A 52,023-nucleotide genomic window follows, 5' to 3' on the forward strand; every position below is an offset into this window, starting at 1 on the left:
CTAGAAATTACCTCGCCGTCGTCACTCTTGCTGCTATCGTCCTATGGATGCGGTAACTGTCCACACCACCTAGGGCGCGGTGCTCAATGGGTCAAGCAAGTGACGCACAGGGCCGGTATGCAGTGGCGATAAACCCCCGCTCGTCATTGCGAGGAGCGAAGCGACGAAGCAATCCATCTATCCGCGCATGGAGAGATGGATTGCTTCGCTTCGCTCGCAATGACGCGGAGAGATCACGCCCGGTTCTTCAGAACGAAGCATGCCCCGCCCGCTTTGCGGATGCGGTTGCACAGGCCGTCGGCTTCGGGGCGCGTGTCGGCGCCGATCCGAACCTGGTAGAACGTCGCGCTGCCGCGGCTGCGCAGCCGCGAGCCGAGCAGGCTCGGATCCTGATCGCCGATCACGTTGGACAGCCGCTTCATCGCGCGGGCGTACATCGCGAGCGCCTTGTCGCGGCTGAAGCCGGCGGCGAGTTGCACGCCCCATACCTTGGCCGCCGACAGCGTGATGTGCTGCTCGAGCCCGGCCACGAACGGGTTGGGCGCGCGCTTCAACAGCGCCATCAGCTCGCGGCAGCTCCTGGCCGGCGGACGTTCCGGCATCTTGCCGTTGTTGCGGGCGGCAGCGGCCCAGTCGTCGACGCTGGAGCCGGTGATCGCGGAGACGTAATTGCGCGTCTCCTGCGGCATGTAGCCGGTGCCGGCAAGCCAGTCCTGCACCCGGCGCGGACCGGCATTGTAGGCGGCGGCCGCGAGGCCGAGATTGCCGAACTGGTTGCGCAGCTCGCTGAGGAATTCCGCCGACTTCGGCAGCGCCTGGACAGGATTGAAGGGGTCAAGGAGCCCGCGCTCGTTGGCGGTGCCGGGCATGAACTGCGCGATGCCCTGCGCGCGCTGGCCGCTGCGGGTGATTGGACCGACCGCGTCGGCCTGGAAGCGGCTCTCCTGCCAGATCACGCGCGCGAAGAATTCGAGCGGCAGATCGTTGGCCCGCGCCGCCGACTCGATCATCAGGCACATCGCCTCGCGGGTGTCGCTCTCGCGCGCGTCGTCCGCGGGCTTGTCGGCTGTGGCCGCAGGTTTCTCGGACGTGTCGCCCGGTGCCGCAACTGGCTTGTCGGCAGGCGCTGCGGGGGTGTTCGCTGGAGGCGCAGCAGGTTTCTCGGCCTGTGTATCCGGGGCCGTCGCAGGCGCGGCCGCTGGTTTCTCAGCGGGCGCGGCAGGTTTGTCGGCAGACGGAGTCGCGGGCGGCTCGGCGGCTGGCGGCGTCGCCGGGGCCGCGGCGGGCGTGTCCTCCGCGCCGGCGCCGAGCGTCGGCACCAGCATCACAAGCAGGACCAATGCGGTGCAAAGACCTGTTCGCATGGCAAATCTGTTCCCGCGCTGGCGCGGCTTGACACCGCAAGCTCGTGGTCTAGCTATGGACTGAAATGATGGCGCGCAAAAGGGAGCGCAAAATGGCCGCAGCTACGGACGACCAACTCGGCTTTGCCCCCGACGACGACGCCCCGATCGGCTACATGAAGCGGACCCGCGATTATTACGCGGCGATCGGCTACACCACCCCCTACCGCTGGGCCCATTACACCTCGGCCCCGTTCCAGCCGCTGACGAAACCGCTGAACCGGTCCCGCGTCGCCATCATCACGACGGCAGCCCCGTTCGATCCCGCCAGGGGCGACCAGGGACCCGGTGCGAAATACAATGGCGGGGCAAAATTCTATTCGGTCTATGACGGCGACACGTCGCAGCAGCACGATCTGCGGATCTCGCACATCGCCTATGACCGCATCCACACCACGGCGACCGACAGCGGCACCTGGTTCCCGCTGGCGCAGCTCAAGCGCCTCGCCGCGGAAGGCACGATCGGCGAAGTCGCGCCGCGCTTCTTCGGCGCGCCGACCAACCGCAGCCACCGCGTCACCATCGAGACCGACGCTCCCGAGATCCTCAAGCGCTGCCGCGACGACAAGGTCGACGCCGCAGTGCTGGTGCCGAATTGCCCGGTCTGCCACCAGACCGTCAGCCTGGTCGCGCGGCATCTCGAAGCCAACGGCATCCCGACCGTCGTGATGGGCTGCGCCAAGGATATCGTCGAGCACGCCGCGGTGCCGCGCTTCCTGTTCTCCGACTTCCCGCTCGGCAACTCCGCCGGCAAGCCACATGATGTCGCCTCGCAGGCCCTCACGCTGGAGCTCGCCCTGCGCGTGCTGGAGTCCGCGCCCGGTCCACAGACCACTGTGCAGTCACCGCTGCGCTGGAGCGAGGATGCGTCCTGGAAGCGCGATTACAGCAACGCCGAGGCGCTAAGCGCCGAGGAGCTGGCCCGCCTGCGCCGCGAATTCGATGCACAGAAGGAAATCGCAAAGGGCCTGCGCGTCGCGTAGCGTCGGGCGTTTGCGTCCTCGCTCGCCAAACTAACGGTGTCATCGCCCGGCTCGACCGGGCGCCCAGTATTCCAGAGACACCGGTCAGTCACGGAGAAGCCGCGGCGTACTGGGTCCCCCGGTCCCGTCTACGCCAAGGCTTCGACGAGGCCGCGATTTCTTGGCGCGCCGAAGCTTTAGCGAAGGCGGCAAGCCGGGGGACGACGAGCGGAGGCGGAATGTCTACGCGTGCGCCGGGATCGCATCACGTGACGTCTCTTGCTCGCTGCCCGCATAACGGCGCGCGAGCGCGGCGCAGGTCATCAGCTGGATCTGGTGAAACAGCATCAGCGGCAGCACGATCAGGCCGACCGACTGCCCAGCGAGCAGCACGCTCGCCATCGGCAACCCGCTCGCCAGCGACTTCTTCGATCCGCAGAACATGATCGCGATGCGGTCGGCGCGCGAGAAGCCGAGCAGCTTGCTGCCGAAACCGGTGATCAACAGCACGATCGCCAGCAGCGCCGCATCGAGGCCGAGCACGATCGCCATCTGCGTCGCATTGACCTGATGCCAGATGCCGTGGCTGACGCCATCGCTGAACGCGGTGTAGACGATCAAGAGGATCGAGCCGCGATCGACCAGGCCGAGTACCGCATGGTGCCTGGCGACGAAGCCGCCGATCAGCGGCCGCGACAATTGCCCCGCAACGAACGGCAGCAACAGCTGCACGACGATGTCGAGCGCTGCATTGCCGGAGAACCCGCCATGGCTCGAGAGCAGCACGCCCGCCAGCAGCGGTGTCGCGACGATGCCGAGCAGATTGGAGGCGGTCGCCGAGCACAGCGCCGCCGACACATTGCCGTGCGCGATCGAGGTGAAGGCAACCGAGGACTGCACCGTCGACGGCAGGATGCAGATCAGGATCACGCCCGCCCACAGCGCCGGCGTCAGCAGATGCGGCGCCAGCGCATGGGCCGCGAGCCCGAGCAGCGGGAACAGGGCAAAGGTCGACAGGAAGATCACGAGATGCAGCTTCCAGTGCCGGGCGCCGACCAGCGCCTCGGTCGTCGAGAGGCGAGCACCGTGCAGGAAGAACAGCAGCGCGATCGCAGCGTCAGTGGCGTAACCGCCGATCACGGTGCCCTGCCCGTGCAGCGGCAGCAGCGTGGCGAGGCCGACCATGCCGACGATGGCGGCGATGTAGGGGTCGACAGGCACGAATGATCGGAGACGGCTGATGGTCATGGCAGGTTCCTTTCCTTGGCTGAAAGGTGCTCCCCGCGAGGCTGATTGTGAATTGCGCTTACCGATGTTACTATCATTACGTAACGTAATGACGGATCACCGCATGCTCGACCCGACCCAGCTCGAAACCTTCCTCACCGTGGTGCAGACCCAGAACTTCACCGAGGCCGGCCGCCGCCTCGGCCTGAAGCAGTCGACGGTGAGCCAGCACATCCGCAAGCTCGAGGCCGCCGCCGGCCGCCGCCTGTTCGTGCGCGACACCCATTCGGTGGTGCTCACCGCCGACGGCGAGGCGATGACCGGCTTTGCGCGTCCGATCCTCGACGCCAATGCGCGCGCCCGGGACTACTTCGCAGGCTCGCAGGTGCGCGGAAAAGTCCGGTTCGGCGCCGCGGAGGATTTTGCGAGCTCCCGCCTGCCCGATCTGCTGCGCGACTTCGTCCGTCGCCACCCGCAGGTCGATCTCGAGCTGACGATCGGGCTCAGCGCCGTGCTGTACCAGCAGCTCGATGCCGGCGAGCTCGACCTCGTGCTCGGCAAGCGACGGCCCGGCGACGCGCCGGGGCAGCTGGTGTGGCAGGACCGGCTGGTGTGGACCGGCGCGCCGGGCATGCGGCTCGATCCCGAGCAGCCTTTGCCCCTGATCCTCTACGCGCCGCCGAGCGTCAGCCGCAGCGTCGTGCTGGAGGCGATGGAACGGTTCGGACGGCCGTGGCGGATCGTCTGCTCCAGCGGCAGCCTCAGCGGCCTGCGTGCCGCGGCGCTCGCCGGCCTCGGCATCACCCCTCAGGCGCAGGGCCTCATCCCGGATGGTCTCGAAGCGATGCCGGTGTCAGGCCTGCCGCCGCTCGGCAGCGTCGAGTTCGTGGTCCGCACCGCACGGCGGACCAAGCGCGGCCCGGCGGTCGAACTGGCGCAGGCGATCACCGCGCGTGGCGGCCGCCTCCGACCTTAGGCACGGTAGTGTGGATCGGCCCCGCGGCAGACTCGCTGCACCTCTCCCGCTTGCGGGGGAGGTCGGATCGCATCGCCAGATGCGATCCGGGTGGGGGCTCTCTCCGCGATGCGACTCGCGGAGAGAGCCCCCACCCTGGCCCTCCCCCGCAAGCGGGAGAGGGAATGCACTTCCGACGCGGCGACCGCTCGGGCGATCCCAGCAAGTCGAACGTCAAGCGGACTGCGCCGCCGCGAGCTGCACCGCATTCAGCATGCCGGTCCGTTCGTGGCAGCCGAGATATTCGAAGAACTGCTCGTCGGCGGCGGCGACGGTCACCTCGTGATACAGCCTGAGCTTCGCGGCCGGCCCGAGCGTCGACAGATACTTCATCGCCGCACCGAAGATCCTGACATGGGTCGGATGCGATTCCGCCCAGCGCTCAAGCGCCGCGAGACTCTTCCACCAGCTCTGGCCGTAGGATTTTTCCGTAAGCCTTCCGTCCGCATCGACGACGCGCATGTAGCGGTTGGCGTAGCAGCCGATCGGCACGCCGTCGTCGCGCAGGAAATCCATGCCCTCGCGCAGCACCGGCTCGACATCGTCGAGATACATCTTGCGTTCGGATGCCTCGGTATCGCTCCAGTCCTGTCCGGAGCGGATCAGGCAGAGATTGTCATGCGCGACCACGCGGATGCGTGCGCCGTCGCGGATGATGCGCGGCTCGCCGCCGGGCATCATCGCATCGGTCTGCGACAGCGGGATGCGGTCTCGCATGCCGCCCCAATAGGCGTGCTCCTGGACCTCGCCGCTCATGCCGTCGGCAAGCACCGCGACGCCCTCCGGGCGCCCGAGCGAGGAGAACAGCGTCTCGTAGCGCGCAACATGCGGCCGCAGCACCTCGATGAAGCGGCCGACGCCATCGCTGGCGCTGCCGCCGGTCCAGGCCTCGCGCGCACCGCCGAACCAGGCGTCGAAGCGCCCGGCATCGTCCCAATAGGCGACCGAGACGACATTGGTGAAGCCGGCCTGGTCGACATATTGCGCGCGGTCCCAATGGGTCGGGCCGTTCTCGTCGGCAAAGCGTTTTGCGATCTGCGCCAGCGCCGCGGTCGCGGCGGCACTCGGCTCGCCGCGAAACTGCACGCCGAAATAGGCCATGATCACGTTGGCGACCGCGGGCTTGTGGCGCGCGACGAAGGACGGATATGGCGGCGCATAGTCGTCAGGCACACGACGATGACGGGAGCGCGCTGTCTGCAAATGAGGAGGAATCGCGGATTCCATGGCAGTCACCTCCGGTTGGATGTTGCCCTGATGCATTCAGCTCGCGGCCGCGTCGATCTCCTCGAAGCTGTCGAGCGGCAGCGCGAAATGCTCGACGCGCTTCGAGGGCTTCTTGTTCAGCAGCAGGCGCGTGACGTCGGGCCGCGAATAGTGCCCGGCCGGATCGGCGGCGTTCTTGGCGATCCCGATCGCGCCGAGATCGATATCGGCGAGCAGCAGCCCTTCCTGATCGGGCGGCAGCTTCTCGGCGATCGAACTGCCGTCGGGCCCGTAGATCGCGGCGTGTCCGCCGCCGACATGCAGCAGCGCGTGCTTGTCCTCGCGATCGCACATCTCGTCGACCATCGCCTGCGAGACCGTGGCGCAGGGCGCCAGCACGAAGCACGAGCCTTCAACGGCGTAGACCCGCGAGGCCGCGTTGTTGACCTCCCAGCCGAGCGCCGGCGCGAACGAATCGTACAGCGAGAAGCTCGGCCAGGCCGCGACATGCACCTGCTCGTTCTGGGCATACATCGCGTATTTCGACAGCGGCTGCAGATGCTCCCAGCAGCACAGCGCGCCGAGGCGGCCGATGCCGGGGCGGTCATGCACCGCAAGGTCGCTGCCGTCGCCCTCGCCATAGACGGTGCGCTCGGCGTGGGTCGGCCGCAGCTTGCGCCGCTTCGCGATGGTCTCGCCATCGGGTCCGATCAGCCATTGCGCGAGATAGAGGCTGCCGCCATCGCGCTCGGACAGGCCGAGCACCGCGGTCATGCCGGCATTCTTGACCGCGAGCCGCAGCTGCTCGGCCTGCGGGCTGTCGTAGCTCAGCGAGTTATCGAAATAGCGCTGCACGAAGCCGCGCCCGATCGCCCAGGCCGGCGAGTCCAGCCAGATGTACCAGGGATAGCCGGGGATGAACGCCTCGGGGAACGCAATCAGCTTTGCCCCCTTGGCGGCGGCCTCCTCGATCAGCGCGATGGACTTGGCGATAGACGCGTCGAGATCCAGCCAGGCTGGCGCCGCCTGCACCACCGCAACGCGATATTTCGGATGTTCGATGCCCATGATGTCCTCCTCGCAGCCGGCCGCTCCGGCCGGTTCGGTCTTGATCGGCCGCAGCCGCTTCTGACATCATGCTGCCCCGGGACCGGGACCACCGTTCGACCAGGACGGAAGGAAAATTCGACTGCGGAGGAGATTCCCCCAGCCGCCCCCGGTACGAAGCTTGCTTTGTTTGCGTGGCCAGCGTTTGCACTCGTGAAGGGAGGAAATCATGCCGGCCCTGTTCACCACGGACACCGCGCCCACGCATCGGCGCCTGGCGCTCTGGCAGGACATCGTCTGCGACGTGTTCGTGCAGCTCGACTGCAAGTCCGACCTCGGCTCCGCTTTCCACGGCGCCATCACCAGCACGCAGCTGGGTCCGGCGAAGTGCTCGGTCGTATCGTCGAGCCGGCAGCGCGTGCTGCGCACACCGTCGCGGATCGCGCGCGCCAGCGAGGATTTCGTTCTGTTCGCGCTCGGCCGCAGCGGCTCGGGCGGCGTGGTGCAGGACGGCCGGGAGACCGTGATCCAGCCCGGCGAGTTCGCGTTCTACGACACCACGCGGCCCTACGAACTTCGCTTCAACGACGACTTCACGCAGACCATCTTCCAGGTGCCGCGCGCGATGCTGCACCGGCGCTTTGCCGGCACCCAGGGCCTCACCGCGACCACGTTCACATCGGATCGTCCGGTGCAGCGGCTTGCCTGGCAGTTCATCTCGGGGCTAGCTGATATCGCCGATAGGCTCGATCCGGACAACGCGATCCGCCTCGCCGATCAAGCCGCGGACCTGCTCGCTATGGCGATCAGCGAGCGCATCGGCGGCGCCGCGTTGCCGGCCTCGACCCACCGCTCCGCCCTGCTCTACCGGCTAAAGGCGCACATCCTCGCACATCTGCCGAACCCAGATCTTGGCCTCAGCGAAACCGCAGCGGCGCTCGGCATCTCGCCGCGCTATGTCAACAGCCTGCTCGCCGACGAGGACACCTCGTTCCAGCGCTTCGTGCTGGCAGAGCGGCTGGAGCGCTGCAAGCGCGACCTCGCCTCACCGGCACATGCGCATCGCCACATCAGCGAGGTCGCGTTCGCCTGGGGCTTCAACGACCTCTCGCATTTCGGCCGCGTGTTCCGCGACCATTACGGCCTGTCGCCGCGCGAGTGGCGGCACAGCCGGCTGCCGAACTGACCAGTACCGCTTCATCCGACAAGTTGATGGCGAGCACGATGAGCAAGCGCGGGTCTTTTACCGCAATATTCTTTCTTGCGTGTGTTGCAGCCCTGGAACTCGAACAGGTAGTATTGGAGGAGATTTAAGTCCAGCGCGAGGACTGGCAAATGTTCAAAATCGCGATGGTCCCGGATTGGCCGCGCAATTCAGATGGGGATGTGCTTCGCAGCATGGCGAAGCGCGGATTTGACTTTTCTCTGCCCCACGAAATCGATTTCGATATCGACTTTCAGCCATGGCCACCGCCCGCTGAAGCTATCCAGCTCCTTCGGTCAAAGTGTCAGGACGTCAAAATCTATGACGAAGGCCAGTACGTGCAGCTTAGAATCAATGCTCACGTCACCTATGAATTCGTTATCCGGACCCAAGCCGACTTATCGGAACAAATGAAAGCCTTCGGCGGCGTCTGTGAGTCATGGGGAGTGTTCTACATGCCCTTTAAGCCAGAGGTGTAAGGGCTTGTGGCGTTTGCGCCATAATACTGCGTTTTCGAGCGAAGCGGGTACCGGTTCGCGTTAAGAAAACGCGTCAAGACAAGGCTCCGGAAGCGCTTTGCGGCGCAAAATAGCCGAGAATCCGGGCCTTCACAGATGCAAACAATTTACACTAACTGCAACGGGTTCCGTTGGTACCCTTCTTTTCGCGGGTCCGGACCGGTACAGTTGTGCCGTTCATTTGAGGAGGATTTCCATGCAGGACCGGCGCCAGAGCCCACGCGACAAGGTGTATTACGGTGCGGTTGCGGAGATCAATGAACGCGGCTCGACGATGGATTGCGTCGTCCGCAACATCAGCGAAGGTGGTGCCTGTGTCGAATTTGGTGATGCCGCACAGCTGCCCGAAGAGATGAATCTCAGCGTCGCGCGCAAGGGCCGCTCGTTCCTGGCGCGCCTGATCTGGCGCCAGGCCAACAAGGTCGGGCTCGCCTTCCGGATCATGACCTCGGACACCCCGGTCAGCGACCTCGACGAGCGGGTCCGCCGCAGCGAGATCAAGAAGCGGCAGCTGCAGCGGCGCATCAAGGAACTGCTCGGCCAAGGCTAACGATCAAGGCTAACATCGACGCTGAGCCTTTTTCGCGTTCCCCGGCCTCGTTTCGGTGCACTCGGGGCCGACATTTCGGGGGTTGCAAAGGTCAGGTTAATCCAGCATCCGGTAAGCCCGCCAAGCTGGAACCGAGAGCAACCTCACGACATGTCGTCCGCGATTATTGAGCATCCCGACGGGCTGCCGCAGCCGCAGCGCAATTGGGCCATTCTCACGATCGCGCTCGGCCTTGTGATGGCCGTCGTCGACGGCTCGATCGCCAATGTCGCGCTGCCGACCATCGCGCGGGATCTTAACGCCAGCCCGGCATTCTCGATCTGGATCGTCAACGGCTATCAGCTGGCAATCACGATCTCGCTGCTGCCGCTGGCCTCGCTCGGCGAGATCATCGGCTATCGCCGCGTCTATCTGGCGGGGCTGCTGCTGTTCACGCTGGCCTCGCTGTTCTGCGCGCTGTCGCACACGCTGCCGCTGCTGACGATCGCCCGCATCCTGCAGGGGTTCGGCGCCGCCGGCATCCTCAGCGTCAACACCGCGCTGGTCCGCTTCATCTATCCGCATTCGCAGCTCGGCCGCGGCATCGGCGTCAACGCGCTGGTGGTCGCGATCTCGGCTGCGGTCGGCCCGACCATCGCCTCGTTCATCCTGGCGGTCGGAACCTGGCCCTATCTGTTCGCCATCAACGTCCCGCTCGGCATCGTCACGCTCGCGCTGGGCTGGCGGTTCCTGCCGCACACCAGGCCCGCCGTTCACGCCTTCGACTGGCAGAGCGCTGCGATGAGCGCCATCGCATTCGGGTTCGGCATCAGCGCGATCGACAGTGCCGGCCATGGCGAGGCGCTGTATGTCTGCGCATTGGAATTCGCGGTTGCCGCGGTCGCCTCGCATTTGCTGTACCGGCGCCAGCAGCATCTGCCCTCGCCGCTGCTGCCGGTCGACCTGTTGCGGATTCCAATCTTCGCGCTGTCGATCGGCACCTCGATCGCCTCGTTCTGCGGCCAGATGCTGGCCTTCGTCGCGATGCCGTTCTATCTGGAAAACCATTTCGGATATTCGGCGGTGCAGATCGGCCTATTGATCACGCCGTGGCCGATCGCGGTCGCATTCGCAGCGCCGCTCGCGGGGTGGCTGGTCGAGCGCTACCCGGCCGGCCTGCTCGGCGGCATCGGCCTGCTGATCTTCGCGACAGGGCTGGGCTCGCTGGCGCTGCTGCCGGCCCATGCGGCGCCGATCGACGTGATCTGGCGCATGGCGCTCGCCGGCGTCGGCTTCGGCCTGTTCCAGACCCCGAACAACCGCACCATGATCGCCGCCGCCCCGCGTGAGCGCTCGGGCGGCGCCAGCGGCATGTTAGGGACCGCCCGCCTGCTCGGACAGACCATCGGCGCGGCGCTGGTGGCGATGCTGCTGGCGCGCTATCCGGCCGACGGCACGCGGATCTCGCTGATAGTCGGCGTCGCCTTTGCCGTCGCAGGCGCCGTGCTCAGCACGCTGCGGCTGTCCTCCGCCGGCAGCCGCGGCGCCGAGCGGGTGCGGGTCCAGGAGGGGCAGCGCCTCAAGGGCGAGTGACGCGCGCGCACGCGACGCACCCTCCATCAGCGCAAACAAAAAGGCCGGCTATTCAGCCGGCCTTTTCATTTCATTACTAGCTCGCGCCTCAGGCCTTGACCATCGGCCCCTTTGAAGCCGGCCCCTTGGTGCCGCCGCCGCCGCCGTTGTTCGGGCCACCCTTCGGCGGCTTGCGCTTGCGCGGCGGCAGGTTCTCGGGCTTCGGGGTGACCGGGCCTTCGACATATTCGAAGCCGATCTTGTCCTTGGCAGCCACCTCGTCCTTGACCAGGACGACGCGGACGTGGCCGCCGCCCTTGAGGTGGCCGAACAGAACTTCATCCGCGAGCGGCTTCTTGATGTGCTCCTGGATGATACGCGCCATCGGACGCGCGCCCATCTGCTCGTCATAGCCGTGCTCGATCAGCCAGGCCTTGGCAGGCTCGGACAGTTCGATCGTGACGTCGCGGTCGGCGAGTTGCGCCTCGAGCTGCAGCACGAACTTCTCGACCACCATGCCGATCACCTCGGCATTGAGGTGCGCGAAGGAGACGATCGCGTCCAGCCGGTTGCGGAACTCCGGCGCGAACTGCCGGTTGATCGCCTCGTGGTCGTCGCCTTCCCGCTTCGAGCGGGTGAAGCCGAAGGCCTGCCGCGCAAGGTCGGCCGCGCCCGCATTCGTGGTCATGATCAGGATCACGTTGCGGAAATTGACCTGCTTGCCATTGTGGTCGGTAAGCCGGCCATGGTCCATGATCTGCAGCAACACATTGTACAGATCCGGATGCGCCTTCTCGATTTCGTCGAGCAGCACCACGCAATGCGGATGCTGGTCCACGCCATCGGTGAGCAGGCCGCCCTGGTCGAAGCCGACATAACCGGGAGGTGCGCCGATCAGGCGCGACACGGTGTGCCGCTCCATGTATTCGGACATGTCGAAGCGCAACAGCTCGACACCGAGCGACGCCGCCAGTTGCTTGGCCACCTCGGTCTTGCCGACACCGGTGGGACCCGAGAACAGATAGCTGCCGATCGGCTTCTCCGGCTCGCGCAAGCCGGCCCGCGCCAGCTTGATCGACGCCGCCAGCGACTCGATCGCCTTGTCCTGGCCGAACACCGTGCGCTTCAGGGTCTGCTCGAGATGCTTGAGCACCTCGGCGTCGTCCTTCGACACGCTCTTGGGCGGGATCCGCGCCATGGTTGCGATCGTGGTCTCGATCTCCTTGATGCCGATCGTCTTCTTGCGCTTGCTCTCGGCGACCAGCATCTGCGCCGCACCGGACTCGTCGATCACGTCGATCGCCTTGTCGGGCAGCTTGCGGTCATGGATGTAGCGCGACGACAGCTGCACCGCCGCCTCGATCGCCTCATTGGTGTATTTCAGCCGATGGTAATCCTCGAAATAGGGCTTGAGGCCCTTGAGGATCGCGATGGCATCTTCCACCGTCGGCTCGTTGACGTCGATCTTCTGGAAGCGCCGCACCAGCGCGCGGTCCTTCTCGAAGTGCTGACGGTATTCCTTGTAGGTGGTCGAGCCCATGCAGCGGATCGTGCCCGACGCGAGCGCAGGCTTGAGCAGGTTGGACGCGTCCATCGCGCCGCCGGAGGTGGCGCCGGCACCGATCACGGTGTGGATCTCGTCGATGAACAGGATGGCGTTCGGATGCGCCTCCAGCTCCTTCAGGACCTGCTTCAGCCGCTCCTCGAAATCGCCGCGGTACCGGGTGCCCGCGAGCAGCGTGCCCATGTCGAGCGAGAACACGGTCGCGGCCGCCAGCACGTCGGGCACGTCACTGTCGACGATGCGCTTGGCGAGGCCTTCGGCGATCGCGGTCTTGCCGACGCCGGCTTCACCGACGAACAGCGGGTTGTTCTTCTGGCGGCGGCACAGCACCTGGATCGCACGGTTGATCTCGGCATTGCGGCCGATCACCGGATCGATCTTGCCGTCGCGCGCCTTCTTGTTGAGGTTGACGCAATAGGTCTCGAGCGCCTCGCCCTTCTTCTTGGAGTCCTCGTTGCCTTTGGTCTCGGTCTCCTCGTCGACGCCGCGCACCGGCCGCGCCTCGGAGACGCCGGGCCGCTTGGCGATGCCGTGGCTGATGTAGTTGACGGCGTCATAGCGCGTCATGTCCTGCTCCTGCAGGAAGTACGCGGCGTGGCTCTCGCGCTCGGCGAAGATCGCGATCAGCACGTTGGCGCCGGTCACCTCCTCGCGACCGGACGACTGGACGTGAATCACCGCGCGCTGGATCACGCGCTGGAACCCGGCGGTCGGCTTCGCGTCATCCGCGCCGTCCGTCACCAGGTTTTCGAATTCGGTCTCCAGATAATTGACGAGGCTCGTCCTCAGCTTGTCGAGATCGACGCTGCAGGCCCGCATCACCGCCGCCGCGTCCGAGTCGTCGATCAGCGACAGCAGCAGATGTTCGAGCGTTGCGTATTGATGATGACGCTCGTTTGCGATCGCCAATGCACGGTGCAGCGATTGTTCAAGGCTTTGAGAAAAAGTTGGCATTCGCGTCCTCTATGGCCCCCGGCCATCATGATCGCCATTACCGGGTCAGGCAATAACAACCTTCGTGATCGCCCTTGATATAGTTACGACGGATCGTGGCGAAAGACCGGTCCCGCGGTGATGGTTTTCTTCTAAATTTCGGGCGCTCGAACGCCGCCCCGCCGCGCCCGTGATCATACGGGAACGCGGTTCACCACCTCACAAAACGCGATGCAAGACCCGTTCCGCTGCCCGCGGCAGGTCACTCGTTCCCGCCGACTACTTCTTTTCCATCACGCATTGCAGTGGATGCTGATGCTTGCGCGCGAAGTCCATGACTTGTGTCACTTTGGTCTCGGCGATCTCATAGGTAAACACGCCGCACTCACCGATCCCGTGATGGTGAACGTGCAGCATGATCGTGGTCGCGGCCTCGGCGTCCTTGTTGAAGAATCGCTCCAGCACGTGAACGACGAACTCCATCGGCGTGTAGTCGTCATTCAGGATCAGGACGCGATACAGGTTCGGGCGCTTGGTCTTCGGCTTGACCTTGGTGATGACCGAGGTCGACGGGCCGCTGCCCGCGCCATTGCGGTTGTCGTCATTGCTCATTTTCGGCACCGGCGCGGCGGGCACCGCCGGCATGGACGAAACCGGCTCGGAGATCGGGACTGTCAACGTGGATCGCAACATGGTTCAGGCGTTCGAATTCCCCAAGGGAGACCGGCGGGAAACCGGATGGCGATTGGAAGGTGGTCGCGATTGCCGCAAGACTGATCGCGGAACCCCCAGCAATGCTTTCCAGATTGCCGCTCCCGGTCCGATCCGGCGGCCGGATCGGTCTACCGAATATGGGCCTCGCGACGCCCTGCCGCAAGCGCAGACCCGCCGTAGCCCACCGGTCCGTTTCCCGGCGCGGCAACCCCCGGAAGGTTAATCATTTCTGCCTGATTTGACAAAGGATCGGGGCAGCCAATTTAGCCGGCATTGAGGATAGCGCGTGCTTTTGCCCTGCTTTTGATCGGCCGCCGGGCTATCTGGCGGGTTTCCCTAGCCCGATTCACCATCTGTTTAGCCGCGCGCGTAGAGATGGCCGCGCATTCCATTTCGACGAGAGCGCCAATGCTTGGTTCAGCCATTTCCATTCGCGTCCGCGCGGCCGCCCGCCGGTTTTGCGGGGCAACCGACGGCAATGTGGCGGTGATCTTCACCTTCGCCGTGCTGCCGATCCTAGCCTTCGTGGGCGTAGCGATCGACTATACCCGCGCCAACAACGCCCGGTCCTCGATGCAGGCGGCGCTCGATTCCACCGCGCTGATGCTGTCCAAGGACCTGACCATGGGCAACATCACGGCCGCGCAAATCCCGAGCAAGGCGCAGGCCTATTTCAACGGCCTCTACACCAACAAGGACGCCCAGGGCGCGACCATCTCGGCCACGTATACGACCCCCACCGCGAACTCGGCGGCAACCATCCTCCTGAGCGGGTCCGGCCACGTCAAGACCACCTTCTTGCAGGTCGCGGGCTATCCCTCGACCATGAATTTCGGAACCTCGACCACTACCACCTGGGGCAACGCCAAGATGCGCGTCGCCCTCGCCCTCGACAACACGGGATCGATGGCCGACAACGGCAAGATTGTCGCGCTGCGAAACGCGGTGGCCGGATCCGGCGGCCTGATCGACCAGCTCAGCGCGCTGAGCAAGAACAACGGCGACGTCTACATCTCCGTCATCCCGTTCGCCAAGGACGTCAATGTCGGCTCCAGCAACTACGGCCAGAGCTGGATCGACTGGACCGACTGGCTCAATCCGCCCACTACCCAGCCCGCCAACGGACAGAGTGTCGCGACACTTCCCATCAACTGGCATGCCGTGGGACCCGGTGCGAGATGCCCGTTCACCAACACCACTGGCAACACGAATGGCGCGGCAAACGGTGGCTTCGTTTGTAAGACGGGACCCACAGCAAGCGACAGTTCGACTACGTCAACGATCCCGTCGACGACGATCGCAGTGAACGGCGCATCCGTCAAAAATCCAATCTGCCCGACCGCCGATAACAACACCCAGACAAAGTACAACGGCTGCTGGAGCAGCGAGCCAACCGGCCTCCAGGAGAAATTCTGCAGCGGAAGCTCGAACTGCAGCTGCCCAAAGAACGCCTCTGGTTCCAGCGTCTCGGGTTGCACTTGCAGCGGCACCGGCAGCGGTAAGTCCTGTACGGGATGGACTTACGTTCACAACTGGACACAGCCTGGGCCGAACGACCTGACGGACAATTCGAATCAACCCAGAGTTTCCGCCATCGTCGGTTTCAAGGATAACAGCAATACCCCGAACAAGGACCACGTCTGGACCCCCAACGCTGTGGGGGTCGCAAATGACTGGCGCCAACCTTCCACCAACCCGATCAGCACCTGGACCGGCTGCGTCGCAGACCGCACCCAGCCGAACGATGCGACGGGCGCGCTGCCGGTGTCGTCCGACGTTACGACGCTGTTTCCGGCCAACGAGTATTTCGACACCTGGGGCGGCAACGCCTTTTGCAGCAGCAGCGCATCTCCACCGCTCGAGCCCGTCATTCCGCTAAGCTACAATTGGAGTGCGCTCAAGACCGCCGTCAATGCGATGCAGCCGACCGGCGGCACCGACCAGTCGATCGGATTGGCCGTGGCGTGGCAGTCCCTTCTGGTGGGCGGTCCGCTGAACACGCCGGCCGAGGACTCCAACACCACCTATAACCGGGTCATCATCCTGCTGTCCGACGGTTTGAATACCCAAGACCGCTGGCCCGATTACGGCGACGGCAGTTCGCAGGCCTCAGGCAATCCGATCGATGTCAGGCAGGCCTTGCAGTGCCAGAACCTGCAGAACGCGAAGGATGCCAACGGCGCGCCGATGTACACGATCTACACCATCCAGGTGAACACGAGCTCGCCCGCCGATCCGACCTCGACCGTCCTGAAGAACTGCGCCAGCAGCCCCGACAAGTTCTTCATGCTGACCAGCTCGACCCAGATCGTGACGACCTTCAACACGATCGGCACGGCCCTCAGCAAGCTCCGGCTGGCGAAGTAACCGCCCGCCTCCCGCCCAACAAAAAAGCCCGGCCGAAACGGCCGGGCTTTTCGTTTGTCTTGGTCAAAGCATGATCCGGAAAAGTGCGAAGCGGTTTTCCGAAATGATCATGCTCAAACAAGGAGCTAAAGCGCGATAACGATTCAACCGAATCTTATCGGGCTTGAGCAGCGCTTACTGAGCGGGCGCGAACTTGGAGACCAGGCCCTCATAGGGCTTGAAGGTCTGCTTGGCGCAGTCGCTGTACAGGCCGGCGATCTTCTGCGATTCCGCAACGAAGGTCTCGTAGGAGGAGCGCAGGTATTCGGTCTGCGCCTCGAGCGCCTTGTCCAGCGACTTCACGCCCGACAGCTTCTCGACGAACGACTTGGTGTCCTCAAACGACTTCTTGGCGTAGTCGCCATAAGCGGTGGCGATCGCCTGGACGCCGCTCTGCAGGTTGTTCGCAGACGCAGTGACCGACTCGAAATGCTCTTTGCCGTAGTTCTGAATGTCTTCGATCTTGACCATGGATTGGAATTCCTTTTCCCAGACTTGAAGGCGCAAATTCCCATTGCCGGGAAGCTCCCGGCCCCCTGACCTGATTAGAATACCGCATCGCACAATAAAGTCAACAAATATTGTGCAACGCACAATCACCAGCGCGAATCCGAGGCATTTGCGCTAAACCCCGGGGGACTACGCAACGGTTGCTTAATCTTTTGGAAACTCGGTCCGCCTAACCTGATTCCCGGACTTTGTTCGCCTTCCGACGGGCAGCCTTGAAAGCTGTTTGTGAACAACACCTTAGCTAGAAGAGCGACCTGAGCCGCCACGAGGGCCGATGGCTCTGCCCGAAGTGGTCTGTTGCGCAGGCAAGGATCGACGGCCGCCGGGCACAATTTCGCCTCACGGGCCAGTGATCTAGATAGAAATTGGGACGGGGAAGTAGATGCTTCGAACAACCTTGGCTTCCTCGCGGGCGCTGCGAGTTGGCGTTCTTGGGCTCGTGACCGTCACGACGGCGATCCTGATCACCAGCGATAGCGCCGAGGCGCGCCGCCACCGGCGCCATGCCGCCCGCCACCACCACAGCGAGTCCGCGCGCGAAAGCTACAGCCCGCAATTCGCGACGATTATCGTCGACGGCAACACCGGCTCGGTGCTGACGGCAAACAGTCCCGACGGCCTGCGGCACCCCGCCTCGCTCACCAAGATCATGACGCTCTATTTGCTGTTCGAGCGCCTCGATTCCGGAAAGATGAAGCTCGACACCGAGATGCCGGTTTCCGAGCATGCTTCCGAGCAAGACCCGACCAAGCTCGGCCTGCGGCCCGGCCAGACCATCAGGGTCGAAGACGCCATCAAGGGCCTCGTCACCCGCTCCGCCAATGACGCGGCAGTCGTGATCGCCGAGGCGATCGGCGGCAGCGAAGACGACTTCGCCCGCATGATGACCCGCAAGGCCCGCGCGCTCGGCATGAGCCGGACGGTCTATCGCAACGCCTCCGGCCTGCCCAACGACGAGCAGGTCACCACGGCGCGCGATCAGTCGACGCTCGGCCGCGCCATCCAGGACCGCTTCCCGCGCTATTATCGCTACTTCTCGACGACGGCGTTCAATTTCCGCGGCCACACCATCACCGGCCACAATCATCTGCTCGGCAGCGTCGAGGGCGTCGACGGCATCAAGACCGGCTACACCCGCGCCTCCGGCTTCAACCTCGTGACCTCGATCCACCGGGGCAATCGCTTCCTGGTCGGCGTGGTGCTCGGCGGCCGCAGCGGCGGCTCCCGCGACGCCATCATGCGCAACCTGCTGGCGGAGAACATCGGCAAGGGCGCCACCAACCGCACCGTCGCTGCGATCACCGAGCGCAACCCGGCCGACGCCAATGTCCAGGTCGCCGATGCCGACGATGCGCGCCAAGCGGATAGCTCGCCGGTTGCCGCGTCCGAGCCCGCCCCCGCTCCGCTGCCCGCGCCGCGCCCGGCCAGCAAGCCTTCGCTGATGGCCGCCGCCGCAGCCGCCCTGCCGCCGGCCCCGGCAAAGCCGGAGCCACAGGCCAAGCCCGAACCGGCGCCGCTGACCTCAGGCGTGATCCAGACCCAGCAGCTCGCCGCGATCCCCGGCTCGGCTGAACCGATGAAGCCGGTCAAGGTGAAGACCGTGCAGGTCAAGGCCGGCCAGATCAAGCTCGCCGCCGCCGGACCGGCACAGTCGGCGCCGCCGATCACCAACACGATCCCGTCGCGCGGCGAGATCCCCGAGACCTCCAATGCGATGATGGCGCGGGTCGCCGAGACCTCGAGGCCCGAGATGCCGCCGCAGCCGGCCAATTTCGGCACCGGCAACGGCATCCTCGGCGTGCTGCCGGCTTCGTCAGTTCATGCGCCCGCCGCCGCCCCGGCCCCGCAGGCCGTGGCTTCGATCGAACCGACCCGCAGCCTCCAGGCCGCCCCGCAGACCAGCACCGTCAAGCCGGGCGCAGCGCATTCCGGCTGGATCATCCAGGTCGGCGCGCTGGAATCCGAGGGCGAGGCCAACAAGCGCATCGACCTCGCGCGCAGCTCGGCCCGCGGCCTGCTCAGCAAGGCGGACCCGTTCACCGAAGTCGTCGCCAAGGACAATCGCAAGCTCTACCGCGCCCGCTTTGCCGGTCTCGAGCGCGATCAGGCCGAAGCGGCGTGCAAGACGCTGAAGCGTGCGGAGATCTCCTGCATCACCGTTCGCAACTGATCGACACGATCGACTGATTTCAAAGGGCCGGCGCCGCAAGCGCCGGCCCTTTTGCTTTGCGTGCAGCGCGCGAGACCGACTGGCCCATCCGCACGTGGCGCCGCCATGAAAACTTCTCGTCAAGATTTTACGGTTAAGTTTTCACGAAAGAACGATCGGCCACGCCGGACAGCGGCGGGCCAGACGGGGCATCAATCAGAAGCGGAAGGCAGCTCTCGGCTGTGGCGTCAGTGGCGTAGCCGGAGTTAGAGATGCGTGCGAAGCAGAGTATCCTTGGCCTCGTTCACACGGGCAGCGAGATACGTCGAGCCCCCCTGATCGGGATGCAGTTTCTTCATCAGGGTGCGGTGAGCCCGGCTGATGTCGTCACGCGACGCCCCCGGTTGCAGGCCAAGGATCTGATAGGCCTCCTCGTTCGTCATTTTGCCGCTCGTCGGCGCACGGCCCTGCCCCCCTGCCCGGTCGCCCTGTGCGTCCTGACGCCAGGCGGGAAAGCGGCGGTCCAGATAGCTTTCAAGTAGCGCGACGCTTTCGGCGTCGAAGCTCGGCACCATCGCCAGCAGCTGCGACAGGTCGAACTCGTCGAGCATGCGGCCGGCTTGCGGTCCCGCCACGATCTGCCCGGTGAGCACGCCGCTGCCGTGATCGAGGCTCATGTCGAGATAATGCGAACGCACCCGCGAGCTTTGTCCGGGGCTGCGCGAACCGCCGAACATGCCGCCGAAATTGGGAAGCCCGGTGTTCCCGAACGGCGACCAGCCGAGCAGTCCGGCACCGAAGATGCCGAGCGGGATGGCCACCGCCAGTTCGCCCCGCACGCCGGTAAAGGCCGCGACCGCCAGCGCGAGCACCCCGCCGCCGATCTTGATCGCACGCGCAAGCACGGCGGGATTGGCCGCACGAAACATCTGCAGCGCTGAATAAAGGACGACAACGGCGACGACGCCGGCGATCAGGGTTGGCATGCGCGGAATATAAGCGGCCCGGCGGCAAAAAGCATGCGAAGCTTCGTCTCACCGGAGCGTGAAGCGCCGCCGCGTGGCGCCGCCCCCTGCGATTGAGTAGCCTGCGGCAACCGCGCGGGAGCAAACCTGATGGCGATTGACGGACTGATCAGCCTTCGCAGCAATGTCGGGCCAAAGGAGACTGCCGACCGGCTCAAGGCCGAACTTCAGGCCAGTGGGCTGACCTTGTTTGCGCAGGTCGATCATGCTGCGGGCGCCGCGAGCGCCGGCCTCGCGCTTCGTCCGACCGAGCTCTTCGTCTTTGGCAATGCGAAAGGCGGCACGCCCTTGATGCAGGCTGCGCAGACGATCGGGATCGATCTGCCGCTCAAGGCGCTGGTCTGGCAGGACGACGCCGGCGACTGCTGGCTCTCCTACAACGATCCGGCCTGGCTCGCAGAACGGCACGGCGTCGCCGAAACGACCAGACAGGTCACGGCCAACATGTCGACGCTGCTCGGCACGATTGCGAAGGCCGCAACGTCAGGCAAAACCTGACGCGGCCAAAACCTGACGCGGCATGGCCTATTTCATCTGGCCGATCAGCTTGGCCGCGCCGCTCGTGGTCTTTGCCAGTTGCAACAGCGCCTCGCGGCCGCCGGCCGCATAGGCCGCGGCGGCACGCAGCAATTCGCGGAGCTGCGCAGCCGCGCCGGGATCGAACCTGCACCAGGCGCCGCCGGTCAGCCGCGCGATCTCGCGAAACGTCTGCTCGGCGGTGGCGTCGGCGCCCTCCTGGAACATGAACACCGGCACCTTGAGCAGGCCGAGCTCACCGGCGCTTGCGCACAGCGCGTCGGCGCTCTCCTCCATCGCATCACCCACGAACACCAGCGCGCGCACGCCTGCCGCAACCGCCTCGCGGCGCGTCTCCGACAGCACCTTGCCGATCTGGGTATTGCCGCCCTGGCAGTCGATCTTGCTCATCAGCCGCGCAAGCTGCGCGCTGTCGGAGATCCAGCCGGAGGCACGGCACTCGTTGAAGCCGCGATAATAGACGAGGCGGATGTCGAGGCTGCCGAGCGCGCCGGCCTCGCGGAACATGTCCGCTTGCAGCGTGCACGCCAAGTCCCATGTCGGCTGCCGGCTCATCGTGGCGTCGAGCGCGAACACCAGCCTGCCGCGCGCGCCGGCGCGATGCGGCGACATCGCCCGCGCCTTCGCCACGAACGCGGCGATGTCGTTGGAGCTCGACGTCGGCACGTCAGGCGTATTGGCCGGGCGCACCTCGCTTCCGGATGTCGGTTTGATCGTCTTGCCAGCCATCAGCGCTTGCCTCGTACAGCAAACACTATGTGGGCCGCGGCATCGGATTGGTCAACGTGACGAGCACGCCTGCCCGGATCGGATCCCGGGCAGCCTGTCAGTTCGTGGCCGACGGATCCTTCTTGGTCTCGGTCTTGGTCAGCGAGAGCGACTTCTTGAGCTTCTCGCCCAAGGTCTGGGGCGGCTTCTCGACCGGCACATAGAGCGAGACCGGGCCGGGCTCCAGGATCTTCGGCGGCGCATTGCGCGTGTCGACCGGCGCGACAGCGCTGTCGGTGTCGGCCAGGAATTTATCGAGCATGGCCTGGATCGAGTCCTTGGCCTTCTCGGGTCCGGTGTCGCGCATGTCGTTGTGCTGGAAGTTGGTGTTCACGACAGTGATGCCGGCCTTCTCGCACTCCTCCTCGTCCGGCACCACGCCGGGATCGGGCTTGAATTGCTGATCATGCGAACGGAATGACAGAATCTTGAACTTGCCGTCGGTCATGAACGGCACACGCAGATTGTCCAGCGTGACGACCTTCTTGATCTCGTCCGGATACTGCTTGGCGAAATACATCGCGATGTCGCCGCCATTGGAATGGCCGACCATCGTCAGCTTGCTGTAGTCCGCGTTCGGCTGACGCTTCTTCATCTCCTCGATGGCGAATTTGATGTTGGTGATGCCGCGCTGATACTGCGGCAGACGGCCGACATAGAGCTCGCCGACCTTGGTCACCATCGGTCCATCCGACGGCAGGTCGTTCTGAATGCTGATCGTCAGATAGCCGCGCGCCGCGAACACGTTCGCGAGGAAGGAATATTCGGTGAATTTGACGGTATTTCCATGATTGAGGATCGCAACCGGAAGCTTGATCATGCCAGCGTCGGCCTGCATCTCCTTGTCGAAGCGCACCGCAACATCGACCGCGACCGGCCGCTCATCGCGCGTCGGATCCTTGAACATGAGGGTTTCGTGACGGATCGCCCACTTGCTCGCGGTGAAATACGCACCCGTGATCACCACGGAGAGCGAAAGCAGAACGAGAATTCCACGCTTCATGACGTCCTCGAGGTGCCCGCCTTGAAAGGGCGATTTTGGCCGGAGGCTCTTCGGCCTCCTTTTGAGAATATATGTCACAGCGCCGTGACAGGAAGTCCAAATATTGTGGCTTCCGTGGCATAACGTTGTGCGTTGCACCTATAGTTTGTGCAGGTGCACACTACCGACGCGACGGCTCACACTCTCTTCTTACCCCTATGACGTGAGTTTCCAAGGTTGCGTTCGAGCCACGCTCGTACCTTGGATCGACGTTGAGGGGAAACCGGATTCCGGCACCTTTGTTCCGGCTTTTTGGCCGCTCTGTGACAAAAATCACCGGAAAACCACGGATTTCAAGCGATTTCGGTGTAGATGATCAGCTTTAGGCCCGGATCGTCATTGGCCTGGAAGGTGGCGTATTCAAAGGTCCGCCGGCCGCGCTTGGGGTGATTGAGCATCTTTGTTCCGGCAACGCTGACGCTGACGTCGTGGGTCCCCCACCAGCCGTCGAACTCCGGACAGCCTGCGCGGAGCCGCGCCTGTAGATCGACGAAGGCCGGATCGCCGGCCCAGAGGTCGTGCGTCCGGCGGAACTGCGTCACGATGCGCCGCGCCTCCTCGGTCCAGCTTGCGCCGAACAGCTGCCGGCTCTTGGGGTTGGTCAGCACGAAGAGCAGCGTATTGCGTTCGTCCTCAGGCATGCGGCCGAACGCGAAGACCTCTTCCGCGGCAGCGTTCCAGGCCAGCACGTCCCATCGCCGCCCCGTGACATAGGCCGGCTGGTTGAGGCTTTCGACGACGCGCCGGATCGCAGGCGGCACGGTCTCGGCCGCAAATGGCCGACGGTCGCCATCCTTTGCAAGCGCCCGCAGATGGGCGTGCTCGGCCTTGCTGAGGCGCAGCGCCCGCGCCAGCGCGTCGATCGTGGTGGCGGACGGGCTGACGGAGCGGCCCTGCTCGAGGCGGATGTACCAATCGACTCCAATCCCGGCGAGCTCGGCCACCTCCTCGCGGCGCAGACCGGGCGTTCGTCGCCGCCGCCCGGCCTGAGCGCCGGTGAGCTTGGGCGTCAGCTTCTGCCGCCGCGACCGCAGGAAATCGCCAAGTTCGCTTTGCCGCGCAGTGGCCATCACCGGCTCCTGAGTAGGTCTGATAATCCTAGGATAATACCAGGTCTTCCTGGCCGCAACGGAGCGCGCGATGATGCCGATCTCAGCAAGGGATGAGATCAGATGAAAGCAGCAGTTCTAAAGTCGTTCGGCTCCCCGCTCGCGATCGAGGAGATCCCCGCACCGGTGATGGGAACGGGCGAAATCCTCGTCGACGTCGCCGCGACACGCGTGCTGTCCTACACCAACGAGGTGTTCAGCGGCGAGCGCCGCTACCTGCTCGAGTTGCCGGCCGTTCCGGGTCTCGGCGCCATCGGACGGGTTCGCGCGGTCGGGCCCGACGCAACTCACCTCGCCGCCGGCGATTGGGTGTACTGCGATCCGACCTTCCGCTCGCGCGACGACAGCATCTCGCCGGACATCACCTTGCAGGGCTGGAGCGCGCGCGGCGAAGGCGGGCTGCGCCTGCAGCGACACTTCCGTCACGGCACGTTTGCGGAGCAGACGCTGGTGCCGACCGAGAACGCCAAGCGGATCGGCGCGATTGATCCGGCCGACGCGCCGTCATGGTGTGCGCTAGGCACCTGCCTCGTGCCCTATGGTGGTTTCTTGGCAGCACGCTTGCAGCCGGGCGAGACCGTGCTGGTGAACGGCGCGACCGGCAATTTCGGCAGTGCCGCGGTTGCCGTCGCGCTCGCGATGGGCGCAGCCTGCGTGGTCGCCCCCGGCCGCAACGAGAAAGTGCTCGCCGATCTGGTCCGCAGGTTCGGACCGCGCGTGCGCACCGTGACGCTCGGCGGCAACGAGGACGACGATCGCGAGCGCATGCGGCGCGCCGCGCCCGGTCCGATCGACTGCGTGCTCGACCTGATGCCGCCATCGGTGACGACGCCGACCGTCCGCGCCGCGATCATGACGGTGCGTTCCTATGGCCGGGTCGTGCTGATGGGCGGCGTCGGGATGCAGGGCGGACCGGGGCTCGACCTGCCCTATCCCTGGATCATGCGTGAATGCATCAGCATTCACGGTGTCTGGATGTATCCGCCGGAGGCGACCTTCGGCCTCGTCAACCTCGCCCGCGCCGGGCTGTTGCGGCTCGATCAGTTCGAGGTCACAACGTTCGATCTCGACCACGCCAACGACGCGGTCGCGCATGCCGCCGCCAATAGCGGGCCGTTCAAGATGACCGCGCTGACGCCGAACTAGGCCGGAGGCGAAATCCCTTGCAGGACGTCCTTGAAGACGCCGTACTGCGCTTGAAGCGCCCGCGGCTATAGTCCTGGTAGTATCCCCCGGTGACCACGACGACGAGATCGAGCTCCGAGACGACGCGGATCGATTGCCCGCCGCGCCCCAACGCGCCGATCTACTGGATCGCACGCCCATTGAACTGGGCAAGACCGAGCCACCACACGTATCCATATGACTGACGGTCCGAGTGCACGCGCACAATTTCTGAATATTAGAAATATACCGGCGAGTTGCCCGACCTGTCAAGGATCCTGATCGAACGCTGGCCACTGCCGGCTGCTTTGCATGGGGTTGTTTTCGATATTTTGGCCACGCGCCTCGCGCGCGAGCGACCTGGAAGCGGCCCCTGTGCACAATCGCTAGCTGCCGATGATGTCGTCGACTTCGAGGGGCTTGTCGACCTGGCTGAACCATTCGGCCCGGTTGGCGGCGCGGCGGCGGCCGCGTTCGTCGAGCGGCAGCTTGAGCTGGCGGAGCAGGCTCATCACCTCCTCGCGGGCGGTGACGTGGCCGAGGTTCGGGCGGGTGCCGAGCGTCGCCTCGTCGATCTGGTCGAGCGCCGTCAGCCCGCGGGGGAAGAATTCGCGATAGACCACCCGCTCGGCAAAGCCGTCGACCGCACGGAACCCGAGCCGGAGCGACAGCTGCTTCAAGCCGTCGGCGACCAGCTGCTTGTTGCGCGAGCCGAGCATCGACAGCCGGTTGCGCACCACGATCCAGTCGGTCGAGGCGCCGTCGAGCTGGCGGCGCTTGCGTCTGACGTCGCGCACCATCTCCGCGTAATGGCTCTCGCCGATCACCGAATAGGTCGCGGGATCGACGGTGCCCAGCACGTCGAAATCGAGGAAGCTGTCATTGATCGGCGTCACCAGCGTATCGGCCATCGAATGCGCCAGCCGCATCAGGTAGCTGTCCGAGCCGGGGGTATCGATGACGATGAAATCATAGGCACGTTCGACCGCGCTCACGGCGGCCATGAACTGCTGGAACTCGGCGTTCTCGTTTTCCTCGATCTGCATCGTCTCGCCGTACTTGATGCAATGGTGTGCGGGGAGTTCGAGATCGAGCCCGGAGCGCCGCGCCCAGGCCTGGCGATTGCTGATGTAGCGGGTGAAGCTTTGCTGGCGGCAGTCGAGATCGATGGTGGCGACGCGCTGTCCGGCCTTCAGGAGCGCAACGGCGATATGCAGGGCGGTGGTCGACTTGCCCGAACCACCCTTCTCGTTGCCGAGCACCACGACATGTGCGGAGCCGGATTGACCCTGACTAGCCTGCACCAACATGATTCAATCCCCGCAATGATCTTCAAATCGTGCACGGCTGCGGTCAAGTGAAATGCATCACTGCGAGCGGAAATCAATTGCAGCCGACCTTAATGATGAATCGAACGAGCAGCCGGCTGCGTCGATCGGCGGCACGAGGCCCGCGATCCATGCGCGTTCGAGATCGGGTAATGCTTGTACGGCGGTTTGCCGACAGCGGTTCGGACTTGGTAAGCTGCGCTACCTGCCGAACACCAAACATCCCACCCGGATTGCCCCACGAGTCGAGACCAGATGCCGAGAAATCCCACCGTCGTCCGTACCGTCCCCGCCCTACGTCGCGCCGTCGACACCCTGCGCGCCAAGAAGGCGACCGTCGCGCTGGTCCCAACCATGGGTGCGCTCCATGACGGCCATGTGTCGCTGGTGCGGCTCGCCAAGCGCCGCGCCAAGCGGGTCGTCGTGTCCATCTTCGTCAACCCGACCCAGTTTGCGCCGACGGAAGATTTCGGTTCGTATCCGCGCACCTGGAAGGAAGACGTCGCCAAGCTTGCCGCCGAGGGCGTCGACCTGATCTGGCACCCCGAGGTGAAGGCGATGTACCCGGACGGCTTCGCCACCCGAATCGTGCCGGAGGGACCGGCGACCGCCGGGCTCGAGGATCGCTTCCGGCCGCATTTCTTTGGCGGCGTCGCCACCGTGGTCGGCAAGCTGTTCACCCAGGTCCGGCCCGATGTTGCGATCTTCGGCGAGAAGGACTTTCAGCAGCTCCGGGTCGTGACCCAGATGGCCGCGGACCTCGACCTCGGCGTCAAGGTGATCGGATCCAAGACGGTGCGCGAACGCGACGGCCTCGCGATGTCCTCGCGCAACGTCTACCTCTCGCCGGAGGAACGGCGCGCGGCCCCCGCGCTCAACCGCGTGATGAAGGAAGCGGCAGGCCGCCTGCGCGCCGGCGAGGACGCCGCAACCGCAATGGCCGCCGGCGCCGCCGAGATCACCAAGGCCGGCTTCGTGCTGGATTATCTCGAGGTCCGCCACGCCGCCACCCTGGCGCCGATCGGATCGCTGAAGGACGGCCCGATGCGGATGCTGGTCGCGGCTAGGCTCGGCAGCACGCGCCTGATCGACAACATCGCGGTCTGAACCGGGATCCGTAAAGTGTGATGCGGTTCACGCGCAAACCAGCTGCGAACCTGTAATGAAGGCCCCGGCCTCATCTGTGCGGCCGGGTCATGCTTGCGCCACGCTCGCGACGCAGGGATGATCGCGCCTTTCACAGGCGGTCGGAATGAGCAGGTATTTCAGGCAAGGCATTCTTCTCGGCATCGCGCTATTGGCCGCTGGCCTGGCGCAGGCGCAGACCCGGCCGCCGGTCGGCGGCGTCAATTCGGCGCCCGGCGCGATGATCTTCTATGTTGCGCATGGTCCGTCCGATGCCTGCGGCCCAGGTTGCTCGGACTGGATCGCCGCCGAAGGCTCCGTGCAGTGGGACACCTACAAGCGCCTGCTGGCGATCCTCGACCGGCAGAACGGCCGCAAGCTCCCGGTGGTGATCAACATCAAGGGGAACTCCAACCTCAATGTCGCCGCCAGCCTCGGCCGCATCCTGCGCGATCGCAGCATCGATGCCGTGGTCGCTGCGACCGAGGTCGAGGCCTGCGCCGGAAAGTCCGAGGAGGAATGCTTCGCGCTCAAGCGACCCGGCGGCCCGCTGGATGCGAAGGAGAAGCTGTCCGGCATCGCCTGCGATTTCGCCTGCGTGCTGATGCTGTCGGGCGGCGTGCATCGCAGCCTGCTCGCGGGCAGCCACGTGGTGCTGAGCGGCATGGCGATCCAGAACCGGTTCGCGCCCAACGTCTCGGCCGAGCGTCGCGAGAGCCTGACCTCGATCTTCACCGACCAGTTCCGGCGCTATCTCGGCGAGATGGGAATAGATCACGAGCTGCTCGATGTCGCCGTCAGCAATGCGGGCGGCGGCCGCTATGTCGAGATTCCGGCGTCCGAATGGGGCCGGCTGCATCTCGTCACTCAGTAATTGCTCACAGCAATCCGATTGCTCAGAGCAATCCGAGGTCGCGCAGCTCGCGGCGCATCGGCTCCGGCATCGATGCCACGCTGGCCGCGCTCGACCTGGTGAGATCGGCAGGCGCGGAGTCCGCGGTCAGATAGCGCCAGCCCTGGAACGGCCGCATCGGCCGTGGCGAGACGGCGATCACCTTGGGCTGCATCACGATGCGGCAGCGTCCGATGCCGTCCTTGTCGCGGAACGGCTCGATCGCAATGATCTTCTCGCGCGCCGCGATCTCGCCGCGGATCACCCAGTACAGCGAGCCGCCGGCGAGGATCTCCTCCTCGCGCTTCGGCGTCATCCGCGTGATGTGGACGTGACGGAGCGGCAGGCCCTTTTTCCTGGCGGTCGCCATTCGTTCGGCAACCCAGCCCTTGAGTTCCTTGACCGAGTCGCAACCGACGGCGAGCTTGATGAGATGAAGCGGCATACGGCGGATGTAGCGGCCGGCGCGCGCTTTGGAAAGGGAGCGATGGAAGCGGCAGTGGATATCGGGATTGCCGCAGGGAACCATGCAATGACGGCGGCTCAGGCCGCCGTCATCACGCTCAGGCCCACGCCTAGTCCTGGCTCGCGGCCGCCGGCGCACTCGCCGCGGCAGGTGGCGGCGCCGCTGGCGCAGGAGCCGCCGGCGCGATCTGGACTGGACGCTTCGCGGCAGGCGGCCGCTTCGGGGCCGCGGGCGACGCGGCGGCAGCGCGCGCGGCCGGCGGCGGTGCCGCCGCCGCCGGCTTCGCCGGTACGGGCGTCATGATGCTGACCGGCGGGGTGTCCGCCGAGCTTGGAAACTCCGCATTGGTCGGCTTGCCGGTCGGCATCGATGGCGGCAGCGCCGCGACCAGGCCGGCAGCCGACGGCTGGGCGGCCATGGTGGGCGCGTTCCAAGACGACGCGTAGCGCGTGATCAGGTTCTCGTAGGTCCGGTCGTTCATGTTGGCGACGATCTGATGGTTGTCGCCGAGCGAGCGGAATGCGGGGCACGCCGTCGGCGTGCAGTGGTCGCGCGCCATCAGCGCATAGGCCACCAGGCCGTACCGGTCATGCTCGACGGCGCGGCGCAGCGCCTGCAACTCGGTGGTCGAATTGCGCTCCGCAGTTGCGAGGTCGCCGAGCGCGGTCAGGCGCGAGATCTGCGCCGCCGCGTAGCTGACCGCCGCCGCGGCCGTATCGGACGAACCGAACAGCACCTTCTCGCAGGCATTGAGCACGGCGTCTCCGGCGAGGTCGTCGACGCAGGCCAGCGCCGGCACGGTCTGGCCGGTCAATTGCGCGGTTCGTGTCTCGCTTGGCGCCGCCCCCTGCCCGCCCGGCCCGAAGCCGCGGATCGTCGCGGCGACCGCAACCGCGATCGACAGCAGCGTGATGACGGTCAGCGCGCCGTTGGCGACGGATTTTTCCGCGCGCAGCAGCGTGACCAGAACAACGATCCCAAAGAACCCCGCGGCGGCCAGCGTCAGCCACATCGGGAAGGTCGGTGAGCGCCAGATCTGGTCCAGCGAGGAAGCCCAATTCATGCGCGATGTCCCTCAACGCAGCGTAAGCACAATCGGCGACGGCCAACGTCGCCACCCCGACGTCCAACCTTCAGCACAATGGGTCTGCGAACAGGGCCTTTTGACGGCGGCGGCGGGAAACCCGCGCCAGCCGCCGGCTTGCGCACAACTCGTTCAGGACAGCGCGAGCTGGCTCTCCTTGGCCACCCGTTCGAAAGCTTCGGTCGAGCTCTTGATGCGGTACTGGCAGTCGTCCCCCTCGGTCGGCAGCAGGCGGATCACCTCATAGGTGCCGCTCGCAGCGGGGCGCGCCACGTTGCTGGCCGTGAAATAGACGATCTCGCCAATCGAGTACTTATGCTTCAACGCCCTCTCCATTTTTTTAGAGATTGCTGGCCGAGCTGACAGTCCCGATAGCTCTGGCCGGCATTTTGAGAACCCTGCGGCAAGCTAGCACATCGCCCTGCCCCAAATCCAGCAAGATTGGGGCATGGCGAACGCGCTATTTTTGCAGGTTTTTCAGGGTGATAGACAGCAATTTACGTGCCAGCCGGAAATTGCGCGCCGGGCCCCGGCGGGAACCCGGTTCCACCGGCTCAGGCGGTATGCGGTAGCCTGCCGTTCGGGCTCGCGCTATCGACCGCACCCGGAAGCTGCTGGGCCAGCACCTTGGACAGCTGGTCGACGGGGATGTTGAACCTGGCGGCGAGCTGCTTGACCGTGTCGCTGCCCAGCACCTGCTGGAGCTGCTCGGCCGTGATCGGCAGGTTCTGGCCGGTGCCGATCCAGGATTTGACCTGCTCGCCGAGGCCGGCCTGCTCGAGCTTGGCCACGATCGCGGACAAGCCGCCCTGCCCGCCGTTGCCCATCACCTCGCCGAGCACGACGGGGATCACGGCCGCGCCGAGCTGGCCGAGCATGCCTTTCAGCTCCGGCGAATTCTCCAGGGAATCGAGAATGCCCATGGTCTAAGTCCTTTCACGACTTGCGAAACCAGCCGCACGGATTCGACGCCTTCGGCCGCGCGGCGTCAAGCTGCGATCTTTGTGACTGCTGTCACAATTCGGCAGTGCTGCGGCAGTCAGGCATCCTCGAATCGGTCGATCCGCAGGGTCTCGGCCAGGCCATCGCGGGTCCATTCCTGGAATGCCGGCAGCTGCATCATGGCGTCGACATAATGCTGCGCCTCGGGCATCACCGGGATCGCGTAGGTGCGGAAGCGATGCACCACCGGGGCATACATCGCGTCCGCCGCGGAGAATGTCCCGAACAGGAACGGGCCCTGCTTGCCATAACGCGCGTGGCAATCGGCCCAGATCTCCTCGATCCGCGCCACATTGCCCCGCGCGTCGTCCGACAGCGCGATGGCACGGATCGGCCGGTGCAGGTTCATGCCGCATTCGCTGCGCAGCGGCACGAAGCCGGAATGCATCTCCGCCGAGATCGCGCGGGCATGCGCGCGCGCGGCGCGATCCGCCGGCCACAGCTTCGCCTCGGGAAACTTCTCGGCGAGATATTCGATGATCGCCAGCGAATCCCACACCGTGACGTCGCCGTCGATCAGCGTCGGCACCTTGCCGGCCTTGCTGAACGAGAGGATGCGGTCCTTGTCGGCCTGGTCCGTGTAGAGCGGAATGAAGACCTCTTCGAACGGGATGTTGTTGGCGCGCAGCGCCAGCCAGGGCCGCATCGACCATGACGAATAGTTCTTGTTGCCGATGACGAGCTTGAGCATGTCCGGGGAATCCTGTTGCCCGCGCAGTTTGCCATAGTGCATTGCACGCGTTCAACCTGTACATGACGCGGGATGCAACGCGGCGCGGATTGGCGCACCGCGCGTTCACGAAGGAAGGCACCATGACCGGCTATTGGGTCGACATCCTAGCGGTCAGCTTCTTTGCGCTGGAATGGCTGGTCTATGCCATCACGCTGGAGCACACCGCCTATGGGCGCGACAGCCTGTCGGCGCGGATGCACGTCTATCGCGAGATCTGGGTGCGGAACCTGCTCCACCGCGACGCGCGGATGGTCGACATGCAGATCATGGCCAGCCTGCAGAACGGCACCGCGTTCTTCGCCTCGACCAGCCTGATCGCGATCGGCGGCGCGCTGGCGCTGTTGCGCGCCACCAACGACGCGCTCGCGGTGCTCGGCGCGCTGCCGGTCAACCTGACGCCCTCGCCCGCGCTGTGGGAGGTCAAGTGCATCGGCTTGATCCTGATCTTCATCTACACCTTCTTCAAATTCGCCTGGGCCTATCGCCTGTTCAACTATGTCGCGATCCTGTTCGGCGCGATGCCGCCGGCCGGCCAGCGCGATACGCCCGAGGCGGAGGCCCATGTCATCCGCACCACGCGGCTGTTCGAGACCGCAGGCCGGCACTTCAACCGCGGTCAGCGCGCGTTCTTCTTCGCGCTCGGCTATCTCGGCTGGTTCGTCAGCCCCTGGGTGCTGTTCATCACCACTGCCGCGGTCGTGATCGTGATCTGGCGCCGGCAATTCGCCTCCAACGCCTGGCGGGCGATGGGAAGCTGAATAAGCCGGCTGTCATTGCGAGGAGCGAAGCGACGAAGCAATCCATCTATCCGTTTCGCGGAAGCATGGATTGCTTCGCTTCGCTCGCAATGACGCCCGCCTCACGACGCAAAATCGCGCGGCGTGAAGTCGAGGTCGAGCACCTTCCATTCGCCGTAGCGATCCCGCGGCAGCATCGCATAGGGCTGGCAGGTTTGCAGCGCATCGGTCGCGCTCTTGAGCAGCAGCGGCCCCTTTTCCGATGCGGTGGCTTCGATCAGCAAAGGCGATGCGGCGAGCTTGCCGTCGGGCTTCATGAATACCCGAAGCTTGATCTTGACGTCATCGCTCGTGCTCAGCGTCGCCGGAAGCTTCATGCAGGTTTTCAGATGGCGGCGGAATTCGGCGACGACGCTGGAGCCGACGTCGGCCTGCTCGGTGGCCGCGGCGTCGAAATTATCCTTACCGGGACCTGGGCCGGACGGCGCTTCGGCCGGCGGCTTCACGGAGATGTCGGGCGGCAAGCCAAGCATGACATTGTATTTGACGGACAGGTCCGGCTCCGGCTGCGTATAGGCAGGCGGTGATGCCGCCGCCTGTTGCTGCGGCATCGGCTGAGGCATCGGCGGCGTTTGAGGCGCCGGCGGCTCGACCGCCGCATGTTGCGGAGCCGGGCTGGGCTTGGGCGCCGGTGTCGCCTGCTTCTGCGCGGGCTGTGGCGTGGGCTGCTGTGGCTGCGGTGCGGGCGCTTGCGCTGACGGCTCGGGCTTGGCGGTGTCCACCGGCTTGTCGAGTGACGGCAACTGCAATTCGGGCGTCGGCGACGGGCTCGGCACCGGATCGGGTTCGGGCTTGATCTCCGCCTTAATCTCCGCCTTGGCGACCTCCTGCGGCGTCACGATCTCGACCGGCACCGTATCAGCGGCGACGGGATCGAACTGATGGACCTCCGAATAGAGGAAAATCAGCGCGAGCAGCATCAGGTGCACGAACACCGACGCCATCATATCCGCGTTTGGCCGAAACTTCATCCCGCTCGATCACATCGGTGTCGTCTCCCCGCCGGCTACAATACCGGCTGGAACCCGTCTGCCTCAATCCCCCATTCGCGATCCAAAACCGCGATCAGCCCGCGGGCAATAGCACGATCCGGACCGCTGCCTAGCCATTTTCCGCGGCGCGATGCTCAGGCCAGGACCCAATGAGCCATCCGGCCGTCAACGCACGGCCGCGTTCCCCATCGCCGTAATCTCGTGCATGTCATCATCCGACAGCTCGAAATCGAAGATGTCGATATTTTCCTGGAGCCGCTCGAGCTTTGAGGTGCGCGGGATCGCCGAGACGTTCTGTTGCACCAGCCAGCGCAGGCAGATCTGGGCAGCCGTCTTGCGATAGCGGTCGCCGATCCGCGCCAGCGCGCGGTCGCCCTTGACGCGCCCTTTCGCGATCGGGCTGTAGGCGACGAACGCCATGCCATGGCGTGTACAGGCCGCGATCACATCGGCCTGGTCGAGATAGGGATGGTACTCGACCTGATCGCAGGCGAGCGGTTCGGGACACGCCGCAACCGCCTCCTCGATCTGCACCTCGTCGAAGTTCGAGAGCCCGATATGCCGCGCCAGTCCGGCCTGCTTGACCCGCGCCAGCGCGCCGAGCGTCTCGGCAAGCGGCACTTGCGGATTGGGCCAGTGCAACAGCAACAGATCGACCTCGGTCAAACGCAGCCGCGCCAGGCTCTCCTTGGCGGAACGTTCGAGATCCTTCGCCATGAAATGCGTGGTCCAGACCTTGGTGGTCACGAACACGTCGTTGCGCTTGATGCCGGAGGCGCGCAGCCCCTCGCCGACCTCACGCTCATTGTCGTAGATCTGCGCGGTGTCGATGTGCCGGTAACCCAGGCGCAGCGCCTGCTCGACGATGCGGGCGCAGGTCCGCCCGCGCAGCTCCCAAGTACCGAGCCCGATTGCGGGGATCCTTGCGCCGTTGCCTTCGACGACATGCATCCGCCCATTATGCGCGGATGACGATGACCTGCCAACTCACGTATCGGTTCCACGACGGACGGTGGCGACCGCTCAGCGCTCCGGCTGGTAGCCGTCGGTCAACGTCTTCACGAAGGCGATGATGTCGGCTTCATCCTGCGCCGTCATCGCAGGCGTTTCGCCCAGATGGCGCTCGAAGGGCGGATCGCTGACGTCGACATTGCCGTGATATTTTTCCGGCAGGTCGTCGTATTTCCGCACAGTTCCGTCGGCCGCGCGCGGGTACACCTTCTCCGGATTGGTATCGCGGAAGTTATAGAAATCGAGCACCTGCGCGAGGCTGGTGAAGACGCCGTTGTGGAAGAACACCCGGCGCGTTGCCGCGTTGCGCAAGGTCGGCGTCAGAAACATTCCGCAATATTGCGTCTGCTCGGCAATGTCGGTGCGATACGGGCCGCAGACCCCGAGATCGAAATAGTTGGGATCGCGATTGCTGCCGAGGGCAGCGTTGCGCGGCGCGCCGAGCGCCTCATACTGATGGTCGGTGAACAGCGGCGGCAGGCCGTCGCGGGTCGGCGCCGACGTGTGGCACCCGGCGCAATTGGCCTTGTCCGGATCATTGAACAATTGCAGGCCGCGCATCTCGCTCTCGCTGAGCCGCGCCTTGCCTTCCAGCCAGTAGTCGAACTTGCTGGTGTAGGGATGGAAGCTCGGCTCCTCGACCTGATAGCGCGCGACCGCAAACATCGCCTCCGCGACCAGCAACCGCGTATTGTCGAAGACGCCGGCGCCGAACAATTCGGCGAAGCGCGGCGCGTAGCTCGCCTGGCGCAGCTTCTGCGCCACCACCTCGATGCTGCCGCCGTCCATCTCGTTGGGATCGAGCAATGGGAAGATCGCCTGGTCCTGCAGCGTATCGGCGCGGCCATCCCAGAACAGCCCCCCTTGCGGAACGATGTTGACCGCGGACGCGGCGGTACCGGTCGCAACCTTCTTGGCGCGCGCCGCCTGTTGGCCCGCCGCCGCCAGTTGCGCGAAGTCGACGACGTTGTCGTCCTCGTCCTTCTCGGGCCCGATGCTGAAATTTGGTTGCCGCTCGAGATAGGTCAGGCCCGGGACGGCGCGCGTCCCTTGCCGGGACTGCGCGGGCCCGCCGAGCATGACCGCCGCATCATTGGGCGGGCCGTAGGCGTGGTCCGGACTGTGACAGGATGCGCATGACAATGCGCCCGACGACGACAGCGACGCGTCGAAGAAGATCTTCTGGCCGAGCTGCGCCATTCCGGACAGCGGAGCCACAGGCGGACGCCTGAGCTGCACCGGGTTCGGATTGGCGCCCGGAAGCCCTTGCGTCTCGACTGCCGCAACGGCGCCGGCCATGCAGAGCAGGCCGGCGCCGAGAAGCCACAACATGCGGCCGTTCATATGACGTCCAGTGATCCCAAGGGCGCCAGTCCCAGAGCGTTAGTGATGGTGATGATCGTCAGCGCTGACGACCACCGTGCCCGCCGTCGGATCGAGGAACAGCTTGTTCTGCCGATCGTCATCGTCGCGATCGTGACCGTGATCGAAATCGAACATGTCCGTGATCGATTCGACGCTGTCGTCGAACGAGCCGCCGCCGAGACGCTGGCCGTGCAGCCAGTTGTCTTCGATGAAGCGCACCACGGACGCCTGCGAGATGCGGGTGTGGCTGACGAAGTTCTTCTTGGCGTAGGGCGAGATCACCAGGAACGGAGTGCGGGTACCAGGACCGCAGCGGCCGTTCACCGGCTGGCCGTTGAGGCCGTTCGGCTGCGTCTGCTTACCGACACCGCGGCCGCACTGGCCGGGACCGTTGACCTGATCGGCGGTCGGATCATACGAGGCGCTGGTCGGCGCGATGTACTGGTGGTCGTACCAGCCGTCGGAGTCGTCATAGGTGATGATGACAGCGGTCTCGCGCCACTCCTTCTGCGTCTGCAGGAAGTTGATCAGCTCGACATTGCCCGCCTGCTCGTCGAGCGGGTCGGAGTTGCCGGGATGACCGTCCTGATAGGCCGGCATCTTGATGTAGGAGACGGCCGGGAAGTTGCCGGCTTTCACCGAAGCGTAGAAATCCTCGAGATCGTAGGCATGATTGGCCGGATCGACCGTCTTGCTGCCGGGAACGTAGGTGTGGCCGATCGCGTTCACCGAGCTCGGCCGCGCATGGGTCGGGTTCGCGGTCGACTTGTAGTACTGGAACCAGGCGTGGTGCGGGATGTAGTCCACGATGGTGCCGTTGACGTTGCTCGAGAAGGTGCTGCGGCCGCAATTGGTGGTGCCGTTGCTGTTCTTGAGCGTCAGGTCGAAGCCGCCCATGAAGCTGCCCCAGCTGATGTGCTCGGCATTGAGCAGGTCGCCGACGTTCTTGCTGGTCATCAGGACCTGGCTGGTCGTGCTCGAGCAGGAGTCGTAGGCAGGATCGGTGTCACCGATCAGCGTCAGGCCGCCCTGGCCGTCGGCGATCGACGACGACGTGCCGACGATATTCTGCGCACCGTTGGTCTGGCCGGAGACCACTTCGAGCGCGCCGGGCGTCGACGGACCGAAGGTGTCGGTCCAGTTGTTGTCGCTCATCGCGAAGTTCTGGGCGTAATTCCAGAACGCGGTGACGGTGTTGCCGTCGAAATAGCCCATCACCTGGCCGTTGGTGCCGAAGGCGCCGACGCCGCCGGCAGTGCCGCGGCCCGTGAACTTCGGAAACAGGTCTTCGTTGCCGTTGTCGACCGCCTGCTGCTCGGGCGTGTAGGCGTGGTTCTGCGAGCGCGTGTTGGCCTGGGTGCGATCGAGGCGGAATGGATTGGTCGCGCCGGTGCCGTTGGCCGGGTTGAGGTTCGGGTTGTTGGTCAGCAGATTGGCGTTGGCAAGATTGTTGACCTTCGGCGTATGCGGCTTCGCAGTGAACGGAATGGAGCCGGTCGGGTTGGCTGCATTCGGATAGGTCGCAAAGTAATGATCGAACGAGCGGTTCTCGTTGAAGATGACGACGAGATGCTTGATCGGCGTTGCGGTGTGGATGTCGTGCGGATGACGATGATCGTGATCCCTGTCGTCCTGAGCGGCGGCGCTGCACGCAATTGCAGCGGCAGCGACCAGACAGACTCCGACCGTTGAAAGAAATTTGGCTTTCACCGTAGTGCCCCTTGATTTTACAGATTTGTGACGTCGACCTGCGGCAAGTTATCCATCGCCGATGACAGCCCTGTGTAAGTTTTGTGCGAGCAACACTTCGTCACAACTATTCATCATCACGCGTTCGATTCACGCGTCGATTGCAGCGCTTGCGAGCGATGTTGGATCGATCGCTATGACGCACGCGCGTCACGAATCTATCTGCTCTCACGCGTATTGCGCGGCGACGATCCGACATGACGGAGTGCGCGAAGAAATTAGCGGAAATGGACGAGGCACCAGAGTGCTCCGCAAGGAGCAATCCGGTTGGCTGATCGCGCACGAGCATTTGAGCAAGAGGCAATGGAGCCCCTCGCCTTCTCACGCAAGCCGCTGCCGATGAATACGCACCCTAAAGCCTGATGAGGTTAGGTTGAGCTGGAACGGCATCGAAAGTTCACCTCTCCCTTGGGAGAGGTCGATTTGCGCAGCAAATCGGGCGAGGGGTGACGGTCTATCGAGAGAGCAAGAGCCCTCACCCGGATTGCTTCGCAATCCGACCTCTCCCCGACGGGGAGAGGTGAAGCAAGACCGCGCCAAACCGATTCAACCAAAACTCATCCCGCTTTAGTCCTTCATCCCCGTGATCGACGCACTCACTGCGCGGGGATCGCGCTGCGGCCAGCGGCCGCTTTCGACCTGGGACAGGAAATCGCCGACGATCCGGTTGTATTCGTCGGGCTCCTCGATGTTGATGGCATGGCCGCAGTTCGGCATCACCGCAAGCGCGGCGGACGGGATACTCTGCTTCATCAGGATGCCCGGCAACAGGCACGGCCAGTCCTCGTCGCCGGTGATGATCAGCGTCGGCACATCGATACGCTTCATCTCGTCGACCAGCGTGTAGAGCGAGGGCCGCTCCTTCTGCACGCCTTGCTGGGTGTTGGCCGATCCGACCGCGGAGTGCTCGGCCAGCATGCGCTTGAACTCGTCGTGGCCGCGCGGATCCTTATTCTCGTACTGCACGCGCGTCGGCCCGTAGGCGTAGCGCTCGGCGAAGGCCGGCATGCCCTCTTTGCGGATCATGCCCGCGATCACATCGGCCTCGGCGCGGAACGTCTCGCGCTTGTCGAGCTCGGCGCCATAGCCGCAGCCTCCGATGCACAGCGACAGCGCCCGCGCCGGGTGGCGCAACCCGAAATGCAACGTCGCAAACCCGCCCATCGACAGGCCGACGATATGCGCCTTCGGCGCGCCGATGTGATCGAGTACCGCCAGGATGTCGTCGGCGGCGCGCGCCTGCGAATAGGATGAGACCTGCTCCGGCACATCAGACGGCGGAAAGCCGCGCGCATTGTAGGCGATGGTGCGGAAGCGCTTGCCGAAATGCCGCATCTGCGGCTCGTAGCTGCGCAGGTCGCCGGCGAATTCATGGACCAGGATCACCGGATGACCAGATCCGGTCTCCTCGAAATAGAGCCGCACGCCGTCATCTGTTGTCGCGTAGGGCATGGTGGTCTCCTGCCTTCTTGCTTTGCGGGTTACTTCCTTGGCGTATTACGGGATGGTCGCCCCCGCCGGGGGTTTGGCACGCGGCAAATATGTGCCGTGATCCTTGCTGCCGACAAGGGTGCCGTCGTCGACGATCACCTTGCCACGCACCATGGTCAGCACCGGCCAGCCGGTCACTTCAAGCCCTTCATAGGGCGTGTAGTCGGCCCCGTCGTGGATCAGCTCATGGCGGATCGTCACCTTGCGCTTGGGGTCCCACAGCGCGATGTCGGCATCCGAGCCGACCGCGATCGTGCCCTTGCGCGGATAGAGGCCGTAGATCTTGGCGTGGTTGGTGGCGCTGAAGGCGACGAAGCTGTTGAGATCGATGCGGCCCTTCACCACGCCCTCGGAGAACAGGATCGGCAGCCGGGTCGCGACGCCGGGAATGCCGTTCGGCACCCAGCGGAAGCTGGTGCGCCCTTTCGGCGCGAGCTTGCCTTTTGGATCGTCGTAGCGGAACGGGCAATGATCCGACGAGAACACCGAGAATACTTTCTGCTGCAGGCCCTCCCAGCACGCCTGCTGGCTGGCGACGTCGCGCGGCGGCGGCGAGCAGACGTATTTCGCGCCCTCCATATTGAGCTGATCGAGATCCTTCTCGGTCAGCATGAGATATTGCGGACAGGTTTCGCCCATCACCCTGAGACCGCGCTGCTGCGCGCGCCGGATTTCGTCCATCGCCTCGCGGTTCGAGACGTGCACGATCATGATCGGCACATCGACGAGCTCCGACAGCGAGATCGCGCGATGGGTGGCCTCGCGCTCGACCGGGATCGGCCGCGAGGTGGCGTGGAAGCGCGGCGCCGTATTGCCGGCGCGTTCCAGCCGGTCGGTCAGGAAGCGGATGGCGTCGAAGTTTTCCGCATGCACCATCAGCATCGCTCCGGTCTCGCGCGCGACCGACATGGTCTCGAGCAGCTCGCGATCCGACAGCGCGAGCCCCTCGTAGGTCATGAAGACTTTCAGCGAGGTGTAGCCGTCCTCGACCAGCGCCGGCAGCTCCTGGCCCAGCACATGCTCGGTCGGATCGGTGACGATGAGATGGAAGGCGACGTCGACATGGCATTCGCCTTCCGCCAGCGAATGGTAATGCTTCAGCGCTTCGCGCAGCGTCTGGCCCTTCTCCTGCAGGCAGAACGGCAGCACGGTGGTGTTGCCTCCGAACGCCGCCGAGCGGGTGCCAGAGGCAAAGCCGTCGGCCATCACGATGCCGTCGCCCGACGGCTGGGCGAAGTGCACGTGGCTGTCGATGCCGCCGGGCAGCACCAGGCGGTCGGTGGCGTCGATGATCGTGGTCGCATTGCCGAGATCGTGACCGAGCGCTGTGATCTTGCCGTCGCGGATACCGACGTCGCAGGCGAAGGTGTCGGCAGCGGTGACCACGGTGCCGCCGCGGATGATGGTGTCGAAGGACATCAGCTTGTCCCCTCTTTCGGTGAGCGATGTTCGATGACGGCGGCTAGCGGCTCGGCCAGCCCGATCGTCGGCTTCGGATCGGGGCGGCGGAAGGTGCCGGCCACCGCCTTGCGCGGCTTGAGCATGGCAAGCGTCTCCGCCTGGCGCACGGCGGCCACAACCGGATCGACCACCGGCACAGGAATACGGTCGCGCACCTTCGCCGCAAGCCCGGCGAGCGGCGCGCCTGACAGAATGACGACGTCAGCTGCATCCTGCGCGACCGCCTGATTGGCGAGCGCGACCAGGAGCTCTTCCTTCTCGGTCTGCACGTCGGAGAGCGACTGGAAGCGGCCGTCGAGCGTGCGGATGCCGGCGCAGCGCCCGCTGAGCCCGTGCATGGCGACGCACTCCTCATACCACGGCGCCAGCGCGCCGGCGAAAGTCACGATCGCAAACCGCCGGCCGAGCATGCAGGCGGTGAGCATCGCGGCCTCGGCCAATCCGACGACCGGAAACGCGAACAGTTCGCGCGCGCCGAACAGGCCGGGATCGCCGAACGCGGCGATGATGGCGGCATCGATGCCGGGGCCGGCCTCGGCCAGCATCTCCAGCGCGATCGCGCCCCCGATCTGCGCCTCGGCGCGGGTCGCAATATAAGGCACGCCGCGCGCGGCGGTGACCGGCACGAGCTCGGTACCGACCGAGGCGACCTTGCTGCCGGCGGCATGCAGCAGATCCGTCACATCTGCCGTCGTGTTGGGATTGAGCAGCAGGATCTTCATGACGCAACGTTCCTCGCCTTGCGGCCGCGCGGCTTGGCAGGTGCGTCCGGCGCTCCAGCCTGATCTCCCTTGCCATCCAACGTATCGGCGACGATCTCGCCGGTGCGGCGGACGTGGTGAGCCAGGATCTGCCCGGCCAGCGCTGCATCGCGGCGCCTGAGCGCGGCCAGGATCTCCTGATGCTCGCGCACCGATTCATCCCAGCGCCCGAGCACCGAGAGCGCGAAGAAGCGCGCACGCTCGGCCCGTGCCAGCAGCGCTTCATGTGTCGCCTTCAGCACCGCGTTGCGGGCGAAGCCGACGATCGCCGAATGGATCTGCTGATTGGCCTGGAAATAGTCGCGCAGCTCGCCGCGGCCGTGATGCCACTCGATCTTGTCCTGCAGCGCCTCGAGCCGTTCGAAATCGGCGTCCTCCATGCGCAGCGCCGCGAGCTCGGCGGCGCACCGCTCGATGCCGCTGACGGCCTCGAACAATTCGGTCAGCTCGGCGCGGCGGAACGGCGTGATCACGGCGCTGTGGTTGAGCCTGAGCTCGACCAGGCCCTCGTTCGCCAGTTGCTTCAGCGCCTCGCGCAACGGAGTGCGCGAAATGCCGAGCGCGTCGGACAAATCCGCCTCGCCCAGCGATTGCCCCGGCGCCAGCTCGCCGCGCACGATCATGGTGCGGAGCCGTGTAGCCGCCTGCTCGTGCAGCCCGACCCGCGGCACGCGCAGACGGCGCCGTTGCAGCGCCGTCATCGTCCGCTTGGGCTCCTTGCTACGTCTGGTCGGCTTCGTTTCGCTCTTGGCCTCAGTCACTGCACGCCTTCATTGTTTTGATCGGAGATCGCGCTCGCCGCGCGCAGATCGGGGTTCGTGAACAGGCTGCCCCAGCCATGCACGCGCGACGGATCGCTGCCCGTCCTGGCGAGGCACGCCCATAACGTCACCGCGATCGAGTCCAGCACCGGCACGCCAAATCCGCGCTCCAGCCGCTCGGCCGCGCCCGCGCCGCGCATATTGGTGCAGAGCACGACGGCGGCATCGCAGCCCTCGCGCACGACCTCCTCAATCATCCCGGCAATCTCGGTCTCGCTGACCTCGGCAAAGGAGAAATTGTCCTGCAACGACAAATGCCGCTCGACGAAGCAGTGCAGCCCTTCCAAATTCCAGTTGGCGATGATCTTGTCCTGCACGTCCCGGCGATACGGCGTCACCAATCCGATGCGCTTGGCGCCGATCCGCCGCAGCAGGTCGCGATAGGCCAGCACCGTGGTGCAGGCCTTGATTCCCGTAGCCGCCGTGATCTGCTCGCACAGGCTCTCGTCACGATCGAAGCCGAGCCAGCTTGCCGAGGTGCCGTTCCAGGCGATCACGTCGACCTTGGCATGAGCGAGCAATTCCGCGGCGCGAAGGATCTCGCTGGCGTCGAACTGGCGCAGCGCCTGCTCCGACAACGCGATCTCCGTCACCTTGAAGCGCGAGAAATGCGCCGAGACGTCGTCGATCCCAGCCAGCATCGCGCAGGTGATCGGCTCGAGTGCGGTATTCGACGACGGCGTCAGCATGCCGAGCCGGACGGGACGTGTCATTCGCGAGGCCTCATCAACCGGCCGAACCCTTCACGGGCTCGGCCGCAGTTCGATTCTAGACCGGGAGCTTGCGGCTGTAGTCGATCAGGGTCGAGCAGATCAACAGCGCAATGCCCGCGGCGGCGAAATACATCAGAGCCAGGAAGTAGGAGCCGGTTGCCTGCACGATGAAGCCGACGATCAGCGGCGTCGTGATGCCGGCGATGTTGCCGCCGAGATTCATGCAGCCGCCGAGGAAGCCGGACTTGCCGCGGCCCGCCAGCGCCGACGGGATCGCCCAATACATGCCGCACCAGCGCAGGAAGAACAGCGTCGTCGACAGCAGCACCACCACCACCACCGCATTGGTGACGTAGGCGACGAGGAAGATCGACACGGTCGCCATGATCGCGGCGATGCCGAACAGGGTGCGGAACACGGTGTTGGGCGCCCCGCCCCGCGCGCGCCAGCCATCGCCGATCCAGCCGCCGACCAGTTCGCCGACGAAGCCCGCGAAGAAGATGATGAAAGATGCACCGCCGAGCGCCTTGATGTCGAAGCCGTGCACCTTGAACAGATAGGTGGGCATCCAGGTCAGCAGCCCATAGAACGTGGTGTTGAAGAACATCCAGCCGAGGCACATGCACCACACCGAGCGGAAGCGGAAATAGGCGATCCCGCTCGCACCGGACGAGGGCGGCGTCGCCGCGTCCTCGATCGCATGCGCCTCCTCGAGATAGCGCGCCTCGGCTTCATTGACCGACGGATGCTCGCGCGGCACGTTGCGGATGTAGTACCAGGCCCACAGCCCGCACAGCATGGTGCCGATGCCGGCGACGACGAAGGCCACGCGCCAGGAGCTGAATGCCGCCATCAGCCAGGCGATCACGATCGAGCCGAGCGCAGCGCCAAGCGGCGCACCGCCGTCCAGCAAGGTCGCGCCGCGGCCGCGCTCGGTCTGCGTCATCCAGATCGCGTTGAGCTTGCCGCCGGCCGGATAGATCGGGGCCTCCGATGCGCCGAGCCCGAGCCGGGTCATGAGCAGCAGCATCCAGCTGGTGGACAGCGCCGCCAGCGCCTGGAAGAAGCCCCAGAACAGTGTCGCGAGCGCGATCACGATGCGCGGCTTGAAGCGATCGGCCAGCATGCCGCCCGGCACCTGCATCAGCGCGTAGGTCCAGAAGAACGAGCTCAGGATCAGGCCCTGCATCGCCGGATCGATATCGAACTCCTTGGCGATCACGGGCATTGCGACCGACAGCGAGGCGCGATCGATATAGTTGATCGAGATCAGGAACAGCATCAGCAGGAAGATCTTCCAGCGCACGCCGGAAGGCTTCGCCGCATCTGCCATTGCGATGGTGGACACCTGCTCGCTCATTGCACGCTCCTCTGCCGGCAGATTGTTTTTGCCCCTGGCGCGCCCTCGTCATCGAAGGTGGTTGGCCTCTCCTGCCCCGCGCAAAGTCTGCTTCAAGGAGGCCGGCGCGACAAGCACATTTTGCATTCTGCATACAATTTGTTATATCATATTGATATCACTATATATTATATAATTGCTGCTTCGATATTGATCAGGTCATGGCGAGGAATTGGGCGCCAGCTCACCGGCCCGCGCCGGGATTTTTCAGGGAATTGGCCGGGCGCTGCGGCTCCGGCGACCGCGCTCAACGGTGTTCTGCTTAGTCCAAAAAAGAGCAGTCCGCGCCTCCCGTGGACGCGCGGACCTGTCGTGGAGCCGGCGATGCGGATCGCTGGTCAGCGGCGGATGAACGCTGCCACCACCGCACTCGACGTCGCGCAGATCGCGACCACCAGGAACACCAGCGACGTCTGGTTATGCTTGTCCATGAAGTGGCCGATCATCGGCTCACCGAGACCTGCGAACAGATAGGCGAAGAAGTTCATCACCCCGGTTGCGGTCCCTGCCCGCTTGTGGCCGACCAGGTCCGGGCACAGCGCCCAGAACGAGGATTGCGGGCCGTAGGTGAAGAAGCCGCACAGGAACAGCACCGTCATGCCGAGAACAATCTCCGAGGTCGGGATTGCGTACATGCACAGCGAGGTGACCGCGGCGAGCACCATGTAGAGCACGATGGCGAGGTAGCGGCGCGAGCCGAACACCTTGTCCGAGACCCAGCCGTTGCTGAACGCGCCGACCGCCATGCCGACCGGCAGCGCGATGCTGATCCAGCGCGGATCGATCACCGAGGTGGCACCGGCCTTGGCCCAGTTGCTGCCGAGGAAGTGCACCGGCACCCACACCAGCAGGCCGTAGCGTGCCGCGTTCTGGAAACCGATCGAGACGCCGGCGACCAGCAGGCGCCAGTTCGACAGCACGGCCTTGTAGCGCGCGAGCGAGCCCTCATTGGCGTCGACCGCGGCCTCCGTTGCCGCAACGTCGTCGGCCTCGTCATGCGGCGAGGCAAAGCCCATGTCCTCAGGCTTCTCGCGCGCAATCAGATAGAACGCGATGCCGCCGAGCAGCAGCAGGACGACCGGGATGCGGAAGATCCAGCGCCAGTCGAGCTGGAAATAGCCGACCACGACCAGCGAGGTGACGAACGACAGCACCGAGGCGAGCCCCGCCGCGAACGTATAGAGCCCGTAGACCGTGCCGCGCTCGTGGCGGCCCCACCAGTTCGACAGCAGGCGGCTGCCTGGCGCCCAGCCCATCGACTGGAAATAGCCGTTGATGCCCCAGAACGCGGTGAGGCTGACGATCCCGGTCGAGAGGCTGGTGGCCCAGTTCATGATGAAGGAGAGGATCGCGCCTGCGCTCATCACGCGGCGGCCGCCGAACTTGTCGCCGAGATTGCCGTTGATGGCTTGCCCGACCGCGTAGCACCAGAGCAGCGCCGCGCTGGCCCAGCCCAGCGCCTCCTTGGTGACGCCGAACTCGGCCTGGATACCGGGAATGGCGAAGCCGAAGGTCTGTCGCCCGGTGTAGAAGAACAGATAGCAGAACATCGCCGCGAACAGCATCCGCCACTGTGCGCGGCGGAACAAGGTCGCAAGCTCCGGATTCTGGACTCCGACCGAGCCGACGCTCGACGGACTGAACGTGATCGACATTGAGGCCTCCCCTTTGTTTGGTTGATCGCTGTCGGCCGCCGCGTTGTTCTTGTTGTGCGCGTGCGGCCCTCGTCGGACGCGCTGCTCTAGACCGGCCAAGGCAGCGAGTAGGTCTTGACGTTGGTGAAGCTCTTGATTGCCTCCTGCACGCCCTCCTTGTAGCCAAGGCCGGAGTCCTTGATCCCGCCGAACGGCGACATCTCGATCCGGTAGCCCGGCACTTCCCAGACGTTGACGGTGCCGACATCGAGCTCGTTGACGAACCGTGTGATGTAGTCGAGCCGGTTGGTGCAGACGCCGGACGACAGGCCGAACGCGGTCGAATTCGAAATCCGGATCACGCTCTCGATGTCGTTGGGCACGCGGATGATCGGAATCACCGGACCGAACGTCTCCTGCATCACGAGCTCGCTGGTGTAAGGAATCCGGTCGACCACCGTCGGCGGATACAGCGCGCCCTGGCGATCGTTGCCATGCAGCAGCTCGGCGCCGTCGGCAACGGCCGCGTTGACGCGACGCTCGAACTCCTTCGCCGCGCCCTCATGGATCACGGTGCCGACATCGACCGTCGGGTCCATCGGATCGCCGCACCTCAGCGTGCGCGCCTTCTTCAGAACCAGCGCGGCGAAGTCGTCGGCCACTGCCTCGACGCAGAGGATGCGCTTCACGGCCGTGCAGCGCTGGCCGGAATTCTTGGTCGCCCCCGTGACCGCAAGTTCGGCTGCCTTATCGAGGTCGGCGTCCTCCATCACGATCAGAGGATCATTGCCGCCGAGCTCGAGCACCAGGCGCTTGTAGCCCGCCTTGGTGGCGATGTGCTTGCCGACCCTGACCGAGCCGGTGAAGGTGACGAGATCGGCCTCGGGATCTGATATCATCGCATCGCCCATCGAATGCGGATTGCCTGTGACCACCGACAGCATTTCCGGCGGCAGCCCGGCCTCATAGAGCACATCGGCGAGCGCGAGCGCGGTCAGCGGCGTCAGCTCGGTCGGCTTCAGCACCACGCGGTTGTTGGTGGCGATTGCGGGCGCGATCTTGTGGCTCACCATGTTGAGCGGATGATTGAACGGCGTGATCGCCGAGATCGCGCCGAGCAGCGGGGTGCGCGTCGTGAAGATCTTGCGCGCCTTGCCCTGCGGGCTGATGTCGCAGGAGAACGTCTCGCCGTCGTCATGGATCGCGAGCTGCCCGGCAAAGGAATAGACGTCGTAGGCGCGGCCCGCCTCGTAGAGCGAGTCCTTCCAGCATAACCCGGACTCGGCGGTGATCAGCCGCGCGAACTCCTCCTTGCGGCCGGCGAGGATCTCGGCGGTGCGCAGCAGGATGCGCTGGCGCTCATAGCGCGTCAGCTTCGGCTTGAACGCCGCCGCCTTGGCAAACGCGCTGCGCACATGCTCCGGGCGCGCCGCCGGAACGGTGCCAATCACCTTGTTGGTGTAGGGATTGAAGACCTCGACATGCTCGTCGGTGTCGACGAGCGTGCCTGCGATGCGCATCTGCTCATGGCGAACGGCCGGGCCCTGGATGTTCATGATGGTGTCCTTAAGGTCCGGATGTCACTGGATGCGGTTGAGCGCGACGTCGAAGGCGTCGAAATTGCGCAGGGCGTGACCTGCCGGCAGTGCGATCTTGCGGTTGGCGATCAGCGGCACCCGCTCCTCGGTCAGCCCGCCATGCGAGCGCAGCGGCTCGGTCAAGCCTGAGAGATCGTGGCGAGACTCGCTGGTGCCGAGCACCTTGTGCCTGGTCGAGATCACGACGATGTCGCCGATCCGGTCCGGCGGCAGCTCGAACCTGGCGCAAGCGTCCTTGCGGGTCAGCGCGACCTCTATGCCCTTGGTATCGCGCAGCCGCATCAGCAGCGTGCCGACATCGGCGCCCTCGGGCGTGTAGATCGTCGCGAACGAGCCGAGCGAGCCGTGATGGGCGACATAGGGATCGGTGATCGGCAGGATCACGCGCGCGGCGCCCGCACCCGTCCAGTCGTCCATGACGTCCTGGAGATAGATCACGTCGGGCTTGCCGTCGGGCAAGAACTTGTCGTTCATGCCGTGGTCGGCGGTCGCCACGATGTTACAGCCGAGCGCATCGAGCTGGGCAAGATAGCCGTCGATCATCGCGTAGAAGTCGTTGGCGACCTTGGTGCCGAGCCCGACCTTGTGCTGGATGTAGTCGGTGGTCGACAGGTACATCAAATCAGGACGATAGCGCTCGACCAGCTTGACGCCGGCCGCGAACACGAAGCGCGACAGATCGGCCGAATAGACCTCCGGCAGCGGCAGGCCGACGAAGTCGAGCACGTTATCGATGCCATTGGCGGCCTTGGTGGCCTGGTCGGCCTTCTCCGACGAGAACGCGATGGCGCGGCCGTTCGCATAGTCGAGCCCGTAGGCGAGCAATGTCCGCAGCTTGTCCTTGGCGGTGACGGCTGCGACCTTGTAGCCGGCGTCGTGGACACCGGCAAGGATGGTCGGCGCGCGCAGGAATTTCGGGTCATTCATCATGACTTCGGCGTTGTTCGCCGTGTCGTAGAAATAGTTGCCGGCAATGCCGTGCACCGCGGGCGGGCGCCCGGTGATGATCGAGAGGTTGTTCGGGTTGGTGAAGCTCGGGATCACGCTGGCGGCGTGGACATGCGCGCCCTCCTTCATGAAGCGCGCGAAGGTCGGCGCGACGCCGGCCTCGATCGCCTGCTCGATATAGCCCGGCTCCGAACCGTCGAGGCAGATCACGACCGTCGGCCGCGTCGGCGCCTCGTAGTCGCGCCCGTTGACGGTGATGGTCTTGCGATTGTCTTGGCCGTTCTCTTGCATCATGTGTCTCCTTGTCACCGCACCGTCGTCACGCGCTCACCGCGCTCGGCATGCGCTGGGTCTGCGCTGCCTCGATCAACCGCTCCTTCGAGCCCAGGAAATTGCGGCCGCGTTCTCCCTCGAGCGAATCCGCGATCAGCGCGTGCCATTCCGCGCGCTCGATCCTGTAAGCGGCCGGGTTGCAGGAGATGCCGAGCCGCGCCATGAAGTCTTCGAGATTATCGGCCGCCCGCGCGAGGTCGCTGCCGAAGATCTGCCGCAGGCTGTCCTCGCAGAGCCCGCCCGCCCCCTTCACACTGCGCAGCACCATCGGCAGCGAGAACGAGCAGGCGATGCCGTGCTGCACGCCGTGCCGCAGCGTGATCGGATAGGACAGCGAATGCGCGATCGCGGTCTTGGTGTTGGAGAACGCCAGCCCCGCGAACAACGCCGCCTGCGCCATCCGGCTGCGCAGCTCGAGATTGCCGAGGTCGTTGGCGAGCTTCGGCAGCACGTCGAGAACGCCGCGCGCCGCCGCTACCGCGTGGTTGGCCGACACAGGGTTGTTGTTGATGTTCCAGATGCTCTCCAGCGCATGCGACAGCGCGTCGAGGCCGGTGCTGATGGTGAGCAACTGCGGCTTGCCGAGCATCAGGCGCGGATCGATCACCGCATGAGTCGGATAGAGCGACGGGCGCGCCAGCGAATATTTCTTGCCGTTGGCCTCGTCCCACACCGTGCCCCAGCAGGTCACCTCGCTACCGGTGCCCGCTGTGGTCGGCACCGCGATGATCGGGATCGCCGCGAGGCGCTCGGCGCCCTGCTGCGTCTCCAGATAGGTCTTCACGGTCGCGAAGTCGCCGCCGGCCGCCGCGAACACTTTTGCTGAGTCGATCACCGAGCCGCCACCGAGCGCGATGATCACCTCGGGCTGCTTCGCGAGCCCGGCAAAACGAGCGGTCTGCTCGGTGAGCAGGCGGTAGTCTGGATTGGGCGCGACGTCGCGGATGGTCAGGACGGATGGCCCCGCCGCGGCGCGCAGCCGGCGCTCGAGTTCATCGAAGACCGGCTCGCCATAGGTCACGAGCGCGTAGGCGCGCTTGCCGATCAGCGCCGGCAGCTTGTCGAAGCTGTCGGCTCCGAATTCAACTCTTACCGGGTTGGAGTAAGTCCAGGCCATCCACGCGTCCTCCGTTTGGCGCGAAGGTACGGCGCCGGCTGCTATTGACAAATTCATTCTTCGGATGCGTTCTATTGATTATGTCAATAGCATTCAGCCAGCTGCGCGCCTTCCATGCGGTCGCCGCCCATGGCGGCTTCACCGCGGCCTCGCGCGTGCTCCATGTCGGGCAGCCGACGCTGACCATCCAGGTCAAGGAGCTGGAGCAGACTTACGGCGTCGAGCTTTTGATCCGAAGGCCCAGGCACACCGAGCTCACCGAGGCCGGCGCCGCGCTGTTCGAGATCACGCGCGGCATCATGACGTTCTGCGACGAGGCGCACGACCTGTTGGCCGCGCATGGCAAGGCCACCAAAGGCCATTTGCGCGTGGCGACCGTCGGACCGTTTCATGCCACCGAGATCATCGCCGCCTTCAAGCGCGATCACCCGGAGGTGCAGATCTCGACCCTGCTCGGCAATTCCGAACGCACGCTTCGTCACATCGTCGACTTCGAAGCCGACGTCGCGATCCTCGCGGAGGTCCCGGAGGATCCGCGCGTCACCATGATCCCCTATCGCACCCACCGCGTGATCGTGTTCGTCAACCGCGATCATCCCTGGTTCAAGCGCAAATCGGTCCGGCTGCGCGAGCTGGCCGACCAGCCGATCGTGCTGCGCGAGCGCGGCTCGACCACGCGGCGCGCCTTCGAGGCGACGATGCAGGCCGAGGGCATCAGGATCGAACCGGTCTTCGAGATCGAGAGCCGCGAGGGCGTCTGGAAGGCGGTCGAGCGCGGCCTCGGCATCAGCGTCGTCGCCGACTTCGAGTTCGTGCCGCACCCCAATCTGCGCGCGCTCGAGATCAGCGATCGCACCATCAGGACCCAGTACAGCATTGCCCATCACAGCGGGCGAGCCCACTCCCCGATCATCAAAGCCTTCATCGATACAGTTCGACGGATGAAGGACAGCGACCGCAGCAAGTGACGGCGTGCACAGTTGACCTTTACTGCACGACTTCGGTCAAAGGCTTGCCCTTGTCGACCACGAAGACGTTGATCAGCTTCAGCGTCTTGTCGCCGCCGATCTTGAAGCCCGCATGCGGCACGCCGCGCTGGTTGATCACGCCGGCGCCGGTGGGCAATTCTCTTTGCGAACCATCCGGCAGGAGCAAGGTCGCTCCCTGAATGACGTAGACGATCTCCTCGCCATGATGCGTATGGCGCGGAAGACTTTCTCCCGGCGGGACTTCAAGATAGACCTCAATGGCTTCCATGTCGGTCCCGGCCACGTCGGCGCGCTTCAATTCCTTGCGGACGATCTCAGCGTGAGCTGTGGTGGCAGCAGCGAGCAACAGCAGTACGGCAATACGCAGCATGGCAATGTCCTCCCCATTGAAACTGTCACCGCAGGCCAACGCGGCGGTCGCGCACGCGCCAGCCTGAATGCGAATCCGTCAGGCTGGCGTCGGTTGCAGCCGGCGTTCCCAAGGCAGCCTGGGAACCTTCACCGCAAACGCTCCGTCGCCCAGCAGCGCCTGAACGGCCAGCATGATCGCCCACACGAACGGCAGCTCCCAGCCCGCCTCCGTGAACCAGTAGCCCTTTCGCAGCATCCAGAAATGGGTTGCGCCGAGCATCATCGGGATCGTGTAGAGGCTCACCCAGCGCGTATAGATGCCGAGCAGCAGCAAAACCGCCGATCCGAATTCGGCGCTCAGCGCATAGGCCAGAACCCATTCGGGGTAACCGAGTTTGGAAAGTCCGTTCCACCACAGGCTGATCGGTTTGAGCACGCACTTGCCGTAGAGATGCGCAATGAACAGCCCGGCAAGTGTCACGCGGAGCAAGAAGGCAGCATAAGGAGCAGTTCCCTGATCGATCATGAGTACCTCCCAAACAGAAGTCCGTCGCAATCGCAGAAACACGATGATAGGCCCGGCTAACGCCGCGGCAGCAAACTACGCGTCCTCGTCGAAGCGAGCCAAGGCCGCCTCGATGAGCTCGATCTCCTCGCGGAGCGTGTCATTCACGACCGATGGTTTGAAACCAGGGACGCTGGAGGCTCGAACGTCGTCCAGCAGTCGCTGGCGATGGTCCCTGAGTTCTTCCAGCTTTTGGCGATTCTTCAACGACACATAGCCGGCAATAATCTGCTCGATGGCGTTCATGGGAAAATCCACGCTTGGAAATGAAAAATTTGCAGCAATCCTCCGATTAAGCGGCCAAACCGCTTTCCTGGCAAGCCCCATGACGCTGTGCCCGGAGCGTTAACGCTGCGGCCGACACTCGCGGAATCGCCAATCACTGATTTCCCCCGCAAGGTCCATCCATCCGCCGGGCTCGCAAAGCGAAAGCCCGGAATCCGTTTGACCATTCGACTTGTGGCTCGATGGATTCCGGACTCATCGCTTCGCGATGCCCCGGAATGACGGAAAGAGGTGCGGCAAAACAACCCGACGGGCAACTCAGCAAAAACGCGTCAAGGCCCTGCCATCGAAATATTTCGCTTTATCAGAAATTCAACTCAGTGTATAAATCCGCCCGTCTCACCCGATCGAGGGGCGCTGCGCATCGTCAGGAGTGTTGCGGTGAGATGCGGTGGACGCCGAGGTCACG

At 64.9% G+C, this 52,023-nt stretch carries 48 protein-coding genes; 14 read left to right on the plus strand and 34 right to left on the minus strand.

Translation table 11 applies throughout. From position 1 onward, the window contains the following. Positions 1-233: 233 nt before the first annotated feature. Positions 234-1,364, minus strand: coding sequence for a lytic transglycosylase domain-containing protein (locus QMZ05_RS22555; protein ID WP_353702734.1), 1,131 nt, complete (start codon positions 1,362-1,364; stop codon positions 234-236). A 92-nt stretch (positions 1,365-1,456) separates the two neighbouring features. Between QMZ05_RS22555 and QMZ05_RS22560 the strand changes: the two genes are divergently transcribed. Further along, on the plus strand, positions 1,457-2,386 hold the full coding sequence (locus QMZ05_RS22560; protein ID WP_353702735.1) for a glycine/sarcosine/betaine reductase selenoprotein B family protein: 930 nt from the start codon (positions 1,457-1,459) through the stop codon (positions 2,384-2,386). A 222-nt stretch (positions 2,387-2,608) separates the two neighbouring features. On the opposite strand, the gene QMZ05_RS22565 is transcribed toward QMZ05_RS22560, so the two are convergent. Then, positions 2,609-3,613 carry a bile acid:sodium symporter family protein gene (locus tag QMZ05_RS22565; RefSeq protein ID WP_353702736.1) on the minus strand — a complete coding sequence of 335 codons (1,005 nt, stop codon included), beginning with the start codon at positions 3,611-3,613 and terminating at the stop codon, positions 2,609-2,611. Between the two features lie 103 nt (positions 3,614-3,716). On the opposite strand from QMZ05_RS22565, the gene QMZ05_RS22570 reads away from it, so the two are divergent. Continuing rightward, positions 3,717-4,568: a LysR substrate-binding domain-containing protein gene (locus QMZ05_RS22570; protein ID WP_353702737.1), complete on the plus strand. Its 852-nt coding sequence runs from the start codon at positions 3,717-3,719 to the stop codon at positions 4,566-4,568. Between the two features lie 213 nt (positions 4,569-4,781). Here QMZ05_RS22570 and QMZ05_RS22575 read toward each other — a convergent pair whose 3' ends face one another. Continuing rightward, positions 4,782-5,834, minus strand: a complete 1,053-nt coding sequence (locus QMZ05_RS22575) for a phenylacetaldoxime dehydratase family protein (RefSeq protein WP_353702738.1) — start codon at positions 5,832-5,834, stop codon at positions 4,782-4,784. A gap of 36 nt (positions 5,835-5,870) precedes the next feature. After that, on the minus strand, positions 5,871-6,881 hold the full coding sequence (locus QMZ05_RS22580) for a carbon-nitrogen hydrolase family protein (RefSeq protein WP_353702739.1): 1,011 nt from the start codon (positions 6,879-6,881) through the stop codon (positions 5,871-5,873). Between the two features lie 208 nt (positions 6,882-7,089). Between QMZ05_RS22580 and QMZ05_RS22585 the strand changes: the two genes are divergently transcribed. The 4 genes from QMZ05_RS22585 to QMZ05_RS22600 all read left to right on the plus strand — a co-directional run bounded on the left by QMZ05_RS22585 (position 7,090) and on the right by QMZ05_RS22600 (position 10,704). Then, entirely contained in the window at positions 7,090-8,046 is a 957-nt protein-coding gene (locus tag QMZ05_RS22585) for a helix-turn-helix domain-containing protein (RefSeq protein WP_353702740.1), read from the plus strand. Positions 8,047-8,195: 149 nt separating this feature from the next. Next, positions 8,196-8,543, plus strand: a complete 348-nt coding sequence (locus QMZ05_RS22590) for a ribonuclease E inhibitor RraB (protein WP_353702741.1) — start codon at positions 8,196-8,198, stop codon at positions 8,541-8,543. A gap of 235 nt (positions 8,544-8,778) precedes the next feature. After that, positions 8,779-9,132 carry a PilZ domain-containing protein gene (locus QMZ05_RS22595; protein WP_353702742.1) on the plus strand — a complete coding sequence of 118 codons (354 nt, stop codon included), beginning with the start codon at positions 8,779-8,781 and terminating at the stop codon, positions 9,130-9,132. A gap of 150 nt (positions 9,133-9,282) precedes the next feature. Then, a complete protein-coding gene (locus QMZ05_RS22600; protein ID WP_353702743.1) occupies positions 9,283-10,704 on the plus strand; it encodes an MFS transporter in 1,422 nt (473 codons plus the stop codon). Between the two features lie 88 nt (positions 10,705-10,792). Here QMZ05_RS22600 and clpA read toward each other — a convergent pair whose 3' ends face one another. Together clpA and clpS are read right to left on the minus strand one after the other, a co-directional pair. Then, a complete protein-coding gene (gene clpA, locus QMZ05_RS22605; RefSeq protein ID WP_353702744.1) occupies positions 10,793-13,201 on the minus strand; it encodes an ATP-dependent Clp protease ATP-binding subunit ClpA in 2,409 nt (802 codons plus the stop codon). 258 nt (positions 13,202-13,459) lie between these two features. Beyond that, positions 13,460-13,792 carry an ATP-dependent Clp protease adapter ClpS gene (clpS, locus tag QMZ05_RS22610; RefSeq protein ID WP_050421723.1) on the minus strand — a complete coding sequence of 111 codons (333 nt, stop codon included), beginning with the start codon at positions 13,790-13,792 and terminating at the stop codon, positions 13,460-13,462. A 510-nt stretch (positions 13,793-14,302) separates the two neighbouring features. Here clpS and QMZ05_RS22615 point away from each other — a divergent pair. After that, the gene (locus QMZ05_RS22615; protein ID WP_353702745.1) at positions 14,303-16,261 is read left to right on the plus strand and encodes a pilus assembly protein; all 1,959 of its coding nucleotides are present in this window, start codon (positions 14,303-14,305) and stop codon (positions 16,259-16,261) included. A gap of 174 nt (positions 16,262-16,435) precedes the next feature. Here QMZ05_RS22615 and QMZ05_RS22620 read toward each other — a convergent pair whose 3' ends face one another. Then, complete coding sequence (locus tag QMZ05_RS22620) at positions 16,436-16,771, minus strand: phasin family protein (RefSeq protein WP_021078275.1); 336 nt, start codon at positions 16,769-16,771, stop codon at positions 16,436-16,438. A gap of 421 nt (positions 16,772-17,192) precedes the next feature. Here QMZ05_RS22620 and QMZ05_RS22625 point away from each other — a divergent pair, with 421 nt between their 5' ends. After that, positions 17,193-18,980 carry a D-alanyl-D-alanine carboxypeptidase gene (locus QMZ05_RS22625; protein WP_353702746.1) on the plus strand — a complete coding sequence of 596 codons (1,788 nt, stop codon included), beginning with the start codon at positions 17,193-17,195 and terminating at the stop codon, positions 18,978-18,980. Positions 18,981-19,225: 245 nt separating this feature from the next. On the opposite strand, the gene QMZ05_RS22630 is transcribed toward QMZ05_RS22625, so the two are convergent. Continuing rightward, positions 19,226-19,945, minus strand: a complete 720-nt coding sequence (locus tag QMZ05_RS22630; RefSeq protein ID WP_353702747.1) for a DnaJ domain-containing protein — start codon at positions 19,943-19,945, stop codon at positions 19,226-19,228. A gap of 129 nt (positions 19,946-20,074) precedes the next feature. Here QMZ05_RS22630 and QMZ05_RS22635 point away from each other — a divergent pair, with 129 nt between their 5' ends. Further along, on the plus strand, positions 20,075-20,482 hold the full coding sequence (locus QMZ05_RS22635) for a DUF302 domain-containing protein (protein ID WP_353702748.1): 408 nt from the start codon (positions 20,075-20,077) through the stop codon (positions 20,480-20,482). Positions 20,483-20,509: 27 nt separating this feature from the next. Here QMZ05_RS22635 and QMZ05_RS22640 read toward each other — a convergent pair whose 3' ends face one another. From QMZ05_RS22640 to QMZ05_RS22650, 3 genes are all read right to left on the minus strand, one after another. Further along, on the minus strand, positions 20,510-21,250 hold the full coding sequence (locus QMZ05_RS22640; RefSeq protein WP_074131976.1) for a hypothetical protein: 741 nt from the start codon (positions 21,248-21,250) through the stop codon (positions 20,510-20,512). A gap of 97 nt (positions 21,251-21,347) precedes the next feature. Continuing rightward, complete coding sequence (locus QMZ05_RS22645) at positions 21,348-22,292, minus strand: alpha/beta fold hydrolase (RefSeq protein WP_353702749.1); 945 nt, start codon at positions 22,290-22,292, stop codon at positions 21,348-21,350. 332 nt (positions 22,293-22,624) lie between these two features. Further along, on the minus strand, positions 22,625-23,401 hold the full coding sequence (locus QMZ05_RS22650) for a helix-turn-helix transcriptional regulator (RefSeq protein WP_353702750.1): 777 nt from the start codon (positions 23,399-23,401) through the stop codon (positions 22,625-22,627). Between the two features lie 102 nt (positions 23,402-23,503). Between QMZ05_RS22650 and QMZ05_RS22655 the strand changes: the two genes are divergently transcribed. Then, entirely contained in the window at positions 23,504-24,586 is a 1,083-nt protein-coding gene (locus QMZ05_RS22655) for a zinc-binding alcohol dehydrogenase family protein (RefSeq protein ID WP_353702751.1), read from the plus strand. A 404-nt stretch (positions 24,587-24,990) separates the two neighbouring features. On the opposite strand, the gene QMZ05_RS22660 is transcribed toward QMZ05_RS22655, so the two are convergent. Beyond that, positions 24,991-25,914, minus strand: coding sequence for a division plane positioning ATPase MipZ (locus tag QMZ05_RS22660; RefSeq protein WP_353702752.1), 924 nt, complete (start codon positions 25,912-25,914; stop codon positions 24,991-24,993). Positions 25,915-26,187: 273 nt separating this feature from the next. Here QMZ05_RS22660 and panC point away from each other — a divergent pair, with 273 nt between their 5' ends. After that, entirely contained in the window at positions 26,188-27,039 is an 852-nt protein-coding gene (gene panC, locus QMZ05_RS22665; protein WP_353702753.1) for a pantoate--beta-alanine ligase, read from the plus strand. A 145-nt stretch (positions 27,040-27,184) separates the two neighbouring features. Next, positions 27,185-27,931, plus strand: coding sequence for a hypothetical protein (locus QMZ05_RS22670; protein ID WP_353702754.1), 747 nt, complete (start codon positions 27,185-27,187; stop codon positions 27,929-27,931). A gap of 22 nt (positions 27,932-27,953) precedes the next feature. Here the strand turns inward: QMZ05_RS22670 and QMZ05_RS22675 are convergent, their stop codons facing one another. The 5 genes from QMZ05_RS22675 to QMZ05_RS22695 form a co-directional block, all read right to left on the minus strand. Beyond that, positions 27,954-28,394 carry a DUF1489 domain-containing protein gene (locus QMZ05_RS22675; RefSeq protein ID WP_353702755.1) on the minus strand — a complete coding sequence of 147 codons (441 nt, stop codon included), beginning with the start codon at positions 28,392-28,394 and terminating at the stop codon, positions 27,954-27,956. Positions 28,395-28,524: 130 nt separating this feature from the next. After that, the gene (locus tag QMZ05_RS22680) at positions 28,525-29,478 is read right to left on the minus strand and encodes a hypothetical protein (protein ID WP_353702756.1); all 954 of its coding nucleotides are present in this window, start codon (positions 29,476-29,478) and stop codon (positions 28,525-28,527) included. A gap of 153 nt (positions 29,479-29,631) precedes the next feature. Next, a complete protein-coding gene (locus tag QMZ05_RS22685) occupies positions 29,632-29,835 on the minus strand; it encodes a hypothetical protein (protein WP_094194249.1) in 204 nt (67 codons plus the stop codon). A 218-nt stretch (positions 29,836-30,053) separates the two neighbouring features. Continuing rightward, the gene (locus QMZ05_RS22690; protein WP_353702757.1) at positions 30,054-30,422 is read right to left on the minus strand and encodes a YidB family protein; all 369 of its coding nucleotides are present in this window, start codon (positions 30,420-30,422) and stop codon (positions 30,054-30,056) included. A 116-nt stretch (positions 30,423-30,538) separates the two neighbouring features. Continuing rightward, the gene (locus QMZ05_RS22695) at positions 30,539-31,192 is read right to left on the minus strand and encodes a glutathione S-transferase family protein (RefSeq protein WP_353702758.1); all 654 of its coding nucleotides are present in this window, start codon (positions 31,190-31,192) and stop codon (positions 30,539-30,541) included. Between the two features lie 122 nt (positions 31,193-31,314). On the opposite strand from QMZ05_RS22695, the gene QMZ05_RS22700 reads away from it, so the two are divergent. After that, the gene (locus tag QMZ05_RS22700; RefSeq protein WP_353702759.1) at positions 31,315-31,992 is read left to right on the plus strand and encodes a DUF599 domain-containing protein; all 678 of its coding nucleotides are present in this window, start codon (positions 31,315-31,317) and stop codon (positions 31,990-31,992) included. 101 nt (positions 31,993-32,093) lie between these two features. Here the strand turns inward: QMZ05_RS22700 and QMZ05_RS22705 are convergent, their stop codons facing one another. The 14 genes from QMZ05_RS22705 to psrA all read right to left on the minus strand — a co-directional run bounded on the left by QMZ05_RS22705 (position 32,094) and on the right by psrA (position 49,424). Further along, positions 32,094-33,002 carry a hypothetical protein gene (locus QMZ05_RS22705; protein WP_353702760.1) on the minus strand — a complete coding sequence of 303 codons (909 nt, stop codon included), beginning with the start codon at positions 33,000-33,002 and terminating at the stop codon, positions 32,094-32,096. Between the two features lie 186 nt (positions 33,003-33,188). Further along, the gene (locus QMZ05_RS22710; RefSeq protein WP_353702761.1) at positions 33,189-33,974 is read right to left on the minus strand and encodes an aldo/keto reductase; all 786 of its coding nucleotides are present in this window, start codon (positions 33,972-33,974) and stop codon (positions 33,189-33,191) included. 72 nt (positions 33,975-34,046) lie between these two features. Further along, entirely contained in the window at positions 34,047-35,366 is a 1,320-nt protein-coding gene (locus QMZ05_RS22715) for a cytochrome c peroxidase (RefSeq protein WP_353702762.1), read from the minus strand. A 51-nt stretch (positions 35,367-35,417) separates the two neighbouring features. Beyond that, a complete protein-coding gene (locus QMZ05_RS22720) occupies positions 35,418-37,109 on the minus strand; it encodes an alkaline phosphatase family protein (protein WP_353702763.1) in 1,692 nt (563 codons plus the stop codon). Between the two features lie 606 nt (positions 37,110-37,715). Continuing rightward, the gene (locus QMZ05_RS22725) at positions 37,716-38,600 is read right to left on the minus strand and encodes an alpha/beta hydrolase (protein WP_353702764.1); all 885 of its coding nucleotides are present in this window, start codon (positions 38,598-38,600) and stop codon (positions 37,716-37,718) included. Positions 38,601-38,645: 45 nt separating this feature from the next. Continuing rightward, entirely contained in the window at positions 38,646-40,058 is a 1,413-nt protein-coding gene (gene hydA / locus QMZ05_RS22730; RefSeq protein WP_353702765.1) for a dihydropyrimidinase, read from the minus strand. Next, complete coding sequence (locus QMZ05_RS22735; protein WP_353702766.1) at positions 40,058-40,822, minus strand: aspartate/glutamate racemase family protein; 765 nt, start codon at positions 40,820-40,822, stop codon at positions 40,058-40,060. The genes hydA and QMZ05_RS22735 overlap by 1 nt, the downstream gene beginning before the upstream one ends. Next, positions 40,819-41,622 carry a GntR family transcriptional regulator gene (locus QMZ05_RS22740; protein WP_353702767.1) on the minus strand — a complete coding sequence of 268 codons (804 nt, stop codon included), beginning with the start codon at positions 41,620-41,622 and terminating at the stop codon, positions 40,819-40,821. Before QMZ05_RS22740 ends, QMZ05_RS22735 begins: the two co-directional genes overlap by 4 nt. Further along, a complete protein-coding gene (locus QMZ05_RS22745) occupies positions 41,619-42,395 on the minus strand; it encodes an aspartate/glutamate racemase family protein (RefSeq protein WP_353702768.1) in 777 nt (258 codons plus the stop codon). Before QMZ05_RS22745 ends, QMZ05_RS22740 begins: the two co-directional genes overlap by 4 nt. A 55-nt stretch (positions 42,396-42,450) precedes the next feature. Next, on the minus strand, positions 42,451-43,755 hold the full coding sequence (locus tag QMZ05_RS22750; protein WP_353702769.1) for an MFS transporter: 1,305 nt from the start codon (positions 43,753-43,755) through the stop codon (positions 42,451-42,453). Positions 43,756-44,132: 377 nt separating this feature from the next. After that, on the minus strand, positions 44,133-45,449 hold the full coding sequence (locus QMZ05_RS22755; RefSeq protein WP_353702770.1) for an MFS transporter: 1,317 nt from the start codon (positions 45,447-45,449) through the stop codon (positions 44,133-44,135). Between the two features lie 86 nt (positions 45,450-45,535). Further along, entirely contained in the window at positions 45,536-46,984 is a 1,449-nt protein-coding gene (gene phnY, locus QMZ05_RS22760) for a phosphonoacetaldehyde dehydrogenase (protein WP_353702771.1), read from the minus strand. A 24-nt stretch (positions 46,985-47,008) separates the two neighbouring features. Further along, positions 47,009-48,265 (minus strand): phosphonoacetate hydrolase, encoded by a 1,257-nt coding sequence (phnA, locus tag QMZ05_RS22765; RefSeq protein ID WP_353702772.1) that lies wholly within the window; start codon positions 48,263-48,265, stop codon positions 47,009-47,011. A 28-nt stretch (positions 48,266-48,293) separates the two neighbouring features. Next, entirely contained in the window at positions 48,294-49,424 is a 1,131-nt protein-coding gene (gene psrA, locus QMZ05_RS22770) for an iron-containing alcohol dehydrogenase PsrA (RefSeq protein ID WP_353702773.1), read from the minus strand. 80 nt (positions 49,425-49,504) lie between these two features. Here psrA and QMZ05_RS22775 point away from each other — a divergent pair, with 80 nt between their 5' ends. Further along, a complete protein-coding gene (locus QMZ05_RS22775; RefSeq protein ID WP_353702774.1) occupies positions 49,505-50,392 on the plus strand; it encodes a LysR substrate-binding domain-containing protein in 888 nt (295 codons plus the stop codon). 19 nt (positions 50,393-50,411) lie between these two features. Here the strand turns inward: QMZ05_RS22775 and QMZ05_RS22780 are convergent, their stop codons facing one another. The 3 genes from QMZ05_RS22780 to QMZ05_RS22790 form a co-directional block, all read right to left on the minus strand. Beyond that, a complete protein-coding gene (locus tag QMZ05_RS22780) occupies positions 50,412-50,783 on the minus strand; it encodes a cupin domain-containing protein (protein ID WP_353702775.1) in 372 nt (123 codons plus the stop codon). Between the two features lie 78 nt (positions 50,784-50,861). Next, positions 50,862-51,290, minus strand: a complete 429-nt coding sequence (locus tag QMZ05_RS22785; RefSeq protein WP_353702776.1) for a DoxX family protein — start codon at positions 51,288-51,290, stop codon at positions 50,862-50,864. 75 nt (positions 51,291-51,365) lie between these two features. Next, positions 51,366-51,575 (minus strand): hypothetical protein, encoded by a 210-nt coding sequence (locus tag QMZ05_RS22790; RefSeq protein ID WP_353702777.1) that lies wholly within the window; start codon positions 51,573-51,575, stop codon positions 51,366-51,368. Positions 51,576-52,023: the final 448 nt, after the last annotated feature.

Origin of the sequence: Bradyrhizobium sp. INPA03-11B, assembly GCF_040446015.1 — a bacterium.
Lineage (GTDB): Bacteria > Pseudomonadota > Alphaproteobacteria > Rhizobiales > Xanthobacteraceae > Bradyrhizobium > Bradyrhizobium macuxiense_A.

Coding starts and splice junctions, on each gene's coding strand:
- QMZ05_RS22555 (WP_353702734.1), bottom strand. CDS start 1,364: ATGCGAACAGGTCTTTGCACCGCATTGGTCCTGCTTGTGATGCTGGTG.
- QMZ05_RS22560 (WP_353702735.1), top strand. CDS start 1,457: ATGGCCGCAGCTACGGACGACCAACTCGGCTTTGCCCCCGACGACGAC.
- QMZ05_RS22565 (WP_353702736.1), bottom strand. CDS start 3,613: ATGACCATCAGCCGTCTCCGATCATTCGTGCCTGTCGACCCCTACATC.
- QMZ05_RS22570 (WP_353702737.1), top strand. CDS start 3,717: ATGCTCGACCCGACCCAGCTCGAAACCTTCCTCACCGTGGTGCAGACC.
- QMZ05_RS22575 (WP_353702738.1), bottom strand. CDS start 5,834: ATGGAATCCGCGATTCCTCCTCATTTGCAGACAGCGCGCTCCCGTCAT.
- QMZ05_RS22580 (WP_353702739.1), bottom strand. CDS start 6,881: ATGGGCATCGAACATCCGAAATATCGCGTTGCGGTGGTGCAGGCGGCG.
- QMZ05_RS22585 (WP_353702740.1), top strand. CDS start 7,090: ATGCCGGCCCTGTTCACCACGGACACCGCGCCCACGCATCGGCGCCTG.
- QMZ05_RS22590 (WP_353702741.1), top strand. CDS start 8,196: ATGTTCAAAATCGCGATGGTCCCGGATTGGCCGCGCAATTCAGATGGG.
- QMZ05_RS22595 (WP_353702742.1), top strand. CDS start 8,779: ATGCAGGACCGGCGCCAGAGCCCACGCGACAAGGTGTATTACGGTGCG.
- QMZ05_RS22600 (WP_353702743.1), top strand. CDS start 9,283: ATGTCGTCCGCGATTATTGAGCATCCCGACGGGCTGCCGCAGCCGCAG.
- clpA (WP_353702744.1), bottom strand. CDS start 13,201: ATGCCAACTTTTTCTCAAAGCCTTGAACAATCGCTGCACCGTGCATTG.
- clpS (WP_050421723.1), bottom strand. CDS start 13,792: ATGAGCAATGACGACAACCGCAATGGCGCGGGCAGCGGCCCGTCGACC.
- QMZ05_RS22615 (WP_353702745.1), top strand. CDS start 14,303: ATGCTTGGTTCAGCCATTTCCATTCGCGTCCGCGCGGCCGCCCGCCGG.
- QMZ05_RS22620 (WP_021078275.1), bottom strand. CDS start 16,771: ATGGTCAAGATCGAAGACATTCAGAACTACGGCAAAGAGCATTTCGAG.
- QMZ05_RS22625 (WP_353702746.1), top strand. CDS start 17,193: ATGCTTCGAACAACCTTGGCTTCCTCGCGGGCGCTGCGAGTTGGCGTT.
- QMZ05_RS22630 (WP_353702747.1), bottom strand. CDS start 19,945: ATGCCAACCCTGATCGCCGGCGTCGTCGCCGTTGTCGTCCTTTATTCA.
- QMZ05_RS22635 (WP_353702748.1), top strand. CDS start 20,075: ATGGCGATTGACGGACTGATCAGCCTTCGCAGCAATGTCGGGCCAAAG.
- QMZ05_RS22640 (WP_074131976.1), bottom strand. CDS start 21,250: ATGGCTGGCAAGACGATCAAACCGACATCCGGAAGCGAGGTGCGCCCG.
- QMZ05_RS22645 (WP_353702749.1), bottom strand. CDS start 22,292: ATGAAGCGTGGAATTCTCGTTCTGCTTTCGCTCTCCGTGGTGATCACG.
- QMZ05_RS22650 (WP_353702750.1), bottom strand. CDS start 23,401: ATGGCCACTGCGCGGCAAAGCGAACTTGGCGATTTCCTGCGGTCGCGG.
- QMZ05_RS22655 (WP_353702751.1), top strand. CDS start 23,504: ATGAAAGCAGCAGTTCTAAAGTCGTTCGGCTCCCCGCTCGCGATCGAG.
- QMZ05_RS22660 (WP_353702752.1), bottom strand. CDS start 25,914: ATGTTGGTGCAGGCTAGTCAGGGTCAATCCGGCTCCGCACATGTCGTG.
- panC (WP_353702753.1), top strand. CDS start 26,188: ATGCCGAGAAATCCCACCGTCGTCCGTACCGTCCCCGCCCTACGTCGC.
- QMZ05_RS22670 (WP_353702754.1), top strand. CDS start 27,185: ATGAGCAGGTATTTCAGGCAAGGCATTCTTCTCGGCATCGCGCTATTG.
- QMZ05_RS22675 (WP_353702755.1), bottom strand. CDS start 28,394: ATGCCGCTTCATCTCATCAAGCTCGCCGTCGGTTGCGACTCGGTCAAG.
- QMZ05_RS22680 (WP_353702756.1), bottom strand. CDS start 29,478: ATGAATTGGGCTTCCTCGCTGGACCAGATCTGGCGCTCACCGACCTTC.
- QMZ05_RS22685 (WP_094194249.1), bottom strand. CDS start 29,835: ATGGAGAGGGCGTTGAAGCATAAGTACTCGATTGGCGAGATCGTCTAT.
- QMZ05_RS22690 (WP_353702757.1), bottom strand. CDS start 30,422: ATGGGCATTCTCGATTCCCTGGAGAATTCGCCGGAGCTGAAAGGCATG.
- QMZ05_RS22695 (WP_353702758.1), bottom strand. CDS start 31,192: ATGCTCAAGCTCGTCATCGGCAACAAGAACTATTCGTCATGGTCGATG.
- QMZ05_RS22700 (WP_353702759.1), top strand. CDS start 31,315: ATGACCGGCTATTGGGTCGACATCCTAGCGGTCAGCTTCTTTGCGCTG.
- QMZ05_RS22705 (WP_353702760.1), bottom strand. CDS start 33,002: ATGAAGTTTCGGCCAAACGCGGATATGATGGCGTCGGTGTTCGTGCAC.
- QMZ05_RS22710 (WP_353702761.1), bottom strand. CDS start 33,974: ATGCATGTCGTCGAAGGCAACGGCGCAAGGATCCCCGCAATCGGGCTC.
- QMZ05_RS22715 (WP_353702762.1), bottom strand. CDS start 35,366: ATGTTGTGGCTTCTCGGCGCCGGCCTGCTCTGCATGGCCGGCGCCGTT.
- QMZ05_RS22725 (WP_353702764.1), bottom strand. CDS start 38,600: ATGCCCTACGCGACAACAGATGACGGCGTGCGGCTCTATTTCGAGGAG.
- hydA (WP_353702765.1), bottom strand. CDS start 40,058: ATGTCCTTCGACACCATCATCCGCGGCGGCACCGTGGTCACCGCTGCC.
- QMZ05_RS22735 (WP_353702766.1), bottom strand. CDS start 40,822: ATGAAGATCCTGCTGCTCAATCCCAACACGACGGCAGATGTGACGGAT.
- QMZ05_RS22745 (WP_353702768.1), bottom strand. CDS start 42,395: ATGACACGTCCCGTCCGGCTCGGCATGCTGACGCCGTCGTCGAATACC.
- QMZ05_RS22750 (WP_353702769.1), bottom strand. CDS start 43,755: ATGAGCGAGCAGGTGTCCACCATCGCAATGGCAGATGCGGCGAAGCCT.
- QMZ05_RS22755 (WP_353702770.1), bottom strand. CDS start 45,449: ATGTCGATCACGTTCAGTCCGTCGAGCGTCGGCTCGGTCGGAGTCCAG.
- phnY (WP_353702771.1), bottom strand. CDS start 46,984: ATGAACATCCAGGGCCCGGCCGTTCGCCATGAGCAGATGCGCATCGCA.
- phnA (WP_353702772.1), bottom strand. CDS start 48,265: ATGCAAGAGAACGGCCAAGACAATCGCAAGACCATCACCGTCAACGGG.
- psrA (WP_353702773.1), bottom strand. CDS start 49,424: ATGGCCTGGACTTACTCCAACCCGGTAAGAGTTGAATTCGGAGCCGAC.
- QMZ05_RS22775 (WP_353702774.1), top strand. CDS start 49,505: ATGTCAATAGCATTCAGCCAGCTGCGCGCCTTCCATGCGGTCGCCGCC.
- QMZ05_RS22780 (WP_353702775.1), bottom strand. CDS start 50,783: ATGCTGCGTATTGCCGTACTGCTGTTGCTCGCTGCTGCCACCACAGCT.
- QMZ05_RS22785 (WP_353702776.1), bottom strand. CDS start 51,290: ATGATCGATCAGGGAACTGCTCCTTATGCTGCCTTCTTGCTCCGCGTG.
- QMZ05_RS22790 (WP_353702777.1), bottom strand. CDS start 51,575: ATGAACGCCATCGAGCAGATTATTGCCGGCTATGTGTCGTTGAAGAAT.